This is a genomic window from Antarctobacter sediminis (assembly GCF_019218285.1).
Classification (GTDB): Bacteria; Pseudomonadota; Alphaproteobacteria; order Rhodobacterales; family Rhodobacteraceae; genus Antarctobacter; species Antarctobacter sediminis.
Window position 1 is genome coordinate 395,465 of sequence record NZ_JAHUZG010000003.1, and the last position, 57,671, is coordinate 453,135.

The window sequence follows — 57,671 nt, forward strand, 5'->3', positions numbered from 1 at the left end:
CGTTCCGGTGGTCTGCATTGCCGGCCACGTGCATTGGAACACCGTGACCACGGTCAATGGCATCACCCATCTGACCCAGCAAAGCCTGACCGAAAGCTTTACCACGCAAGGTGAACCCGCTGCCGCATGGGGGATGCTGGACCTGTCGGATACCGTACATTGGCAGGTCTTCGGCAAAGACCCGTTCGAGGCCCGTATTACGCCAAAGCCCGGGCGCTGGACCCCTCCGATGGGACGGTTCTGACCCATGCTTGATGCTCCCGTCCTTTCCGTCAAATCGCTCTCGATCGCCTTTGGCAGCCATACCGCCGTGCGCGATCTGTCCTTTGACATCCACGCCGGGGAAACGCTGGCCCTGGTCGGTGAATCCGGCTCGGGCAAATCGGCCACCGCGCTGTCGGTGATGCGGCTGATCGAACGCGAGGGCGGGCGCATCACCGCAGGTCAGATCCGGCTGGGGGCCGAGGCCCCCGTGGATCTGGGGCACCTGTCCGACCGGGCCATGCAGGCCTATCGCGGCAACCGCATTTCGATGATCTTTCAAGAGCCGATGACCTCTTTGAATCCGGTCATGCGGATTGGCGAACAACTGGGCGAGGTGCTGCGCCGCCATCAGGGCATGGGCCGGGCCGAGGCGCGGATCGCCGCCGAGCGGGCGCTGGATCAGGTGCGCATTCCGGATCCCGCGCGGCGGTTGGACCAGTACCCGCACGAATTGTCCGGCGGGTTGCGGCAACGGGTGATGATCGCCATCGCGCTTGCCTGCCGCCCCGACGTTCTGATCGCGGACGAACCGACAACCGCGCTGGACGTCACCACGCAGGCCGAGGTGCTGAAGCTGCTGAAAAGCCTTCAGCGTGAAATCGGCATGGCGATCCTGTTCATCACGCATGACATGGGCGTGGTGGCCGAAGTGGCCGACCGGGTCGTGGTGATGCGGCACGGCAATACCGAAGAGGTCGCCTTTACCCGCGCCCTGTTCGAAGCGCCGCAATCGCAATACGCGCGGGACCTGATGGCGGCGACGCCCAAGCTGGGCCTGTCGCCTTTGCGCCCGCAAGTCGCCCCGGCGGAACCGGTGCTCAGGGTCGCCGGTCTGACCAAGAGTTTTGCCCGCAGTGGCGGGTTCCTCAAACCCAAGGTCAGGGTGCCGGCCGTCAAGGATGTCTCGTTTGAAATCCTCCCGGGTGAAACACTGGGCCTTGTGGGCGAATCCGGGTGTGGCAAATCCACCCTGTCGCGGGCGCTGATGCGCCTGATCGAACCTGATGCCGGCCGGGTGATCCTTGCCGGGCGCGAGATCACCGGCCTTGGCCCGCAGGCGCTGCAACAGGCGCGCGCCGATGTGCAAATGGTGTTTCAGGATCCTTTCGCAAGCCTCAACCCCCGGATGAAGGTTCGGGATCTGATCACCGAACCGGCCTTTCTGCACAGCGGGTTGAGCGGTCAGGCCCGATCAGATCTGGCCGCCGAACTTTTGGAAAAGGTGACTTTGGACCCGGCGGCGGCGGACCGCTATCCGCACCAGTTTTCCGGGGGGCAGCGTCAGCGGCTGTGCCTTGCCCGCGCCCTTTCGGTTTCGCCAAAGGTGATCGTCGCGGATGAGGCGGTTTCGGCGCTGGACGTATCCACCGCGGCCCGGGTCACGGCCCTGATGCAGGACATTCAGGACCGGCTGGGCATTGCCTTTCTCTTTATCTCGCATGACATCGCGGTGGTGGAACGGGTCAGCCACCGCATCGCTGTGATGTACCGGGGCGAGATCGTCGAGACCGGCGAAACCGAACAGGTGCTGCGAAGCCCGCGCCACGCCTACACGCAGCGTTTGCTTTCCGCCGTGCCCAGCCCCCTGCCCCGCCGTGGTGCTGCCAATGCGCAGCCGCGACACCGCGAGGCTGCCTTGCAGGCGTGACAAGAAACCGGCGGTCCGCCTGACCGGACCGCCGGCACAACCGTTCAGGTCCGTTGGCCTGCGTATTGATACAGTTCGCTGTAGTCCCAGTCGGGCCGGTCCCATGAGATCATCTTGCCGGGGTTCAAAAGACCCTGCGGGTCGGCCTCTTGTTTGAACCGCAACTGGATGTCGTCGACGGTCTGCCGCCCGCCTTCCTCCAGTGTGTAACAATGCGGGTTGAAGATCATGATCCCGGCTGCCTCATGCGCGTCGATGATCTCTTGCAGCCGTGCCTCGGTGGTGAAACGCACCAGCGGCAAGCCGACAAATTCGGTGCGCGCGCCGTTTCGGATTACCTCGAGGTGTTGCAGCACTTCGCCGGGAAAGGCCCTGCGCATCTGTTCCGCAAGATCGACGCCCCCCTCTGCCGGGTATTGCGCCTGTAGATAGGTGATCGCCGGATCCACCTTGAGCGCGCGAAGCGTCGTGTGGTTCCAGCCGTATTCGTAAAGGATGCCGGGGTCCCGGTCCCACTGGGACGTGTCGGACCGATAGATCACCTGTGCCCCGTCGTAATGCGCCACCTCGGTCAGCAGCGCCTGCAATGATTGCGGGGCCACCATGATGGATGCGACATTGGTGTCGCTGTCCACATGCGGGCGCACGCGCTGGAAATAATCATGGGCAATCGGTGCCTCGAAAACCGAGATGTTCTTGGCCAGAATGCCGGGCTGGTTGCCGATATCTTCGGCAAACTGCGCGGCACCCGGGAAGGTGGGAAACGTCACAAGCACGCCGATCCAGTCATAGGCCGGGGCCAGAGGCAATTCGATCTGTGTGACGATCCCGTTGGTGCCATAGGCATGGGATACGCGGGCCAGCTCATCACCGGTCAGCTCCAGAACGCGCGGCTCTGCCTCCATGGTGACGACACGCAGGCGGATCAGGTTGCCCGGCGACCGCAACCAGCCCCAGCGGCAGGATCCCACGCCGCCCGACCCGCCCGAGACAAAGCCGCCGACGGTTGCGGTTCCGGCGGTCGAGGGCAGCAGACGCAGCTCTTGCCCGCTGTGGTCAATACAGGCGCGGTCGATGTCTCGCAGGGTGCAACCGGGGTCGACCGTGACCCTGCCGGGAGCGATGCCGAGGACAGAGTTCATGTTCTGCATATGCATGACGCAGCCCCCGGCCAGCGGCATCGCCTGGCCGTAGTTCCCGGTGCCCGAGCCGCGCACCGTTACCGGGCAGCCATATGCGTGACAGATGCGCAGCACCTCGATCACCTCGGCCTCGGTTCGGGGCGAAACGACGAAATCCGCTTTGACCTTGTCCAGACGCGGTTTCAGCACCGGTGAGTACCAATAGAAATCCCGGCTCTTGGCCTCGATGGCGCGGTCGGAATTGTCCATGGGCAGGTGTGAGAGGGCCGCGCGCGCGGCCTCGATGGAAGATGGCGACATGGGTCTGTCCTTTATTCGCGCTTCAGCGCGCTTTCGTGCCAGTTGCGCAGGGCAAGGTGGCTGATGGTGGCAGTGATCGCGAACAGCACGATTCCCATGGCCGAAATCAGGATCAACGAGGCGTAGAGGCGTGGAAAGTTGAACCTGTAGGAAGCCTCCAGCAGGGTCGAGGCCAGTCCGACCCCGGTGCCCGCGCGTCCAATCACGAATTCCGCGACAACCGCGCCGATCAGCGCAAGCCCGCTGGCGATCTTTAAGCCACCAAGGAAAAACGGCAGTGCGGTGGGCAGTTTCAACATGGCCAGCCGTTGCCACACGGTTGCCTCGTAGATCGTGAACAGGTCTTCGAGGTTATGATCGGTGGATTTCAGCCCGATGATCGTGTTCGAGAGGATCGGAAAGAAGGCGACCAGCCAGGCGCAAAGCAGCGCCGCGACAAAGCCATTTTCAAGGTAGATCTGCAACAAAGGGGCAATCGCCACCACCGGCGTGACCTGAAGGATGATCGCGTAAGGGAAAAACGACATCTCGGCCCATTCCGACTGTGTGAACAGGATCGCCAAAAGGCCGCCGCCGACAATCGCCAAGGCAAGGGCAAGCAGGGTCAGTTGCCCGGTGCCCAGCATAGCGGGCCAGAGGATCGCGCGGTCGTCGAGGATCGAGGCCGCCACCCGCCCCGGCCCGGGCAGGATATAGTGGGGCACTTCCCACAGGACGACGTAGAAATGCCACGCTGCCACGGTTGCGATCATGACCAAGGTGGGCAGAAACCATTTGGCGATTTTCTTGATCCGCTTGAGGCGCATCCGCTCCAGTTCTTCGGCATCCTGTACCAGGACGTCCTCGGACGAGGTCGAAACCATGCTCATGTCTGATCTCCTGTTGCCTGATGCAGGGCCGCCGAGGCGGTCCGGCACAAGGCGGCATATTCAGGCGAAGTGCGAAACGCCTCGTCCCGGGGGTAGGCCTGCGGCACTTTGATTTCTTCGATCACGCGGCCCGGCCGGGCGGCCATGACAACAATGCGGTTGGACAGGAATACGCTTTCGAACACCGAATGGGTGACGAACACGATGGTGCATCCGATCCTTTCCTGAATCGCCAGCAGATCGTTGTTCAGCTTGAAACGGGTGATTTCATCCAACGCGGCAAAAGGTTCATCCATCAGCAGCAACCGTGGGCGCATGACCAGTGCCCGCGCGATGGATACGCGCATCTTCATGCCGCCTGACAGCTCACGCGGATAAGCCTTTTCGAAACCCGACAGGCCGACAAGGCCAAGGATCTGTTCGATGTCACCCCGCACCGCCGACAGCTTTGCGCCCTGTAGGCGGAATGGCAGAAAGACGTTCTGCAACACCGTGGCCCAAGGCATCAGCGTCGGTTCCTGAAAGACATAGCCCAGATCGCTGCGGGATTTGCCGCCGCACCAGTCCACGCGCCCGGCGGTGGGATGCATCAGTCCCGCGATGATCCGCAAGGCCGTCGATTTGCCACAACCCGACGGCCCCAACAGCGAAACGAAATCGCCTTGCCGCAGGTCCAGCGACATGTCCCGCAGGGCAAGGACATCTTTGCCGAACATCTTGCCGACCCCGTCAAGTTTCAGGATCGGTTCCGGGCGTGTCGGCATGATCTCTTCGATCCGATTTGCGGCCATGTTGCTTTCCATGCGGGTCATCAGGTCCTTCCTCCGGATCCGGTCATTCGGCGTGCAACGGTTTCGACGCGGTCCAGATGGGCGCGCAGACGCAGAGGCGTCGCGTGGTTCATGTCGTAGATCGCCACATAGGTGGTTTTGCAGCGCGGGTGGCACAGCACCCGCACCCCACGCAGCAGGATCTTGCGCCCTGGCCAGCCGATCAGCGCCGAAAGCCAACGGGTCGCCCCGCAGGTGGTAAAGACGGTGATCCGCTTGATATGCGTCAGGCCGGGGCGGATGTTGGCGCGGCCCGCCTCGGGCATGTGAAAGGCCAGCCCGGCCACCATGACGCGATCCAGCCAGCCTTTCAGCATGGCGGGCATCGCGTACCACCATGTCGGATAGACAAAGACGATCGTGTCGCACCACTTGATCAGCGCGCCGTCCTCGGCGATCTTGTCAAAGTTCTCGTCGGGATCGACATGGCTTTGCCATTCCTCGCGGGTCAGTACCGGTGAAAACCCGGCGGCATAAAGGTCGCGGACCTTTACCTCGCCTCCGGCCTCGGTGATCCCTTTGATGACACGATCCCGGACAGCGGCGTTGTAGCTGTCCGGAAACGGGTGGCAGTATACGATGAGCGCTTTCATGGTTTGCGGAGCGATGCGGGTTACTGGCTGACCAGGTCGGTGCCATGACCCTTGTTGACGTAGGTCACGTCAATGGCCGAGGCCCAGTCGAGCCCCTCGTCCAGCACGCCCGCCTCGACCATCGAGCGGAAAAAGCCCTCGGCCTTGTCCAGCGGGATGGCGCCGATACCCAGCGTTGCGGCGTCGCCAGCGGTCAATATCTCGTAGGTCTTCATCTGGCTGATGGCAAAATCAATCTTGTCCTGCGTGAACTCGGGGTTCAGGCGCTTGATTTCGGCATTGGCGGCGCTGTTGTCGCCCCAGAGGTAATTGTACCATCCTGTGATCGAGCCTTCGACAAAGCACTTGACCGTATCGGGGTGTTTTTCCAGCGTGCCGCGCATGGTTTCGATCGTGGTGGCAAAGCTGTCAAAGCCGTGGTCGGCCAGCAGGTAGACATCCGGTTTAAAGCCGCCTTCGGTTTCGATCAGGTAAGGTTCGGATGTCAGGTAACCCTGCATGACCTTGCCATCGTCCGCCAGAAAGGGCGCGGCGTTGTAGGTGTAAGGCTGGCGCTGTTCGGCGGAAAAGCCGAACTTGTTGATCATCCAGCGGTAGTAGGTGGCATAGGCATTGTCATCGACGAGGATGGTCATGTCCTTGAGGCCCTCGAACCCGTCGGCCTTGCCCGGATGGGTCATCAGGATCTGCGGCGTCTTCTGAAAGATCGCGGCAACAGCGACAACCGGGATATCCTCGGCGGCGGCATTGAAGGCCGCCAGCAGGTCGCTGCCCATGTGGAAATCCACCCGGCCAGCCAGCATCAGGGCCCGGTTGTTGACCTGCGGTCCGCCGGGAATGATACTGACGTCCAGCCCGCAGGCAGCATAGGTGCCGTCCAGTTGGGCCTGATAGAACCCACCATGTTCGGCGACCGGCAACCAGTTCAGGGCAAAGGTCACCGGCTCGGCTGACTGGGCCGTTGCCCCGGTCAGGATGGCAAGGGAAGTCAGGGCTGCGGTCGTGGGTTTCATGGCGCGTCTCCATCGTCAGGCTGATATGTCTGGCCTTCAGCTTGGCAGTCCATTGCGAAGCCGCGAGAGACGAATCCACCTTTTCAAGCGACAAATCCGGGATCGGCCGTCCATGCCGGATGGTTTGCACAAGATTTGTGCACATGTGCCGAGCATCGCTGTGGCGATGTTTTTCATAACTGAACGGAAGGCCGCAACTGTTCAAAATAAGGAACGATTGGCCGATTCGTTTTTTACGGCAATGGTGCGCCGATCTGGTATCCCGGGTGCATCAGCAGGCTTTCAAAGCTGTCCTGAAGTTTTTCGACCACCATCCGGATCCTCGGGTTGCGCTGGCGTGACGATGGATACAGGGCATAGACGTTGCGCGGTGGGCTGGAATAGCGCGGCAGAAGGCTCATCAACGCGCCGCTTTCGATCTCGTAGTGGGTAAAGAAAGTGGGCATATAGGCCATGGCAACGCCATTCACGGCCAGCACTTTGGCGGTCCAGTAGTCGTGAACCCGAAAGCGCGGGTTGAAGCGGACCGTCTGGCTGTTCAGCGAATCCGCCAGCTTCCAGTCCTCGGACATTCCGCCGCGTGTGACCAGAACGCCGGGCAGCGGTTCCAGGTCGGATACCTCTCGAATGGGGCCGTGTTCGCGGATGAACTCTGGCGAACAGACCAGTTGATAGCGCATTTCACCGATCTTTCGCGTCAGCAGGTTCGACGAGGGCGGTTGGCCGAAATAGACCATACAGTCGAAATCCACGGCCCGTTGGAACAGAACGTCGTTGGGAAAGAACTGCAGGTCAAAGTCCAGTCCGGGATTTTCACGCGCGATCTGGATGGCGGTTGTCCCAAGGATCGAAGCGCCGAATTCATAGGTTGCGGCCACCCGCACGGTGCCTTCCAGCGCCGAATGCGCCCGCCGCGCCGCGTTGGCGGCAATCTCGCAGGCTTCGAAGACCAACCCGCTGTTTTCCAGCAGCGCCTGCCCGGCCTCGGTCAGCTTGACCCCGTTTTTGCCCCGCTGCGCGAGGACGACATTCAGCGTTTCCTCCAGTCGCGCCAAAGAGGTGCTGAGGGTTGCCTTGGGCACGTTTTCCTCGGCCGAAGCGCGGGTCAGGCTGCCGGCCTTGGCGATCGACAAGAAGTTGCTGAGGTCCTGAAGGTTGCCGAGGTGTCGCATAATCGTTCCGCTAACTGAACATAAGGTCTTGAATTATGTCTACCAGCATCGTGGGCGGCTGGCTAGGTTCTTGCTTTGAAGTTAAGCAATTCATCCCGGAGACCTGCTCTTGATCCCTTACACGCCGCCCGTCGCCGCCGAGTTCATCCCGGTCATCGACCTTGCCGACAGCTTTTCCGACGACCTCGACAAGCGCAAAGCCGTCGCTCATGAAATTCACAAAGCCTGCCGGGACACCGGTTTTTTCTATATCAAGAACCACGGCATCGCCGCCGAGGTCACTGGCAAGCACCTTGAGGTCGCGCGCCAGTTCTTTGAGCTGCCGTTGCAGGAAAAGATGAAGTCAGACGGCACCAACGCCGAGTCGATGCGCGGATATGAACCGATGGGGCTTCAGGTTCTGGATGAAGGTACGCCGCAGGACCTGAAAGAAGGATTCCAGATGGGAATCGAGATCACCGAGGATCACCGCTGGTACAAGGCGGGCATGGGCAAGACCGCGATCAACATCTGGCCGGACCAGCCCGAGGGCTTTCGCGAGCATTTCGAAAACTACAGCGCCGGCATGATCGACCTCGCCCGGCACCTGATGCGCATGATCGCCTTGTCGCTGGAACTGGACGAAGACTATTTCGACACCGACATGATGACGCCGATGCTGGAAACCCGCATCCTGCACTACCCGCCGCATCCGGCCAATGCTGATCCTAACCAACTGGGCGCTGGTGCCCATACGGATTGGGGTGTGCTGACGATCCTGTTGCAGGACGATGTTGGCGGGTTGGAGGTACGCAACGCCGATGGCGTCTGGATCTCTGCGCCGCCGATCGACGGCACATTTGTGGTCAATCTTGGCGACATGATTCCAATCCTGACCAACGGCATCTATCATTCGAACATGCACCGCGTTCTGAACAACTCCAGCGGCCGCGACCGCTATTCGGCGCCGACCTTCGTGGATCCGGATTTCGAAACCCGGATCAAATGCGTGCCGACCTGCCTGCCAGACAGCGGCGCGCCCAAGTACCCTGAAACCACGATCGGACAGCACGTTCAGGCGATGTTCGAAAAGACCTACGGGAAAGCGGGATGATTTCGGGCCGCGATCAGGCCTTTATGGCCATGGCGCTGGAGCAGGCGACGACAGGGTTCGACCAGGGCGGATTTCCTGTCGGCGCCGTGCTGACACAGGGCGATCACGTGGTGTCGCGTGGGCACAATCTTTATGCGCAGGACAAGGACCCGACCGCCCATGGCGAGATGGTCTGCCTGCGCGGCGCCTATGGGGCAAAGTTCGAGGAAACAACGCTGTACACGACGCTGTCGCCCTGCATCATGTGTTCCGGCACCATCCTGTGGCTGGGTATCCGGCGCGTGGTGATCGGCGATGCGGTGAACTACACCGGCAACGAAGAGATGCTGCGCGGCAAGGGGATCGCGGTCGACATTCTTGACGATCCCGGTTGCAAGGCGCTGTTTGCGCGTTTTCTTGAACGTTCGCCGGATCATGGTTTTCCGGTCTGAGCGGGCAATCCGTCAAAGCTTGACCACATCGGCGCAAAGTTTTTCTTACGGCTGCCGAAGGTAGAGCAAAATTGTGAGGTCCTGCCCCGTCAGCTACTTCCGTAACTGGAAACTCAATAGCGACGGGGCCGGGCATGCCATCTCTTCAAGGACGACACTTTCTGGCGGGCGACTGGATTGGCGATGTGGGCAATGGCACCATCGACGTGCTCAACCCGGCCAATGGCGAGGTGATCGGCACCGCCCCGAACGGTTCGGCGAAACTGGCGGGTCAGGCGGTGCATGCCGCGCGCGATGCCTTTGAAGGGTCGGACTGGGCGGTAGAGCCGCGCCTGCGGGCGCAGGCCCTGACCGAATTTGCCGATGCCTTGCAGGCGCGCCAAAAGGAGCTGGCCAAGGTGCTGGCGCGGGAATCTGGCAAGGTTCTGGCGCAGGCCATGGGCGAAATCGCGGCGGGATTTGGTGAAGCCCGCTATTACGCCGGTGTTGCCCGAAACATCTTTGGCCGCACCTTCGAAAGCGGCAAAGGCAAGCTGAGTCTCATCACCCGCGAACCATCGGGGGTCGTTTCGGTCATCGTGCCGTGGAACGCGCCGGTGACCTTGCTGGTCCGTTCCGTCGCGCCGGCATTGGCGGCGGGCTGTTCCGTGGTCATCAAGCCCGCGCCACAGACGCCGCTAACCAATGCCATCGTGATGGAATGTTTCGAGGCCGCCGCTTCGCTGCCCAAGGGGATCGTCAATTCGGTGAACGAGTTTGGCACGGATGTGGGGCACGTCCTGTCCACCCACCGCGAGATCGACGTGATCTCTTTTACCGGTTCATCCCGCACCGGCAAGATCATCATGGCCAATGCCGCCGAGACCATCAAACATGTCTCGCTGGAGCTGGGCGGGAAGGCACCTGCCATCGTCTTTCCGGACGCGGATTTGCCGCGCGCGGTCGGAGAGATCCTGCGTGGCGCGCTGGCGCTGAACGGGCAAATGTGTACCTGCATCAGCCGTATTCTGGTGCATGACGACATATATGACGAAGCACGGGCCGCCCTGCGTCAGGCCTTTGCCGGGGTCGTCATGGGCAATCCGCTGCACGAAGGTGTCGGGCTGGGGCCGCTGATCGACCGGCCCAGTCAGGCGCGGATTCTCGCGCTGGTCGAACGGGCCAGCGACGAGGCCGAAGTCCTGTTGCAGGGTGACACCGGCGGCGCGGCGCTGGAGGCGGGTAACTTTGTCTCGCCTACCCTGTTTGAAATCGACGATGTGATGCATGACCTCGTGCAGGAGGAACTCTTTGGTCCCATCGTGTCCGTTGAACGCTTCTCGGACGAGGCAGAGGCACTGGCAAAGGCCAACGCCACGCGGTTCGGACTTGCGGCTTCGGTTTATACGCGGGACATGGACCTTGGGATGCGCATGTCGCGCAAGCTGAAATTCGGGACCGTCTGGAACAACTGTCACAACCGTCTGATGGCGGAGGTGGAGACCGGCGGCTATCGGGAAAGCGGCATCGGCCGACTGCACGGGATCGAAGCCATGAATGATTTCCTTGAATCCAAGCATATCTATTTCGAGGATGCAGGGTGATGCCGTTGATCCAGTATCTGTCCCGCATCCAGTTCGATTTTGGTGCGATTGGCACGCTTGCGGATGAAATCTCGCGCCTTGGAATGCGCCGCCCATTGCTGGTGACGGACAAGGGCGTGGCCAATGCGGGCCTATTGCAAAAGGCGCTGGACGCCGCCCGCCCGCATGATCCGGTGGTTTATGACGGCACAACGGAAAACCCGACCGAAGCCTCGCTGCTGGAGTGTCTCGCCTTGTGGCGGGACAACGGCTGCGACGGGTTGATTGCGCTGGGGGGCGGGTCGCCCATCGACCTGTCCAAGGCGATTGCTTTGCTGACCTCGCACGGCGGGGCGCTGGCGGATTACAACGTCAAGACCGGTGGGTCCGAGAGGATCGGCAAGGTTTCGACGCAGATCGCGATCCCAACCACCGCCGGAACCGGGGCCGAGGTTGGCCGTGCCTGCGTGATGTCCCTGCTGGACGGCACCAAATCGGTGGCCGTGAACCTGAACCTTGTTGCGGATACAGTGATCTGCGACCCCGAATTGACCCTGACGCTACCGCCGCATCTGACTGCGGCCACCGGCATCGACGCGCTGAGCCACGGGATCGAAACCACCATGAGTCCCTGGGTCAATCCGCCCGCCGGAGCCATTGCGCTGGATTGTGTCAGGCGCACGGCGAAATGGTTGCCCGTTGCGGTCGAAGACGGCAGCAATCGGCAGGCGCGCTGGGAAATGATGATGGGTGCGCTGGAAGGTGGCATGTGTCTGCAAAAAGCGCTTGGCGGTGCCCATGCCATGGCAACCCCGCTGGGCGAGCTAAAGCTGCATCATGGCGCGCTTGTGGGCGTGTTGCTGCCGCATATCCTGCGGTTCAACAAGGATCACGCGGGTCCGGCGATTGCCGACATTCGCCGGGCCGCCGAGGTGCCCGAGGGTCAGCCCATCGACGACTGGATGCATCGGTTCCTTCTTCGCATCGGCTTGCCAACGTCCTTGGGGGCGCTTGGCGTGACGCCGGAGGTGCTGCCCGAGATCGCGGAAAAGGCCGCAAAGGATCACCTTTCGGCCACCAATCCGCGCCCGGCGATGGCTTCGGATTATCTGGCGCTTCTGCAAGAGGCGCTCTAGGCCTTGGCTCTTGCGATGGTGTCCGAACTGGGCCATTGATCCGCGTATGGACCTCAAACAATTGAAATATTTCCTTTCCGTGGTGGAGCACAAAAGCTTTTCCGCGGCGGCCGAGGCGCTGAATGTCACCCATCCGGCGCTTGGCCAGCAGGTGCGCAAGCTTGAGGACGAGCTGGGCTTGCAGTTGTTCGAACGGCATTCGCGCGGGGTGCGTGTTTCGGCGGCGGGGGCGCGGCTGATCGGCCATGCCCGCGACATTGTCGAACGCTTCCAGACCACGCGCGATGACATGGCCGGCTTTTCGTCAAACCCGACAGGGCGCGTGCGCGTTGGGGTCACTCCGGCGCTTGGCCGGGTCCTTGTCCCCGCCTTGCTGGAGCATTGTTCCGATCTCTACCCTGACCTTCAGTTGCATCTTGTGCAAGGCTATGCCGATCACCTCGAACGGCGGCTCAAGGATCAGGAACTGGACGTTTCGATCGTGCACAGCAAAATCGAGACCCCGCATATCGAAAGCTTGCCGCTGTTCGTCGAAAAGATCTGCCTGATCGGGCGGCCCGGTTTGCTGGCCGGTCTTGGCGATCCGGTCGAACCCGAGGCACTGACCCGCGTCCCGCTGATCCTTGACGAACGCGGTCAGTTGACCCGCACCTCGCTAGAGGGGTTCCTGAAAAACGCCGGCGACCGGATGCCCAAGACGGTCGAGGTGCAGGCCGTCAACATCCGGCGGGAATTTGTCATGCGCGGCACCCATTGCGCGCTGGCACCCCGGGCGCTGTTCTTCGACGAACTGAACTCCGGCGAGGTCGAGGCCCGCGATGTGGATCTGCCGGCCTTTACGCGTACGCTGGGTCTTGCCACGCCACGGGTCGAAACCATGTCCCGCTCCATCGCGGCGGTACGCGAAGCCTTTGTGGATCTGATCCTTCAGTCCGCCGAGGAAGGGCGCTATGGCTGGCAGATCGCGCGCAGCGACTGGTGAAAGCAAAAGCTTCACCCCTCGAAACCCGAACCCGTATTCTTGACCTCTCCGATCCCGCCTAATTTCGGCACCAGGCCAAGAGGCGCAGCCGACAGGCGCGCCCCGGCCCGGAACGACCGGTGCGTCGCCCCCGCGCGCACCCTTGCTGAAAATGGGAGGACAATTTGTTCAACGCGCGCAAATGGTTTGCCGCGGCTGCATGTGTTGCCGCGAGTGTCGCTACGGCGAACGCGGCCGACCTGAGGTTTCATCATTTCCTGACACCCCAGTCGATGCCCGCCGCCAAAGTCATGACCCCCTGGGCCGAAGCGGTCGAGGCCGCCTCGAACGGGGCCATCGAGATCACCATTTATCCCCGGATGCAGTTGGGCGGTGCCCCGCCGCAAATCTCGGACCAGGTACGCAATGGCATCGTCGATCTTGGCTGGGTGCTGCCGGGCTATACGCCGGGCCGGTTCCCGCGGCTGGAGGTCTTTGAACTGCCAAGCGTCTACAACGGCGATCCGATGTCCACCTCGCTGGCCATCGCCGACATGACCGATGGTGCGCTGGCCGACGATTATGGCCGCAACCGCGTCAAGCCGGTGTTGCAGATCGTCCATGCGGGCAACCTGATGCATTGCAAGGACAAGCCGATCCGAACACTGGCGGATTTCAAGGGGCTCAAGATCCGTACCCCCTCACGCACGGGGCAGTACATGCTCGAAGCTTTGGGCGCGACGCCGGTCGGGATGCCTGTGCCGGCGATCCCCGAGGCGCTGTCCAAAGGTGTGATCGACTGCGCGGCGATCCCGTGGGAAATCGCGGCGGCGCTCAAGGTGCATGAGTTGGCGAATTATCACACGCTGCTGGCGGATGAGAAACGCTTTGGCACGGCGGTGATCTTTACCTTGATGAACCCGCGCAGCTACGACCGCCTTGATGCGGACGGCAAGGCGGCCATTGACGCCCTGTCCGGCTGGGCAAGCTCGGAAATGGCGGCGAAGCAGTTCATCGCGGGCGAAGATCCGGGCCGGCAAGAGGCCGTGGAGCATGGGAACGAAATCATCATTCTGTCCGCCGAAGAAACCGAAGCCTTCAATTCTCTGATGAAAGAGGTCGAAGCGCGCTGGATCGACGAGGCAAAGGATGCCGGTTTCGACCCCGTTGCCCTGATCGACGAAGCCAAGACGGCCATCGCGGCCAATGTCGGAAAAGACTGAACAGATGGGCCTTGATACAACTGACGATCCGGCAGCCAGCCTGCCGGATCGGAGCGGGATCCTTGCGGCGCTGGCCACATACTGCGGTCTTGCGGGTGGCATGATCTTCGTCGCGCTCACCCTGACGACGGTGGTCAGCATCTGCGCGCGCTGGTTTCTGGGCACGCCCATCCCCGGCGATTTCGAACTGATCGAGATTGGCACCTCGCTGGGTGTCTTCATGGCCCTGCCCTACGCGCAGCTGGTCGGCGCCCATGTCATCGTGGACATCGCCACCGAAGGGATGCCCGCACGTGGCAAGGCTTTGCTGGATGCACTGGCCAGCCTGATGTTCGGGGCCTTCATGGGTGTCCTGACATGGCGCCTGTACCACGGTTTGCAGGACATGCTGCTGGGCCGCGACAGCACCATGATTCTCCAGATTCCGCTGTGGTCGACCTTTCCGGTCATCATCGCGTCGACATTCCTGACTGTCCTCGTGTGCGGCTACACGACGGGACGGCATCTCAAGAGGGCCTTCGGATGAGCGGGACAGCTGCTGCCGGAACCGGTTTCTTTTTTCTCTTCGTCCTCATCGGACTGCGGGTGCCCATCGCCCTGTCGATGGCGCTGGTGGGGGCTGTGGGCTTTATCGCCTTCACCAGTTTCGACGCCCAGATGGCGATGATGAACGCGCAGGCCTATTGGCGGTTCACCACCTATGATCTCTCGGTGGTGCCCTTGTTCATCCTGATGGGGCAACTGGCCACCAAGGCGGGTCTCAGCCAAGAGCTGTTCACCGCCGCCCGCGCATGGACGGGCCACCGCAGGGGCGGTCTGGCGATGGCGGCAATTGCGGGCTGTGCCGGGTTTGGCGCGATCTGTGGTTCGTCGCTGGCCACCGCCGCCACCATGGGCAAGGTCGCTCTGCCGGAACTGCGCCGGTACAACTACAACGGTGCGCTGGCCACAGGAGCGCTGGCCGCGGGCGGAACGCTGGGCATTCTGATCCCGCCGTCGATCATCCTTGTGATCTACGCGATCATCGTCGAGGTGAACATCGTCACCATGTTTCAGGCTGCATTCCTGCCCGGCATCCTTGCGGCGGTCGGATATATCCTCGCGGTCTCGATCTATGTGCGCATCTTTCCCGAAGCCGGGCCAGCCGCGCCACGCATGACCTACGCGGAACGGTTTGCCGCCCTGCGCGCCATCTGGCCGGTGCTGTTCATCTTTTGCCTTGTCATCGGCGGCATCTATTTTGGCATTTTCACCCCGACAGAGGCGGCAGCCGTCGGTGCCTTTCTTACCGGCCTTTTTGCCTGGGCGCGCGGGTCGCTGCGCTGGCCGGATCTCCGAGAGGCGGTGCTGGGCACCATCGGTACCACGGCGGCGATCTTCATGATCCTTCTGGGGGCCGAGATGCTGAACGGCTTTCTTGCCCTGACGCAGGTGACCTTCATGCTGGCCGACTGGTTTGCCTCTTCCGGGTTTTCGCCGATCATGGTGCTGACCATGATGTTGCTGCTGTTCATTGTCATGGGGTGCGTGATGGACAGCCTGTCGATGATCCTTCTGACCATCCCGATCTTCTGGCCGATCCTGTCGGGCATGGATTTCGGCATGGACCAGACAGAGCTGAAGATCTGGTTCGGGATCATCGCTCTGATCGTGGTGGAGATGGGGCTGATTACCCCGCCCGTGGGTATGAATGTCTTTATCATCAACCAGATGGCCCGCGATGTTCCGATCCGCGAAACCTTTAAGGGCGTCATTCCCTTCATGGCCTCGGACATCCTGCGCGTTGTGCTTTTGGTCAGCGTTCCATGGATCACGCTCTCGGTTCCCAGGCTCTTGGGTTGAGCTGAACGGCTGACCTGAACACAACCTGCGGCGCGCAGGACCAACACCGGCAATCCGGGCGGCCACGCGCACCGGGCTGGGCTGGTGCGCGCGCCGCAGATGCCCCCCCCCCCATCCAGAAAACGGCGAAGCCTCGTCAAGGAGAGACACATGTCACAACCTCGGAAAATACTCATCGCGGGCGCCGGTCTGGGCGGCCTGACCGCCGCGGCCTGCCTGTTGCAAGCGGGCCATGACGTCGACGTCTTTGAACAGGCTCCGGCCTTGGGTGAGGTCGGCGCAGGCATTCAGGTCAGCGCCAATGCCACCAAGGTGCTGCGCCACATCGGCGTGCTGGACCGGCTGGCCAAGCTTGCCGTGCATCCCCTTCGGACCGAATTTCGCTTGCACGACACTGCCGAAGTGGTCGCAACCATCAAGCTGGGCGAAGCGCATGAAAAGAAGTTCGGCGCGCCCTACTACCACGTCTACCGCCCGGACATTCACGGTCTGTTGGCCGACCGCGTGCGCGAGCTGAAGCCCGATGCGATCAAGCTGGGCAAGGCCGCCACCAGCTATGCCGAGACTTCCGAAGGCGTCACGCTTTGCTTTGCTGATGGCAGTGCTGCAACCGGGGATCTGCTGATCGGCGCTGACGGGATCAAGTCTATTGTCCGGTCCGGGATGCACGGAGTCGAACCGGCCAATTTCACCGGCAACGTGGCCTGGCGCGCGATGATCCCGGCGGATCGCCTGCCTGCCGATTTCATGGAAAAGATCTTTATCAACTGGATGGGGCCGGAAAAACACATGGTGGTTTACTGGGTCCATCAGGGCAAGTTCCTCAACTTCGTCGGGTGCGTGGAAAAGCCGGACTGGACGCAGGAGGGTTGGACGATCAAGGCCCCTTGGGAGGATCTCAAGGCCGATTTCGAGGGGTTCCACCCGGATGTTCAAACGATGATCGACCTTGCCGACCGCGATGCCTGTTATTGCTGGGCGCTGAACAACCGGCCAAAGTTGCCCTTCTGGTCCACTGACCGGGTGACGCTGCTGGGCGATGCTGCGCATCCGACCCTGCCCTACATGGCACAGGGGGCTGTCATGGCGATCGAGGACGGAGCCGTTCTGATGCGGGCACTGGATGAGGTCGCGACGCTGCCAGAGGCGTTGGCCGCCTACCAGAACGCGCGGATCGAACGGACCGCCCGGATCGTCAACGAATCCACGGAACATGCCAAGCTGTTCCACTTTCAGACCCATCAGGAGTTCCGCGATGCCTTTGGCAAGAAAGATCCCTCGGCGGACCGGGCCAAGTGGCTTTACAATTACGATCCGCTGACGGTGCCGCTGGCCCCGGTGCCGGCCTGATGCGCTGTCGTCATTGCCGCGTGCACCGTCTTGCGCAACCATTTGTTGACCGGATCATTGTCAAACCGCTCGGACCAGAACAGATGGGTGCTGTAGGACGGGATGGTGATCGGAAGCGGGGCAATGGTCAGCCGTTCGTCCTGTGCGTGACGTGCGGCTTGGCGGCTGGGGATTGACGCGATCAGCCCGGAGCCGCGCACCAGTTCGGCCGCCGAGCCGAAGGAATGCGTGATCAACCGGATGTTGCGTGACAGGCCCTGCTCCCGCAGGGCTGCGTCCAGAAAACCAGAGGGCGCGCCACCCAAAGGCGCGACCAGCAGGTGATCCGCATCTAGGTAGGTTTCAAGGTCAAGACCGCCCGCCGCCGCATGATCGGATCGCATCAGGCAAACCAGATGCTCGTCATAGGCCTTGCGCTGTTTCAGCCCCTCGGGGGCATACAGCATGGTCGTGACCGCAATCGCCAGACGGTTGCGCCACAGCTCGTCGGACCGATATCCGGGTGCCAAGGGCAGGAACTGGACCGGCGCGCGAAACCCCGCGCGCTGAAAGGCGGACAGGATGTCAGCGCCGTGCAGCAGGATCTCGGCGTCGGCGCTTGTGATCGTGATCGGTTCGACGATCCGCGACGGGTCAAAGCTGTTGTCCCCGATCAGCGCGGTTTCGATGATGGACAATGCCTCGGCGATGGGGCGTGCCAGTTCCTCGGCCCGGGGCGTCGGGGTCATCCCGCCTTTGCCGCGCAGGTACAGTTCATCCCCGAAGGTCTGACGCAGGCGTCTTAGCGCGTTGCTGACCGCCGGTTGGCTCAGCCCCAGCCGGTCGGCCGTTCGGGACACGCTGCGTTCCTGCGCCATGGTGTGCATGACTCGCAGCAGGTTCAGGTCAAGCGAATTAATATTCATTTGGTGAATATTATGCATTTCAACAGAACTGTTAAGTGCAAAGCTGGACCACGCTAAATGCGGGGCGAACGATCACATGACCCCAAGGAGATCCTCATGGTCGATACGCCCCTGTCCCGCCGCAACATGATCAAACTGGCGGCAACCGCCGGTGCAATCAGCACTGGATTTGCCTTTTCGGGCCAAGCTGCCCGGGCCGAGAGCCAGCGCAGCACGCCGATGCAAGGATCGGTGACGATCCACAAGCTGGGCCCGGTCACCCTGCACAGCTACATGGCGGCCGAAGCCTCGGCTGTTGTGACGACACAGATTATTGAAACCGCGAATGAGCTGCATATCATCGACGTGCAGTTCCTTCAGAGCTTTGCGGCCGAGGCCCGGGCCTATGCCAACAGTCTGGGCAAGCCGGTGCGGCAGGTCATCCTTTCCCACGCCCACCCTGATCACTTGCTGGGCGGAGCGCAGTTTGCTGATTTGCCTTTTCTGACCTCGGACGCGGTGCTGGGCGATGTGCAGGCCAGCCAAGGCATGTACGCGGATCGCAAACAGCAGTTTGGTGACGAAACCGCGCTGTACCTGCCGCAGGGCGGGCTACAATTGGGCGCGACCCAATGGGACGGCGTCGATGTCACCATCGCCGAGGTGAAAGAGGCAGAGGCGGCCAACACGCTGACCTTCCATTTCCCCGAGGCCGGGCTCATGGTCGCGCAGGACCTGCTTTATGCAAATGCGCATGCTTTCCCGCTTGGTCAGGCCGGTAACTGGATCGCAGCGCTGGAGGAGCTTCGCGAAAAAGAGGGGATTCAGGTGATCGGCGCGGGCCATGGCCTGCCTGCCGCGCGCGGAGCGTTGGACGATGCGATTGCCTATCTTGCCTTTCAGGAGAAGGTCATCTCGGCCAGTGCGAACGGTAAGGACGCCATTGACGCCCTGACAGCCGCCTACCCGGGTTATGGCGCCGAAGGTTTGCTGGACTTCGTGAATTATCGTTATTGAGCCGCAACTTCGGAGGCGCCGCCAAACGGGCGGCGCCTGCCCGATCTAGCTGGCGTCCCTGTCCGCGTTCCGCGCCTGACGTGCCAGTTGTGCGGTCATCGTTTCGATCAGCGTCTTTTTTCTCAGCGGCTTTGACAGGAAATCGTCCATGCCGGCACTCAGGCAGGCATTGCGGTCACTTTCGAAAGCATTGGCGGTCAGGGCAACGATTCCGGGTTGCGGGATGTTCAACGTGCGGATCTTGCGTGTGGCGGCAAGTCCGTCAAGCTTGGGCATGGACATATCCATCAGCACGAGGTCTGGGCGCAGCCTTTGACAAATCTCGACGGCTTCCTCGCCGTCCTCCGCGTTCCAAAGCTCCACCCCTGTGCCGGCAAGGAACTTGTGGACCAGCATCCGATTGGTCTTGTTATCCTCGGCCAACAGCACGCGAGAACCGCGCAGCAGGGCCATGTCGACTGCTTCTTTCGGATGAATGGCAAGCGCGTCGCCGCGGGGCGGTTGGGTCTGGATTTCGACGGTAAACCTGCTGCCTTTGCCGTTTTCGGATTCGACAGAGATGGCCCCGCCCATCTGCTCTGCCAGATGCCGCGAGATCGTCAGCCCAAGGCCGGTGCCGCCGTATTTCCGCGTGATCGCCGCATCCGCCTGCGAAAACCGTTCAAAAATACGCGATTTTTGCTCTTCGGTCAGGCCCATGCCCGTGTCTTCAACAGTGAAGATCAGCTTGCCCGGCACGGCGTCTGCCTGTCTGACATGCAGTGTTACGCCCCCATCGGAGGTGAACTTGACGGCGTTGCCCAGAAGGTTCAGCAGGACCTGTCGCAGGCGGCCATCGTCCCCGCGTACCGTGACGGGCAGATCATCGGCCAACTGGGCGGACAGGCGCAATCCCTTGTCCTGCGCCGCCGAGCGGATCAGGTCCACCGAGTCCAGCACGCAGCGGTGCAGGTCAAAGTCCTGTTCCGAGATTTCCAGCTTGCCAGCTTCGAGCCGCGACAGGTCCAGAACGTCATTGATGATCTGGAGCAATCCTTGGGCGGAGTCGCGGATAACACGGACAAGATCTTTGGAATCCTGTGCCATGGGGCGTTCGGCAAGGATCTCTGCCATGCCCATGATCCCGTTCATGGGGGTCCGGATCTCATGGCTCATGTTGGCAAGAAACTCTGACTTGGCGCGGTCGGCGTTTTCCGCTGCCTTCTTGGCGCGTGCCAGTTCCATCTCATGCGCCTTTGCGGCGGTAATGTCGCGTTCGACACCAATGGTGAAGGACACGTCGCCCATTTCATCAAGGACGGGGACAAGATGGGTCTCGACCCAGATCTTGTCCCCGGATTTGGTGTAGTTCAGGATTTCGGTTCTCAGGCGCTTGCCCTTGGTGACGTGATCCTGAATCAAAGCGATCTTGTCCGGGTCGGTGGCTGGCCCGTTCAAAAGCTCCGCAGGTGTCTTGCCGATCGCCTCGGCGGCGCTGTAGCCAGTGGTTTCCGAAAAGGCCCGGTTGACCCATGAAATGCGCCCGTCAGCCTGACTGACGACAATGCTGTCCGAGGCGTTCTGTGCCACCATGGAAAGGCGTTGCAGGGTTTCGCGGTTTTCCTTCAGTTCGGCCTCTTGCCAGGTCAGGAACTCGATCACAGAGTTTCGGTGCGAGGAGATCAGGCAGACAAGGAAAGTGGGCGCAATGACAAGAAAGCCGACGCCGATCAGGATGGCGCGCAGGGTCCATGCGTTGTCCGGCACGCCGTTCCATCCGCCTGCCGGAATAGCCGCCATCTGCCAGCTCCCCTCGGGCAGGGAGATGTCCAAAAGAATGGGCATGTCGGAAAAGACCGTTTCCTCGCCATGGAATACGCCGCCGGCGGCCCCGGTGCCATCGCGCCCCCGAAGGGCGAGCTTCAGTCCGTGGGACGGATCGGTAAAGCCGGCCTTGGCATAAACCGCGGATTCGTCGATCACGACCGACACGATGCCCCAGAAGTCCTCGACCCCGCCGTTGTCGACAAAGATCGGAAACCGGCCGATAAAACCGGTGCCGCCCTGCACCAGATTGACCGGCCCGGCGAGCACCATTTCCCCGCTGTCGCGGACGCGCAAGGCGGCAGCGCGCTGCGCGGCGTTCACGTTGTAATCCAGCCCAAGAACCGTCTTGTTCGGTTCGAACGGGTGGACCATGCGCACGACAAGATCCGGCGCCACGGCGATATTCTTGATGTGGCGGCGGTCACCGACTGCGCGATTGGCCAGTTCGTTGAACTCTTGTTGTGAAATGTCGACATTTGTCGCGATCGCGGCGATCAGTCCGCGCACCAGCTGAATGTCGGCGTTTACAATGCCCTCCAGCTGGGATCGCAGGATCCCGGCGGCGTTCTGGACCTCGGCCCGGGTGGCCTGTTTGTGAATGGTGCGGTTCTGTTGTTCTGCAAAGGTAAAGGCCAGCAGAAAGGCAGCAAGTGCAATCCATGCCGGCAGAAACGTCCGGCTCCGCATGGCCTCGCGATGGAGCTTGCGCGTTCCATACAGTTTCATTCCGTCGAGGCCCTTCAAGCAGTCCGCAAGTGTCGGGGAAATTGGCTCAACTGGGGTTAAGGACGCGTTGAAACGTGGACAGCCTTTCGCGAAACCTTTGGTCAACCTGATCCCGGCAGGGGTTTGTCCGGCGGTCAGGGCGGTAGAATCGGGGGTTCGGCAGGGTTTGGGTGGACCGTGGTTGCCCCGTCCAAAGCGGTTTTTTGCAGCGGCTTGCCGATCTGATCCTGCACCCGTGCTTTCTCCAAGCGGCGTTTTGGCAAGAAAAAAGAACTATTTATCAACATCGTAAGGGGGTTTTCTTTATGCCCTCTGTCAGGCTGGTCAATGCCGCACCGCAGCGGTTTATCTTCGTTGACAGGCATAAATTTCTGTAGATATATCAGATGATATAACCGAAGGACAAGGAGGAGGTCCGAGGTGCTATCGGCATATTACAAGCTCTGCGGATACGTAGAGCTGGCGTTCAAACTCGTCGGAGTTGCGCTGTTCACAATCATGATCTCGGTCGTCTTTTACGAGGTCATGATGCGTTACATCTTCAACGCACCGACCTTCTGGGCCGAACCACTGGCGCGCAGCGCGATGATCTGGATGGTCTTTCTGGGGCTGGCCATCGGTATCCGTCAAAAAGACAACATCTGCGTCGATTTCATCGCCGACCGTTTCCACGGTGGATTTCGCGTGATCGCGGCGCTGGTACGGCTGGCGCTGGTCATCATTTTCGCGGGCATTCTTGTGATCTACGGGGCCCAGATGGCGACGCTTGGACTCAAGAAAAACACCATCGGGCTCAACATTCCGCTGGGCTACATCCAGGCGGTCGCACCGATTGCCGGCTTCGGGATGCTGCTTTTCTCGATCGAATTGCTGATCAAACGGGATTGGGACCGCTTCTGATGGAACTCTGGGTACTTTTCGGAACGCTGGTCATCACCCTGATCATCGGCCTGCCGCTACCGTTTTCGATGGGCATCGCCTCTGTTGCGGCGCTCATGGTTATGGACCTTGGCATTCCGCTTGTCGTCGTCCCGCAGCGCATGATCGCGGGGATCGACAACTTTGCCTTCATGGCCATCCCGTTTTTCCTGCTGGTGGGTGAACTGATGAACACCGCAGGCATCACACAGCGGATCATCAACCTGTCAAACGCCCTTGTCGGCCATATTGCCGGCGGTTTGGCTCAGGTGAACGTCGTTTCCTCGATGTTCTTCGGGGGCATGTCCGGATCGTCGACGGCGGATACCGCCTCGATCGGGTCGATCCTCATCCCCGCGATGAAGAAAGAGGGCTACGACGCTGATTTCTCGGTCGCTTTGACCGCGACATCTGCCTGCTGCGGCCCGCTGATCCCGCCATCGATCGGCATGATCCTTTACGGGGTAATCGCCAATGTCTCGGTCACCAAACTGTTCCTTGCGGGCTATGTGCCGGGTCTGATGCTGGGCTTTGGGTTGTTGCTGACCAGCTACCTGATCTCGAAAAAGCGCGGGTATCCGACGCATCCCCGCGCCAGTGTTTCGCAGATCTGGACAGCTTTCACCGGCAGCGTCTGGGCGGCCGCCCTGCCCTTCCTGATCATCATCGGGCTGCTCAGCGGAATATTCACGGTGACCGAAGCAGCCTGCGTGGCCGTTGTCTATACCCTGTTCGTCGGGTTGGTCGTCTACCGTGAATTGCGGGTCCGAGACCTGCCGGGCATCTTCATGGTCGCCACTGTCAAATGCGGGACGATGATGTCCGTGGCCGCCGCGGCGCTGATCTTTGCCTGGGTTCTGACGGTGCTGGAAGTGCCGCAGGCGCTGGCCACCGCAATCCTGGGCGTATCCGAAAATAAATACGTCATCCTGTTGCTTTTGAACGTGTTTTTCCTGTTCATCGGCACCTTTATGGAACCGAAAGCCTCGATGCTGATCCTGCTGCCCGTGCTGTTGCCCGTGGTCCCGGAATTCGGCATCGACCTGATCCACTTCGGTATCATCTTTATCTTCAACGCTCTGATCGGGCTGATCACGCCGCCGGTGGGCATTGTGCTTAACCTTGCGGCCAAGATTGGCGGCGTGTCCATCGACAAGGCTGCCATCGCCTCGCTGCCGTTCCTCGGCACGATGCTGCTGATCCTGATGATTATCACCTATGTCCCGGCGATCATCCTGTGGTTGCCCGGCCTGCTCTGAACCAAAGGGAGGAAATAAATGAAAACCGTGATGAAACTTGCGCTCGGCGCCGCATTCGCCGCGCTGACGGCCCTGCCCGCCTTGGCCGAGACACGTCTGAAACTGGCCCATGTCGCCAATACCGACGATCCCGTTCACGCGGCGGCCCTGACCTTTGCCCGTGTGGCCGGGGATCTCAGCGATGGCGAGCTGAACGTGCGCGTCTTTCCCAACAGCCAGCTGGGCAAGGCCAAAGAGGCGCTGGACGGTGTGCAGCTTGGAACGGTCGACATCACGATGGACGCGCTGGGGGCGCTGTCGGCCTATCACCCGGCGGCCGGACTGGACAGCATGCCCTACCTGTTCAAAGACGCCGATCATTACATGGAGGTCTGGAGCGGCCCCGTCGGAACCGAGATCAAGGAACTCTTTGCGTCCGAGGCCAACTTTCGGGTCATGGGGCATCTATTTCGTGGCTCGCGTGAGCTGACCTCGAACAAGCGCGTGGACAGCATCGACGATCTTGCCGGTCTGAAGATCCGCGTGACCCCGATCACCGAACGTCTGGAAACATGGAAGGCCTTCGGCGCCAGCCCGACTCCGATGGCGTGGTCCGAGGTGTTCACCGCGCTCCAGCAAGGTGTGATCGAGGCGCAGGAAAACCCGGTGGCGGTGGCGCTGACGCAAAAGCTCTACGAAGTGCAGAAATACATGGTCCTGACCTCGCACATGGCCAACGGTTTTACCTTCATCATGAACGACAAGAAGTTTCAGGCCATGCCCAAGGAGCACCAGATCGCTATTCGCGGTGCGGCCCTTGCCGCCGCGGCGGAGTTCCGCGCCAAGGTCAAGGCTGAGCGCGAGATCATGCTGGAAGAACTCAAGCGGCTTGGCATGGAAGTGATCGAAATCGATCAGGCGCCGTTCGAAGCCAAGGCCAAGGATGTGGTCGCCCTCTTCCCGGATCTGCAACCCTGGTACGAAAAGATGCAGGCGCAATAAGCCTGCGCTTCCGGAGGTATCGCCGCACGGCCGCAGGTGGTGCCTCCACCCTGACGCATAGGGCACGCCCCCCCTGTCCGCTGACGTGGACCGGGTCCTGCCCTGACCCAGACGATGCCGGGCAAACCTGCCCCGCCCGGCGCATCCACTCATCACATTCCCCCGCGTGGGGAGCAGTCAATCGGGCTGCAAGGAAGGATTTTCAGCGATGGCCGAATATCAGCCAAACGAAACGGGACCGCTTGACGGGGTCCGGGTTGTCGACCTGACGCGGCTTGCCGCCGGAAACATGCTGACCCATATGCTGGCCGATTTCGGCGCCGAGGTCATCAAGATCGAGCGCCCCGGAAAGGGCGATGACCTGCGCCACTTTGGTAATGCGCAGGTCTGGTGGAAGGAATACGCGCGCTCGAAGAAAAGCGTGACGCTGAACCTCAAGAGCGACGAGGGCAAGGAACTGCTGCTCAAGCTGATCGACACGGCGGATGTGCTGGTCGAGAACTTCGTGCCCGGGACGCTGGAACGGTGGGGGCTGGGGCCGGATGACCTGCTGGCGCGGCGCCCTGAATTGATCATGGTGCGGCTGTCCGGTTGGGGGCAAACAGGCCCCTATGCGCAGAAACCCGGTTTTGGCAGCCTGATCGAAGGCCTGTCCGGATTTGCCGCGATGACCGGCTTTCCGGATCGTCCGCCCCTGCTGCCGCCTCTGGCGCTGGCGGATATGATCGCGGGCATAACCGGTTTCGGGGCCGTGTCGACGGCCCTGTATGCCCGGCTTGACGGCAAGTCCAAGGGACAGGTCATCGACCTGTCGCTGTTCGAGCCGCTGTTCAGCGTGCTGGGCCCGTGGCTGGCGAACTATGTTGCCACCGGCACCGTGCCTCAACGCGAAGGCAACCGCAGCGAAGTGGCCGCGCCCCGAAATGTCTACACCACGTCGGACGGTCGGTTCCTCGCGCTGTCGGCTTCGATGCAATCCATGTGGGAAAAACTGGCGATCTCTATCGGCCACGGGGCTTTGATCGAAGATCCGCGCTATCTCACCAATAGCGACCGCGTGCGCCACGCGGATGAACTGGACGAGGTGATCGGCGGCTTCATCGCCGCGCGGACGCTGGACGAGAATATCGCTTTTTTCACCGAGGAAGGCATTACCGTCGGCCCGATCGGCGACCCGGAACAACTGCTGAACCACGAATATATCAGGGGCCGTGGCGTGGTCGAGGATTACCCCGATGCCGATCTTGGACAGGTGCCGCTGCATGCGCCCTTTCCGCGGCTTAGCGCGACTCCGGGGTCTGTGCGTGCTCCGGCGCCTGAGGTCGGTCAGCACAATGCCGAGTTCATGCAAGAGTTGGGTCTTGTGGATCGCGGTGCCGAATGGCTCAAGAACGCAGGGGTGGCGTGATGTGGCGGTCTGGTCTTTTCGTTCCTGCAACGGAACCCCGGTTCCTTGAAAAGGCGGCCAAGCGCGGTGCGCAGGCCATCGTCCTCGACCTCGAAGCCAGTGTCGTCCCCGACCGCAAGGCCGAAGCCCGTGCGGCGATCGCTCCTGCGGTCGAATTCCTGCAAGGTTCGGGGCTGGACATCCTTGTTCGGATCAACATGGGCTGGCGCACACCCTTTCTTGATATCGAGGCGGTCGCAATCGAAGGCGTCACAGCCCTGTTGGTGCCAGACGTCCGCGATGACACGATCCTGCGGGCGATTGACGGGTATCTTTCGGAACTGGAGGCAGAGCGCGGTCGGACCGCCCCGCCGATCTTCGTGGTCCCGCTGATCGAAAGCGCCGAGGGTGTCGAGAACGCCAACCTGATTTGTGCCGCGCCGCGGGTTCGGGCTATCGCTTTGGGGGTCGAGGATTTTGTCGCCGACATGGGCGCGCTTCTGGATCGTGACCTGCTGGATCACACCGCCCGGCGGCTGGTGTCGGCGGCGCGGGCCCATGACATGGCGTCACTTGTGGTGCCAGAGTCCCTCGCCAACCTCAGCGACATGGATCGGTTCGAGGCTGCCGTCCTGCGTGCAAGGGCCTATGGATCCGAGGGCGGCTTTGCCGTGCACCCGCGCCAGGTCGAGGTTCTGAACCGCGGTTTCGCCCCCTCCCAAGAGGAGATTTCAATGGCCCGGCGGATCGTCGAGGCTGCCGCGCAGGCCGAGTCTGAGGGCGTTGGAGCCTTCCAGCTTGACGGGCGCATGATTGACCTGCCCATCGTGGTGCGGGCAGAACGTCTGCTAAACCGCGCCGAGGGGCCTACCGCATGACAACCACCGCAGCCGGAAAACAGGGGCCGCCCGGTGCCAATGGCGCCGGAAAAGAGCCGTCGCGCAAGGATCAGGCCTATGCCGCGATCAAGGAAAAGATCCTGACCAATGTCTTTGCCGCCGGTGAGTTCATCGACGACGTGCAAGAGGCCCAGCAACTGGGGATGAGCAAGACCCCGGTACGCGAGGCGCTGCTATTGCTTGAGGCCGAAGGACTGGTCGAGGTCCTGCCCCGGCGGGGTATCCGGGTGTCGCCGATTTCTTTGGAGGACATGCGCGAGATCTATCAGGTCCTCAGCGCGCTAGAAATCGCGGCGGTCGAACTGATCGCTGAACGCAAGCCCGGCAAGGACATGCTGGAACCCCTGTCGCGGGCCTGTGCCGATATGAGGCGGGCGCTGGCCGGCGCGGATTCGCTGGCGTGGAACGATGCGGACGAGGCCTTTCACCGCGGTCTTTTGCGGCTGTCGGGGAACCGGCACCTTGCGGAAACCGGCATACGCTATCGCGAACGTGTCCAGCGAGGCCATCTGATCGCCATGCGGCTGACCAGCGATGAAAACCTCGAGCTTTCGATTGCGCGGCATGAGGAAACCGTGGCGCTGCTCTTGTCGGACGATCCGCGCAAGGCGGTCGAGGCGCACCAGCAACAACGTATCACGGCGGGCCTGCGCGCGATCAACACGATCCGCGATTCCGGCCTGAAGGTTCTTTAGGAAGCGATCCGATGAAATACACCGCCGCGCATTGGGGCTGTTACGAAATCCATTCCGACGGGGCCGAACAGGTTCTGAAACCGGTTGCCGGTGATCCCAGCCCGTCGGTCATCGGTGGCGGCTGGATGTCCGGTGCCTTTGACGAAAACATTCGGGTGGCGCGCCCCAGCGTGCGCAAGGGCTGGTTGGAAGACCGCAATCGCAACCGTTGTTCCGATGACAGTTTTGTCGAGGTCAGCTGGGACGAGGCGCTGGATCTGGTGGCCACAGAGCTGATCCGCGTGCGCGAGGCGCATGGGAACCCCGCAATCTTTGCAGGCTCTTACGGTTGGGCCAGCGCCGGGCGGTTCCATCATGCGCAATCGCAACTGCGCCGATTCATGAACCTTGCGGGCGGCTATACCGGCGCGCGCACCACCTATTCACACGCGGCCGCCGAAGTCCTGTTTCCTTACATCACCGGGTTTTCCAATTTCCAGCTGCAAGAGAACATGACCAGTTGGGGCCATATCGCCGAGAATTGCGAGCTCTTGCTGTGCTTTGGCGGCATCTCTGGCCGAACGGCGCAGATTGCTTCGGCCGGGACCAGCTTTCACGAGGTCGAAAGCGCCCTTGCGACCGCGATCGCGAAGGGAATGAAGGTGATCGGCGTCTCGCCATCCCGCAGCGATTTCGAGGATATGCCGGGGGCCGAATGGATCGCCATCCGCCCCGGAACGGATACGGCGCTGATCCTTGCGCTGGCCTTTGAGATCCACGCGGCAGGCCGCCACGATCAGGCATTTCTTGACCGCTATACCGATGGGTGGGAGCCGTTTTGCGCCTATCTGACCGGGACCGCCGATGGACAGCCCAAATCCGCGGATTGGGCTGCGCGGATCACCGGCGTTCCGGCACGGACGATCCGGGACATCGCGGCGCGACTGCCGAACAGCCGCAGCATGGTGTCGCTTGCTTGGGGACTGCAACGGGCCGACCACGGCGAACAGCCGATCTGGGCCGGCCTGACCCTTGCAGCCATGTTGGGCCAGATTGGCCAACCGGGCACGGGGTTCGGGTTTGGCTATGGGTCGGTAACGCCGGTTGGCCGGGCCACGCGGTTCCTGTCATGGCCTTCAGTCCCACAGGGCCGCAATCCGGTGAGCGAGGTCATTCCCGTCTCGCGGATCGCAGATGCGCTGTTGCATCCGGGCGAAACCTATACCTTTGACAGCAAGAACTGCACCTACCCGGATTTGCGGCTGGTCTACTGGGCGGGGGGCAATCCTTTCCACCATCATCAGGACCTGTTCCGGCTCGAGCAGGCGTGGCAACGCCCCGAGACCGTCATCGTGCACGAACACAGCTGGACGGCGACGGCGCGGCGGGCGGATATCGTCCTGCCTGCTACCACACCTCTGGAACGGACAGACATCATGATGAACAAGCGTGACCCCGCGCTGGTTTACATGTCGCCGGTCCGCGCCCCCTTTGCCGAGGCGCGCGACGACCACGAGATCTTTGCGGGCCTCGCCGCGCGTATGGGGTTTGCCAAAGCTTTCACCGAAGGGCGAAGCCAGAAGGATTGGCTGCGCTGGCTTTGGTCCGAGGCCGGGAAAGTGGCGCAGCGCGAAGGCTTTGATCTGCCGGATTTCGAGGCGTTTGAGGCCGATGGGTTTTTCACCGTGCCGGATGAGCCTGCCGAGAGGGTGCTGTTTCAGGAATTCGTCACCGATCCCGATGGCAGCCCCCTGGGCACCGAAAGCGGACGTTTGCAGATCAGCAGCCCATGTATCGCCGGGCTGGCGTTGCCCGATTGTCCGGGTCATCCGACGTGGATGCCACCCATCGAAGGAACGGCCGATGTTGAACAGGGCATGCTGTACCTTGTTTCGCCACAGCCAAGAACGCGCTTGCACGGGCAGCTTGATTCCGGTGCAGCCTCGAAGGGGGCCAAGATCGCGGGCCGCGAAGCTTGCCGCCTGCATCCCGACACCGCAGGAGATCGCGGCATTTCCGAAGGGGACGTCGTGATCCTTGAAAGCGCGCGCGGCGCGTGCCTTGCAGGGGCTTTGCTGGATCCCGATATCCGCCGCGACTGTGTCAGCCTGCCCACCGGCGCATGGTTCGATCCGCAAGTGATCGATGGGCGTCGGATCGAGGTTCACGGCAACCCCAATGCTTTGACCATCGACAAAGGGGCTTCGGGCCTGTCGCAGGGCAATATTGCCCACACAGCTACAGTGCATGTCAGTCGCTGGACCGGGCAGTTGCCCGATCTTGCGGTTCACCTGCCCCCGAGGATCGAACCCGGTCCCACTCGCTAAACCCACACGACAAGGGGAGAAATCACCATGAGCCTTGATGCATTGGTCGCTGGCACCGGCGCCCAACGGGGAACCTGTGCCTTGTTGCAGCAGCTTGCCGAAATCCGCGCAGAGGGAGGCGTTGATGCCTGATACCTATCGCCCACCGCTGCGTGAGGTTGACCTGAACGACAAGTTCGACCTGACCAAGGACCGTGTGTTCATCTCGGGCACGCAGGCGTTGATCCGGTTGTGCCTGATGCAGGCCCAGCGGGACAAGTCCGCCGGACTGAACACGCGAGGCTATGTAACCGGCTATCGCGGGTCGCCGCTGGGGGCACTGGACCAACAATTCGGTCGCGCCGGAAAGCTGCTGGGCGGCGCGGGTGTCGTCTTTGAACCGGGCCTGAACGAAGATCTGGCCGCCACCGCAGTCTGGGGCAGCCAGCAGGCGGAATTGCATGGCGAAGGCGCGCAGGACGGTGTCTTTGCCATGTGGTACGGCAAGGGTCCGGGCGTGGACCGTTCCGGTGATGTTTTGCGCCATGGCAACTTGTCGGGGTCATCAAGACATGGCGGTGTGCTGGTTCTGATGGGTGACGATCACACCTGCGAAAGCTCGACCACCGCGCATCAAAGCGAATTTGCACTGGTCGACGCCATGATGCCGGTGCTGAACCCGGCGACATTGCGGGAACTGGTGGAATTTGGCCTGCACGGCTGGGCGATGTCCCGCTATTCGGGTCTGTGGTGCGGGTTGAAATGCGTCAAGGACAACGTGGAATCCACCGGTTCTGTCGACATGGCCCCCGAAGGATTCCGCAGCGTCTTGCCTGCGGATCACGACCTGCCCGACGGCGGTCTGAACATCCGGCGCGGGGATACGCCGCTGATCCAGGAAGCGCGCCTGCACCAACACAAGATTGCCGCGGCACAGGCCTTTGCCCGGGCAAACGGGCTGGACCGTGTGGTCCGCTCCGGGGGGGACGCTGCGCGGATCGGGATTATCTCGGCGGGCAAATCCTTCCTTGATACGCAAGATGCGCTGGGACTTCTGGGTGCCGGAGCTGACGACGGCGACAGTGGTCTGGCGCTGTACAAGGTCGGGATGACGTGGCCGCTGGAACCGGAAGGCTTGCGCCGGTTCGCCCGGGGCAAGGATCTGCTGATCGTGGTCGAGGAAAAGCGTGGGCTGATCGAGGACCAGGTGCGCAGCCTGTTGTACGGTGAACCCGGTGCTCCGGTGATCATCGGCAAGAAAGATGAAACCGGGGCGGTATTGTTTCAAGCCGAAGGGGCGCTGGACCCGGTGCAGATCGCGCGCGCCATCGGGGCGCGCGCCCCTTGTCCCGCGCTGAAACAAGCGTTGGATCACCTGCCCGATGGCAAGGCGGGCGGCACAGAGTTGGGCGTTGCACGGACCCCCTATTTCTGTGCCGGCTGTCCGCACAACACCTCCACCCGGCTGCCGGATGGCGCGCGCGGATACGCCGGGATCGGCTGTCACTGGATGGCGCAATCCATGGGTCGCAACGTCGAGGGCTATACCCACATGGGGGGTGAAGGGGCCAACTGGATCGGAGAGGCCCGGTTTTCGACCCGCAAGCACATTTTCCAGAACCTCGGGGATGGCACCTATAATCATTCGGGCCTGATGGCGATCCGGGCCGCGATAGACAGTGGCGTGAACATCACCTTCAAGATCCTGTATAATGACGCGGTTGCCATGACGGGTGGCCAGACCCACGAAGGTGGCATGGACCTCTACCGGATCGCGCGCGAAGTCATGGCCGCCGGGGCGCGTGAAATCGTCGTGGTCAGCGACCGTCCAGACCTGCTGGACAAGACCCGCCTGCCCGCGAACACCCGGCTGAGCCCGCGCGAAGATCTGCTGGAGGTCGAAAACCGCCTGTCCAAGGTCGAGGGGTGCAGCATCCTGATCTATGAACAGACCTGCGCCGCGGAAAAGCGCCGCCGCCGAAAGCGGGGCAAGATGGAGGATCCGCCAAAGCGCATCTTTATAAATCCGCGAGTCTGCGAGGGTTGTGGTGATTGTGGTGTGCAATCGAACTGCGTTGCCATCCTGCCCGAGGAAACACCTTGGGGCCGCAAGCGGCGCATCGATCAAAGCGCCTGCAACAAGGACTATTCCTGCATCAAGGGTTTTTGTCCCAGCTTTACGACGGTAGACAGCGCCCTTCGCAAACCAAAAGCGCAGGACGTCAGGCTGACCGATCCGCCAGAGCCTGAAAGGTCCGAGCTTTCGGATGTCTATTCCGTTGTGTTGACTGGCGTTGGCGGAACCGGGGTTGTCACCATCGGGGCGCTGTTGGGCATGGCCGCGCATATCGAAGGCAAGGGGTGCGGGATCATCGATATGGCCGGCTTGGCGCAGAAAGGCGGGGCCGTGACTTCACATATCAAGCTGGCCCCGTCGCAGGAGGCAATCGGTGCCATTCGCATTGCCCCGGGCGGTGCGGACCTTGTGCTGGGCTGTGATCTTCTGGTCAGCGCGGGTGATACGCTGATGAAAACCGTGGCGACAGGGCGGACGCAGGCGGTCGTGAATACCGCCGAAGTCATGACCGGTGCTTTTACGCGCGACCCGGATTTCAAATTGCCCGTCCCCATGATGGAGTTCCGGTTGCGGCGCGCGCTTGGCGACGGGGCGGCGCATATGGTCGATGCCACCCGCCTTGCCGAAAGCCTGCTGGGTGACAGTATCGGGGCCAACCTCTTTCTTCTCGGTGTGGCTTATCAAAAGGGTCTGGTGCCGCTCAGCAGCGAGGCTATCCTCAGGGCCATTGCGCTCAACGGGGTCGCGGTGGCCTTTAACACCGATGCTTTCCGGCTGGGGCGGTGTTGGGCACATGATGCCGCCATGGTTGAGGTGCTGGTGCCCCGCGCACCCAATCCCGCGAACGAGACGCTGGACGATATGATCGCGCGTTGCACGGCCGACCTCGGGGACTATCAGGACAAACGCTATGCCGCACGCTATGCCGACCTTGCCATGTATGTCATCACCGTCGATCCCGACCCAGAGCAGCGCCTGTCGCGGGCCGTTGCGCGGTATGCCCACAAGCTGATGGCCTACAAGGATGAATACGAAGTCGCGCGCCTGTACAGCCAGCCCGAATTCCGCGCGTCGCTGGCTGCGCAATTCGAGGATCCCGGCAAGATCCGGCTACACCTTGCGCCGCCGGGACTGACCCGCAAGGATCCGGCCACCGGGCGTCCGCGCAAGATGGCGTTCGGGCCTTGGATCTTTCCGGTGTTGCGGGGCCTCTCGCGGCTTAGAAAACTAAGGGGCAGTTGGGCCGATCCCTTTGGCCGCACGGCCGAGCGGCGCAAGGAACGGCAGATCGCGGCAGATTACCTGTCGCGTATGGCCGGCGTGGCAGAGAGCCTGTCACCTGACACTTACGATCTGTGGGTCGAGATCGCGGAACTGCCAGAAAGGCTGCGCGGGTTCGGCCCGGTGAAAGAGGGCAATATCCAGCGCTACGAGGCAGAGCTTGCCACGTTGTTGGCCAAGCTCACGGCACAGGCCCGCAGGCCCCGGCGCGAAAGCGCGTGACCCCCATGGCCCTGACCGGCAAACAGCCGGTCAGGCGTTTGCCCAATGCTCAGCGCAGACGGGCTTCGGACTTGGCATCAAAGAACATCGCGTTCACCGGGTCGAACTCGACCACGACGCTGGTGCCTTCGGGGATGGCCTCATCCCCCTTGGTTTCCACGACGATGCGCTCGCCGGTGGGGGTGGTGAGATAGTCGTAGGCGACCCCGCCCAGCCGTTCGCGGATGTCGACCGTCACTGGCGAGGCACCTTCGCGCACCGACAGGTGCTGTGGTCGCAGCCCGACGATGACCTCGCTGCCTTCGCCCGGAAGGGCGACGTTGGCGGGAACCGTCGCATTGTCCAGCGCGGGCACGACAACCTGTCCGCCCGCAACCTTGCCGTTCATGAAATTCATGCTGGGAGAGCCGATAAAGCCGGCAACAAAGCGGTTGTCTGGATTCTGATACAGGTCCATCGGGCTGCCGACCTGTTCAATGTGACCGGCCCGCAGAACCACGATCTTGTCGGCCAGGGTCATGGCTTCGACCTGATCGTGGGTGACATAGATCATCGTGGCACCGATTTCCTTGTGCAGGCGCGCGATTTCCACCCGCATGTCGACACGCAGTTCGGCGTCGAGGTTCGACAGCGGTTCGTCGAACAGGAACACCTCGGGGCCGCGTACGATCGCGCGTCCGATGGCAACCCGCTGACGCTGGCCGCCGGACAGGGCCTTGGGCTTGCGTTTCAGGTAGTCGTCCAGCTTGAGGATACGGCTGGCCTCGGCCACCTTGGATTTGATCGTCGCCTTGTCGACGCCGTTCATCTTGAGCCCGAAGCCCATGTTTTCCTCAACCGTCATGTGCGGGTAAAGCGCGTAGGTCTGGAACACCATTGCCACGCCGCGCTCTGCCGGGTCGGCACGGGTCACGTCACGGCCACCAATCGAAATGCTGCCGTCCGAGGTTTCCTCCAGCCCTGCGATCATGCGCAGCAGCGTGGATTTCCCGCAGCCCGAAGGCCCGACGAAGACGCAGAATTCGCCGTCCTCGATTTGCAGGTCCACGCCATGGATGACCTGAACATCGCCGTAGCGTTTGACAGCACTGCTGAGTGCGACACCTGACATGGTTTTCTCTCTCCCAAGAACCGTGATGGTTTATTGCGCCAGCGGATAGGGCCAGACAGAGGCCTCTGATCCGATCTGCGCAGCGGTCCGCAACAGCGCGGGCCGGAATTTGTCCAAACCGTCCACCGACATCCGAAAGGTCGAGGTGACGACGGAAATCGCCCCGACCACGCGGTTCGACCCGCCAAAGATCGGCGCGGCGATGCTGATGATCCCCTGTTCATGTTCTTCGCGGTCATAGGCCACGCCCTCGGCGCGCACCTGTTCCAGTTCGCGGACCAGCGTGTCGGGGCCGGTATGGGTCGACGGGGTAAAGCTTTCATAGACCTGCCGGTCCAGCGCGGCGGCGCGGCGCGCGTCATCCATGAAGGCCAGCATGACCTTGCCCACCCCGGTGCAATGGGCCGGGGATCGGCGCCCGGGCTGCGCCATGGTCTGAAACCCCTGTTCCGGGGTTTTCTTCTCGATAAAGACGACGCGGCCATTTTCCATCTGCGCAAGGTGGACCGTTTCGCCCACGTCATTGGCCAGCGACTGGATGAAGGGCTGCGCCAGTGGGCCAAGCGACGATTGGTTCCACGCATGACGCGCCATGCGGACCAGTCGCATGCCCGGCACATAGACGTGCCGTTCCTCGTCATAGGCCAGCACCCCCTGATTCGTCAGGGTTTGCAGGATCCGGTGCAGCGTGGCCTTTGGATAGGGGCTGACCTCAAGCACTTCGGAAAAGCGGACGGCCCGGCCAAAGGCAACGACGATGTCGAGAATATCCAAGGCTTTCCCGACAGTTCCGTCCGTTCCTACCTGCTTGTTCATGGGTCTGGTCCGCTGGTTGAGCCACTTTCGGGGGCGAAAGCAATTCTTGACTGGATATCAATTCGGGACTAAAAGATCAACATTCAAAACATCTGTTCCACTATGTGGAACTTTACGGGAGGAGAAAGTAAGCAGATGTTCCAGAGAGCCATGAAGCTGACGGCGGCCCTTGTCGCCTCGACGATGTTCACCTCGGCGGCCTTCGCGGGCGAGCTTGTCATCAACACCGATACGTCCGACCCGGCGCCCAAGGCGGCGTTCCAGGCGCTGATCGACGGGTTCGAGGCAGAGCACCCCGACATCAAGGTCACCTGGAACCTGTTTGACCACGAAGGTTACAAGACCTCGATCCGCAACTTCCTGACCGCGGACGCGCCGGACCTTGCCAACTGGTATGCGGGCAACCGGATGCTGCCCTATGTGAACGCCGGCCTTTTCGAGCCGGTCGATGATGTCTGGGAAGAAAACGGCCTGAAGGACTCGTTGGGGTCGTCGCTGGGGTCGATGACCATCGACGGCAAGATCTGGGGCGTGCCCTACACCTATTACCAGTGGGGTGTGTATTACCGGAAGGACATCTTCGAGGCGAATGATGTCGCCGTTCCGACCAACTGGGAGGAATTCCTTGCCGCCGGTGAAAAGCTGAAGGCGGCGGGTGTCACCCCGATCACCATCGGCACCAAGTATCTCTGGACCGCTGGCGGTGTCTTTGACTACCTCAACCTGCGCACCAACGGTTATGACTTCCACATGGCGTTGACCAAGGGAGAGATCCCCTGGACCGACCCGCGCGTGGTCGACACCATGAACAACTGGAAACAGCTGATCGACGCCGGTTTCTTCCTTGAAAACCACGCCGCCTATTCCTGGCAAGAGGCGCTGGCCCCGATGGTTCAGGGCGATGCCGCCATGTATGTCATGGGCAACTTCGCCGTGGCCCCGCTGCGTGAGGCAGGCCTCAGCGACGAGCAGCTCGGCTTTTTCCAGTTCCCGGTTATCAACCCTGACGTGCCCTTGGCCGAAGAAGCCCCGACCGACACGATCCACATCCCGGCCAACGCCAAGAACAAGGAAGACGCCAAGAAATTCCTCGCCTACCTGGCGCGCGCCGATGTGCAGACGCAGATCAACGAAACCCTCGGACAGCTGCCAATCAACAAGAACAGCACCGTGGGCGACGACAAATTTCTGCAAGCGGGCTATGCCATGCTGAGCGCGACCGAAGGCGGCATTGCGCAGTTCTTTGACCGTGACGCCCCGGCCGAAATGGCCAAGGCCGGCATGGAGGGCTTTCAGGAATTCATGGTCAAACCCGAGCGCATGGACAAGATCCTTGAGCGGCTCGAGAAGGTCCGCCAGCGCGTCTACAAGTAACGCCTGGCCTGCACTACCCCCGTCCGGCAACGCCGGGCGGGGCGTTTGCGTGTTCGCGCACGCACCCGAGGAGGAGACCCCATGACCGCCCCGATCGTCCCAGATACCCACCCGCCTGCCACGCGCGGCTGGTGGAAGGAAAACCAGCAACGCGTCGCGCCTTGGCTGTTCCTTGCCCCCGGCATCTTCATGTTCCTTGTCTACGTGGTCATGCCGATTTTCCAGTCGATCAACATCTCTTTCTACGATTGGGATGGCTTGGGCGAAAAATCATGGGTCGGCATGGGCAACTATGTCGAACTGATGGACGACGAGGCCTTTTACACCTCGCTCAAGAACAACGTGATCTGGCTGGTGCTTTATATGCTGGCGATCCCGATGGGGTTGTTCGTGGCGCTGTTCCTGAACCAGACGGTGCGCGGCATCCGCATTTACAAGTCTCTGTTTTTCTTTCCTTTCGTGATCTCGCAGGTTGTTGTGGGTCTGGTCTTTGCGTGGTTCTACGATCCGACCTACGGATTGATGAACATCGTGCTGGGCTGGTTTGGCGTCGAACCCATCGCCGTGCTGGCAAACGAGGATTACGTCACTTACGGTATCATTGCCGCCGGTCTGTGGCCGCAGACCGCCTATTGCATGATCCTGTACCTGACCGGTCTGAACGCCGTGGACCCCGAACAGATCGAGGCCGCGCGGCTGGACAATGCCAAGGGCGCCAAGATGCTGTGGTACGTAATCCTGCCGCAGCTGCGCCCGGCGACCTTCATCGCCATCGTGGTGACGGTGATCGGCGCGCTGCGCTCGTTCGACCTGATTTCCATCATGACCGACGGCGGTCCTTGGGGGTCGTCCCGCGTGCTGGCCTTTTACATGTATGAACAGGCGTTTTCCGAATACGGCTTCCGCATGGGTTATGGCGCGGCCATCGCCGTGGTGCTGTTCCTTATCATGATGGTCTACATCACCGGCTTCCTCTGGAAGATGTACCGCGACGAGAAAGGGCGCTGAGATGTTCCCGACACCGATCCAGAAACGCTCTGCCACCGCGCAGACAGTCTACAAGATCGCCCTGCCCATCGCGCTGATCGTCTGGCTATTGCCGCTGATCGCCGTGGCGCTGACCTCGGTCCGCTCGGCGGGCGACATCACGGCAGGCAACTACTGGGGCTGGCCGACCAGCTTCAACCTGCTGGAAAACTACACCGCCATCTTCAAGCAGACGCCCATCGGGCAGTACATCCTGAACAGTTTCAAGGTGACGATCCCCACGGTCATCGGCGCGGTGGCGATCAGCTGCATGACGGGCTTTGCGCTGGCCGTCTACAAGTTCAAGGGCAACCTCTTGATCTTCTTCATGTTCATTGCGGGTAACTTTGTGCCGTTCCAGATCCTCATGGTGCCGGTGCGCGACCTGACGCTGGATCTGGGCATGTACAATACGTGGTACGGGCTGGCGTTGTTCCACATCGCCTTTCAGGCCGGTTTCTGCACGCTGTTCATGCGCAACTTTATCAAGGCGCTGCCATATGAGTTGATCGAGGCCGCGCGGGTCGAAGGCGTGTCCGAAATCCGCATCTTCTGGTACGTGGTGCTGCCCCTGATGAAACCTGCGCTGGCGGCGCTGTCCGTGCTGATCTTCACCTTTATCTGGAACGATTATTTCTGGGCGACGGTGTTGACGCAGGGCGCAGACAACCAGCCGATCACTGCCGGTCTGTATTCGCTGAACGGTCAGTGGGTCGCCGCCTGGCACCTTGTCTCGGCGGGGTCGATCGTGGCCGCACTGCCGCCAGTGCTGATGTTCTTTCTCATGCAACGGCATTTCATTGCCGGTCTGACCCTTGGAGCCGTGAAATGATCCAAAGCTGGCGGCTGGATGACAGTCGGCAGACGCTGGTCCTCGCCTCCCGAAACGGCCACCTTGCCGAGGTGGTCTATTGGGGCGCGCGTCTGCCGGATGATGAAATCCTTGAGACCCTGACGGCGGCCCATGCCATCGACGTAACCGGTGGGATGCTGGACGCAAACCCCGAGCTGTCGATCTGCCCCGAGGCCACGCGCAGCTTTCCCGGTCAACCGGGGCTGCTGATCCGCCATGCTGACGGGCGTGCCTGCCTGCCAAAGTTCCGCCTTGCCGGGGCCGAGACAGGGAGCCAGACGCTGACCCTGCGCTATGCGGATGAGGCGAGCGGGCTGCGCTATGCCGCGCATTTCGCGATTGATCCCGAAACCCATGTGATCGAGGCTAGCGCCGAGGTCGCAAGCCCGCAGGAGATGCGCCTGCACTGGCTGGCTGCCCCGGTCTTTCCGGCGCCGCAGCTTTGCGACGAGATGATCGACTTTGCCGGACGCTGGTGCGGCGAGTTTCAGGAAAACCGCACGCCATGGTCCGCCGGGATCCGACTGCGCGAAAGCCGCACGGGCCGCACGGGGCATGAACATTTCCCCGCATTGATCCTGCCGGGACGGGGTGCGACCAACACCGCCGGAGAGGTCCATGCCTTCCATTACGGTTGGTCCGGCGGGCACCGGATGGTGGCCGAGGAACTGCCCGACGGCCGGCGGCAGGTCCAGTTCGGCCACGCAAAGGAGACAGAGACCGCCCCCGCCACGCGCTTTGCCTCGGCGACGCTGTTCGCGGTTTTCTCTGAAAGCGGGCTGAATGGCTGTGCCACCGGCTTTCAGCGTCACCTGCGCGACCGGATCGTGCAATTCCCCGATCCCGCCCGCCCACGCCCGGTGCATTACAACTGTTGGGAGGCGGTCTATTTCGATCACACCCTGCCCGAGTTGAAAGAGATCGCCAGCCGCGCTGCCGCCTTGGGTGCCGAACGCTTTGTGCTGGATGATGGCTGGTTCGGAAAACGCGATGACGACACCAGTTCGCTGGGTGACTGGCAGATCGACCGGCGCAAGTACCCAGACGGGCTGACGCCGCTGATCGACCATGTGCACGCCGAGGGTATGACCTTTGGTATCTGGTTCGAACCCGAGATGATCAACGAAGAGTCTGACATCTATCGTGCGCACCCCGATTGGGTGCTGGGCGATGCAGACCAGATCCCCGGCCGACAGCAGATGGTGCTGAACATGGCCCTGCCCGCAGTGCAGGATTACCTCTTTGATTGTATCGGCGCGGTGCTTTCCGAAAACGCCGTGGACTATGTCAAATGGGATCACAACCGCGTTCTGCCACAGCCTGACGCGGCACAGGCCCGGGGCACCTATGCGCTGCTGGACCGACTGCGCGCGGCGCATCCCGGGGTCGAGATCGAAAGCTGTGCCTCGGGCGGCGGGCGGATCGATTTCGGCATCCTGAGCCGCACCCATCGTGTCTGGCTGTCTGACAGCAATGACGCGGTGGAACGGCTGACGATGCAGCACAATGCGGCGCTGTTCCTGCCTTCTGTGGTCACAGGCAGTCACGTGGGGCCGCGCACCTGCCATACATCCGGGCGGATGATCGACATCCGTTTCCGGGCCTGGGTCGCGGCCCAGCGGCACATGGGCTTCGAGATGGACCCCCGCGAGCTGACCGAGGAGGAGACTCAGGTCCTGCGTGACGTCACCACATGGTGGAAGGCAAACCGACAATGGATGGCGGGCGGTGACATCCTGCGGCTGGACAGCGCCGACCCTTCCATTGTGGCCGAACAGCAGATCGCCCGGGACGGCAGCCAGTTCGTCGTCTTCGCGGGCAAACCCGCCACCTCGGCCCAGATCGCGCCACGCCCGCTGCGGCTGACCGGGTTGAAGGCGGACCGTTCCTATCGGATCGAACTGGTGAACCGGGCCGATGCCTCGCACCTGTCGCGCAGCGATCAGGTGATCAAATCGGGCCCACTGGTGCTGTCCGGCGGCTATCTGATGAACCACGGACTGACCCTGCCATGGAGCTTTCCCGAGACCATGTGGGTTGTGAAAGGAGAGCAGCTTTGACCAAGGAACGCCGCAACCGCGGCTGGTATGGTATGATCGACAAGGACGGGTTTGTCCGCCGGTCGTGGATGAAGAACCAAGGCTTTCCGGACCATGTCTTTGACGGGCGCCCGATCATCGGGATCTGCAATACCTGGTCCGAGCTGACACCCTGCAATTCCGGCCTGCGCGAACTGGCCGAGGGCGTCAAACGCGGCGTTTGGGAGGCAGGCGGCTTTCCCGTGGAATTCCCGGTGATGTCGCTGGGCGAAACCCAGATGAAGCCGACCGCGATGCTGTTCCGCAACCTTCTGGCCATGGATGTCGAGGAGTCGATCCGCGCCTATGGCATGGACGGGGTCGTGCTGCTTGGCGGCTGTGACAAGACCACGCCGGGACAGTTGATGGGCGCGGCCTCGGTCGACTTGCCGACCATCGTCGTGTCCTCGGGGCCGATGTTGAACGGCAAATGGAAGGGCCGCGACCTTGGCTCGGGCACGGATGTGCGCAAGTTCGCCACCGCCGTAAAGGCCGGAGAGATGACGCTGGCCGATTTCATGGCCACCGAAAGCGGTATGAGCCGGTCCAAGGGTGTCTGCATGACCATGGGCACCGCATCAACCATGGCCTCGCTGACCGAGGCGCTTGGGATGGCGCTGCCGACCAATGCCGCGCTTCCGGCGGTGGATGCCCGCCGCATGGCGCTTGCCCATATGACCGGCCGCCGGATCGTCGAGATGGTCGAAGAAGACCTCAAACCGTCCGACGTGCTGACCCGCGAAAGTTTCGAGAACGCCATTATCGCCAATGCGGCGGTCGGCGGGTCGACCAACGCGGTGGTGCATCTGCTGGCGCTGGCGGGCCGAGTTGGCGTTGACCTGACCCTCAAGGATTTCGAACTGGGCAGCGAGATCCCCCTGCTGGTCAACTGTATGCCCTCGGGCAAATATCTGATGGAAGACTTCTGCTACGCGGGCGGGATGCCCGCCGTTCTGGCCGAATTGAAACATCTGTTGCGGCCCGCCCGGACGGTGCTGGGCGGAGACCTGTCGGTCTACCACGACGGGGCCGAATGCCATAACCGCGACGTGATCCGCAGCTTTGATACCCCCATGAAACCCGCCGCCGGTCTGCGCGTGCTGCACGGCAACCTTGCGCCGCGGGGGGCCATCGTCAAACCCTCTGCCGCCACCGATGCGCTGCTTGAACATGAGGGCGAAGCCTATGTCTTTGAAACCATCGAAGAGCTGAAAGCGAATATCGACCGCGAGGATCTGCCCGTCACCGCCGACAGCATTCTTGTGCTCAAGGGCTGTGGTCCCAAGGGGTATCCCGGCATGCCCGAAGTGGGCGACATGCCCTTGCCGGCCAAGCTGGTCAAAGAAGGCCTGCGCGACATGGTGCGGATTTCCGATGCGCGCATGTCCGGCACCGCCTTTGGCACCGTGATCCTGCATGTCTCGCCCGAGGCCAGCGATGGCGGGCCTCTGGCGCTGGTGCGCACGGGCGACCGCATTCGCGTTTCGGCCAGCAAGGGCGTTCTGGATCTGCTGGTCCCGGAACAGGAACTGGCCCGCCGGCGCGCTGAATGGACCGCGCCCGAACCTTACTACACCCGCGGTTACGCCAAGATGTATGTCGACCACGTGCTTCAGGCCGATCAGGGGGCCGATCTGGATTTCCTTGTCGGCAAGGACACCCGCCCCGTCACACGAGAGAGCCACTGATGACCGGAACCGCCACTTTCCACGACCTTGACGGCAAAAGCGTCTTTATCACCGGCGGCGGCGCCGGGATCGGTGCGGCGCTGACCGACGGTTTCATGGCGCAAGGCGCGCGCGTCGGATTTGTCCAGCGGTCCGACGCCACGGGCTTTTGCGACGAGATGGAGGCCAAACATGGCGCCCGCCCGCTGTACATGCCCTGCGACATTACCGATCTGGATGCGCTGAAAGCCTGTATTTCCCGCGCGGGCGAGGCGCACGGGCCGGTCACGGCGCTGGTCAACAATGCGGCCAATGACAAACGGCACGCCGCGCTGGATGTGGACCCGTCCTTTTGGGACTGGTCGCAGGCCATCAACCTCAAGGCCTATTTCTTTGCCTGTCAGGCCGTCGTGCCGATGATGCGCGCCGCCGGGGGCGGTTCGGTCGTCAACTTTTCCTCCATCAGCTACATGATGGGCAATGCGGGATATGTCAGCTACACGACCGCCAATTCCGGGATCAACGGCATGACCCGCTCGCTGGCGCGCGAGTTCGGCCCGGATCGCATCCGTTTCAATGCGCTGGCGCCCGGCTGGGTGCTGACCGACAAGCAAAAGGACATGTGGGCCACGCCCGAAGCGCTGGCCGCGCATCTGGACCGCCAGTGTCTCAAGGATCACCTTGAACCGCGCGACATCGTCGATGCCACGCTGTTCCTTGCGTCTGATGCCAGTCGCATGATGACCGGCCAGTCCATGGTCGTGGATGGCGGCGTGGTGGTGACGGGATGAGCCAGCCCTCTCCTGAATGGATCGCCGTCGATTGGGGCACTTCCAACCTGCGGGCCTGGGTGATCGGGTCCGACGGGCAGGTGATCGCCGCACTGTCATCGGACAAGGGCATGGGCACGCTGACCCGCGACGGTTTTGAGCCTGCGCTGCTGGGGCTTTTGTCGCCCTACCTGCCTGCAACCGGCAAACTGCCGGTCATCGCCTGCGGCATGGTCGGCGCGCGTCAGGGCTGGATCGAGGCCCCCTACCTGTCGACCCCGTGTGCCGCACCGGGACTGGAACAGGCCACGCGCCCAAAGGTGCGGGATGCCCGGCTGGATGTTCAGATCCTGCCGGGTGTTCAGCAGGCCAGCCCGCCTGACGTCATGCGGGGCGAGGAAACGCAGATCGCCGGATACCTGCGCGCCACACCCGATTTCGACGGCGTGCTCTGCCTGCCCGGCACCCATACGAAATGGGTGCATATCAGCGCGCGGGAAATCGTCAGCTTCCGCACCTTCATGACCGGAGAGATGTTTGCCTTGTTGTCGACCCAGTCGGTTCTGCGGCATTCGGTCGACAGCCCGGACTGGGACAGGGGTGCCTTTCTGGACGCTGTCAGCGATGCGATGGGCGCGCCGCAACGCTTTGCGTCGCGGCTGTTTTCGCTTCGCGCCGGGTCGCTGCTGGACGGCGTTTCGCCCGCCACAAGCCGCGCACGGCTGTCGGGCCTTCTGTTGGGCTTGGAAATTGCAGGCGCGCGGGACTATTGGCTGGGACGAGAGATCGTGCTGATCGGCGCACCGCGCCTGACGGACCTTTACCGGCAGGCATTGGCCGCACAGGGGGCCGCGGTCCGCGAAACCGATGGCGCCGAAATTGCACTGGCGGGCCTGCGCGCCGCCTTTGAGGAGACGAAATCATGAGCCGAGAAATCATTGCCATCCTGCGCGGAGTGACCCCGGACCAAGTGCTGGGCATCGGTCAGGCGCTGGTCGAGGCCGGGATCGACCGGATTGAGGTTCCGCTGAATTCGCCCGAACCGCTGCGCAGCATCGAAACGCTGGCGAACGGGCTTGCCGGACAGGCGCAGGTGGGGGCCGGCACGGTTCTCAGCCCCGAAGACGTCGATGCCGTTCAGGCGGCGGGCGGCACGCTGATCGTTTCGCCCGATTGCAATCCGGTGGTGATCGAACACAGCAAGGCCAAGGGGCTGATCTCTCTGCCCGGTGTCATGACCCCGACCGAATGTTTCACCGCGCTGCGCTGTGGCGCGGACGGGCTCAAGTTCTTTCCCGGCACGTTGATCGGCCCCGACGGGCTGAAGGCCATCAAGGCTGTCCTGCCCAAGGAGGCCAAGACCTATGCCGTGGGCGGTGCCGAGGCGGGCAATTTCACCGATTGGTTTGCCGTGGGCGTGACCGGGTTCGGCATCGGGTCGGCGCTGTACAAACCCGGGCTGACGGCGGCCGATGTCGCCACGCGCGCCGCCGCTATCGTGGCGGCCTATGACAAGGGCAAGGCCGCATGAAACGGACTCTGGGCACTTGTTACTACCCCGAACACTGGCCGCGTGAGATCTGGGAACAAGACGCCCGCCGCATGGCCGACGCAGGGCTGACCTGGGTCCGGATCGGGGAATTCGCCTGGTCGCGGTTGGAACCACAGCCGGGGCAGTTTCATTTTGACTGGCTGGACGAGGCTATCGAGATCCTCGGGCAAGCCGGGCTGAAGGTGGTGCTGGGCACGCCCACCGCGACGCCGCCACGCTGGATGCTGGACCGGCATCCCGACATGCTGGCCGTCGACGCCGAAGGCCGACCGCGCAAGTTCGGCTCGCGTCGGCATTATTGTTTCAGCCACGAAGGTTACAAGGCAGAATGCGCCGAGATCGTGACCCGGTTGGCCAAGCGCTATGGCCGCAATCCGCACGTGGCCGCATGGCAGACCGACAATGAATACGGCTGTCACGATACCATCCTCTCCTACAGCGATGCTGCCCGCAGCGCCTTTCGCGGCTGGTTGCGCACCCGCTATCCGGGCAGGGGCAACGATGGCGATATCGAGGCGCTGAACACGGCATGGGGCAATGTCTTTTGGTCGATGGACTACGACGGTTTCGACCAGATCGACCTGCCAAATCTCACGGTGACAGAGCCGAACCCGTCACATGTGCTGGATTTCCGCCGTTTCAGTTCGGATCAGGTGGTGGCCTTCAACCGCCTTCAGGTTGAAATCATACGCGCGCATTCCGATGCCCCGATCGCCCACAACTATATGGGCCGGATCACCGATTTCGATCACTACAAGGTCGGTGACGATCTGGAAATCGCCAGTTGGGACAGCTATCCGCTGGGCTTTCTCGAGGACCGGGTCAAGGCCGATGACGCGCATAAACGCGCCTATGCCCGGCAAGGCGATCCCGATTTTCAGGCATTCCACCACGATCTGTATCGCGCCGTCGGCAAGGGGCGCTGGTGGGTGATGGAACAACAGCCCGGCCCGGTAAACTGGGCACCTTACAACCCCGCCCCCCTGCCCGGTATGGTCCGGCTGTGGAGCTGGGAGGCCTTTGCCCACGGGGCCGAGGCGGTTTGTTATTTTCGTTGGCGTCAGGCGCCGATGGCGCAGGAACAGATGCACGCGGGCTTGCTACGCCCGGACAGCGTGGCCGCGCCCGGTCTGACCGAGGCGATACAAGTCGCGCAAGAGATCGCAGAGGCCCCGGATGTGGCCATTGGACAGGCCGAATTGGCGCTGATCTTCGACTATGAGTCCGAATGGGCATGGTCGATCCAGCCGCACGGGCTGGGCCTGAGCTATTTCGACCTTGTCTTTGACACCTATCGCGCGCTGCGCCGCGCGGGTTTGTCCATCGACATCCTGCACCCGGATGCGGATCTGGATGGTTATGCGATGATCGTGGCGCCCGGCATGATGTATATGCCAGATGCGTTGAAACAGGCGTTGCGCGACAGCGGTGTTCCATGCGTTCTGGGCCCGCGCAGCGGGGCCCGGGACGCCACCATGCGCACGCCGGTGCCTTTGCCGCCCAATCTGCCCGGCTGGGACCTGACCGTCAGCCATGTGGAAAGCCTGCGGCCCGACATGCCGCTGCCCCTGCAATCGGGCGGCGCGCTGACCTCTTACCGCGACCATGTCGAAGGCGCGTTCGATGTTGTCGAACACCTGAAGGACGGCGGCCCCGCCGTCATCCGGCAAGGGCCGATGAACTATGTTTGCGGTTGGCTGGATGATACCGCGCTGTCCCGCGTACTGTGCAATCTGGCCACCGAAGCAGGTCTCAACCCGCGCGACTTGCCCGAGGGCGTCCGCACGCGGTCAACCGGGGCCGAGCGTTTCTGGTTCAATCACTCGACCGAACCGCGTGAGGTCGAGGGGCTGGTCCTGCAACCCTTGTCTGTGATGCGCGTCCCTGGTTGAGGGCGCGCACCTGTGCCGGCCTTAGCGCCGGCACCTGCACCAGACCGCATCGTGATCCGATAGCGGGCGGTCATTTGCGTCCAGCGACGGGATCACCGCCTTGTCCAGCCCGGTCAGGCCTCGGGCGCAGAACCAGTCCAGTTTCATCTGGCGCGCGGGATGCAAGGTGATCAGACTGGGCCGTGTCGTCATGCCCTCGGCGGTCATTGACCAGTCATAGCCCCGCGCCTCTGCTGCCGCGAACAGCGTTTCGCTGCGCCAGTCGTAGTCCGGCGGGACATGGTTGCCGGTGTTCAGATCGCCGCCGATCAGCACTGGCATGTCCGGGGCAAATTCGTCCACAGCATCCATCAGCCGGGTGAACTGGGTTTCGCGGTGCGCGGGGTCAGAGTTGCTTTCCAGATGGGTCGAAACCACGCAAAGCGGCCCCGCCTCGGTGGGGACAACGGCCGCCATGGCATTGCGCCCGCCAAGGCGCGGCTGTCCGGGATCGGCACCATTGTCCGGCGTGAACCAATGGCCGTGATCGTCCAGCCGGATCATCGTGACCTTGTCGAAGGGCACCTTGGACAAGATCGCATTGCCGTGCCATCCGCGCGCGTTGAAATCATCCTCGCAAAAGGGACGTTCCGTCGGCCCGCCAAGGTCCATCTCGAAAAATTCGACCCCGTAGGCATAGGTCATGCCCAACTCGGCCGCCATCTCTTCGGTCGGGTGCCGCTGTTTGGTGCGGGCCATGCCGTGATCCATTTCGGACAACAGCACGATCTGCGGCGTGCGCGGAGCGATATGTGCCGCGCTGTCCTTGGGAAACAGGCAGCGTTCGAGGTTCCAGGCGACAACAGAGATTTCGGCGGGCAAGACCTGCGCCGATGCCGTGCCCCCGGTCTGCACGGCATTCATCGCGGGCGTGGCGGCCAACAGGTCGCGGTGGGCCTCGGCGGTACGCGGGGCGGCAAGGAGCGCGGCACGTTCGGTCTCGGTGACCAGCGGCAGTTCGGACAGCACCTGCATCACAGGCGCATCCCGGTTTCGGCGTGGAACAGCGACACGGCACCGGGTTTGATCGCCAGATCCAGCATACCGGGCGCGGCTTCCATATCCTTGCCGACATGAACGGTGATCTGTTCGGACCCGATGGTCCCGTGCAGCAGACGGTTCGCGCCCAGTTCCTCGATGATATTGACCTCCATCGACAATGGGCCGGCGGGATCGGGCAGGAAATCCTCGGGGCGGATACCGGCGGTGACGGGGCCGCTGTGGGCGGCCTCGGCCAGCCGCTGACCTTCCATAAAGACCGCTCCGTCGCGCGCTTCGGCACTCAGCAGGTTCATCGGCGGAGCGCCCATGAAAGAGGCTACGAAGGTTGTCGCCGGGTGGTGATAAACCTCATGCGGGGTGCCGATCTGTTCGACGCGGCCCGCGTTCATCACGATGATCCGGTCGGCCATGGTCATGGCTTCGACCTGATCGTGGGTCACATAAACCGAGGTCACGCCCAGACGGCGTTGCAGGGCCTTGATCTCGATCCGCATCTGGTTGCGCAGCTTGGCATCGAGGTTCGACAGAGGTTCGTCGAACAGGAACAACGAAGGGTCGCGCACGATGGCGCGGCCCATGGCCACCCGCTGACGCTGACCGCCAGACAACTGGCTGGGCTTGCGATCAAGATAGTCGCCAAGGTTCAGCAGCTTGGCTGCCTCGGCAACCTTGGTGTCTATCACGTCATTGGGCGTTTTGCGGTTCTTCAGACCGTAGGCGATATTTTTGCGCACGGTCATATGCGGGTACAGCGCGTAGTTCTGGAACACCATCGCGATGTCGCGATGGGCCGGATCCACGTCGTTGACCATGCGGTTGCCGATATGCAACTCGCCTTCGGTGATCTCTTCCAGCCCCGCGATCATGCGCAAAAGCGTGGACTTGCCGCAACCGGACGGACCGACGAGGACGACGAACTCGCCCTCGTCGATGGCAAAGCTGGTGGGAACCAGAGCCTCGAACCCGTTGGGGTAAACCTTGCGGATGTTGTTCAGGGTGACATGCGCCATGGCTGTTGTCCTTACTTGTCGGATTCCGTCAGGCCCTTGACGAACCAACTCTGGAAGAAAATGACGACGAAGACCGGCGGGATGATGGCGATGATCGCCAACACGTTGGCCCGGCCATATTCGGGGATGCGGTTGCCTTCCATCACCTGCGTGATCTGCTTGATCCCGCGGACGAGGGTGAACATGTCTTCCTCGGTGGTGATCATGGTCGGCCAGAGATACTGGTTCCAACCATAGACGAACATGATGATGAACATCGCGGCGATCATCGTGCGCGACAGCGGCACCAGAATGTCGATGAAGAACTTGATCGGCCCTGCCCCGTCGATGCGGGCGGCTTCGACCAGTTCCTCGGGCACCGAACGGAAATACTGGCGAAAGAAGAAGGTCGCCGTGGCCGAGGCGATCAGCGGGATGATGAGGCCCTGAAAGCTGTTCAGCATTCCCAGTTTCTGCACCACCTCGTAGGACGGCAGGATGCGCACCTCCAGCGGCAAAAGCAGCGTGGTGAAAATGATCCAGAAGGCCAGCGTGGCGAAACGCAGGCGGAAATAGACAATCGCGTAGGCGGCCATCATCCCGATCACGATCTTGCCGACGGCAAAGCCGATGCCAAGGATGAACGAGTTCAACAGCATGCGACTGCCGGTGTTCTGGCCGGAAAAGCCCGAGGCTTCGAACATCGCCTTGTTGAAATTGTCGTCGAACTGATCACCGATGTTGAACGTCGGGCCTGTCTTGATGACTTCGACATCCGGCATTGTGGTGATCTGAAGCACCATCAGCAGCGGCACCATCATGAAAGCGGCGCCGAGGATCAGGATAGCGTGATCCGCGATCGTGGCGCCACTGATGCGGCGGCGGCGGCGCTTGGGGGTGCTGGCGGCAATGGCCATGGCGGCGGCGTTGGCTTCGCTCATTGTCCCACCTCCTCAGGTATAGTGGATGCGGCGTTCGACCAGCCGGAACTGGAAGATCGTCAGCGCAAGAACAAGGATCATCAGGACGACAGACTGCGCCGAGGATCCGCCCAGATCATTGCCGCGGAACCCGTCGACATAGACCTTGTAGACCAGCGTCATCGGGTTGTTGCCCGGCTCGCCCTTTACCAGCGTGTCGATCACGCCGAAGGTATCGAACAGCGCGTAGGTGATGTTGATGATCAAAAGGAAAAACCCGGTGGGCGCGAGCAGCGGAAAGGTCACTTGCCAGAACCGCCCCGCAGCCGAGGCATTGTCGATCAACGCCGCCTCACGCACGGATTTCGGGATGGATTGCAGGCCCGACAGGAAAAAGATGAAGTTCACCGGCACCTGTTTCCAGACCGACACCAGCACCATGGCAAAGGCCGTGTCGTTGTAGTTCACACCCAGCAGGAAATCATGCCCAAGGCTTTGCGACAGCCGTGTCAGCGGGCCCCAGCTTTGGTTGAACATCATCACCCCGATAAAACCCGCGACGGGGGGCGCAACGGCATAGACCCACATGATGAGCGTGCGATAACTGCGCGCGCCCCGGATCACCTTGTCAGCCTTGACCGCCAGCAAAAGCGCAAGCGCCAGGGAAAAGAAGGTGACCAGCACCGTAAAGACCAGCGTGAACCACGCGATCCGCCGGTATTCTGCGTTCCCCGCGAGGTCGGTGTAGTTCTCGACCCCTACAAAGGTCGACCCGAAGCCAAAGGGATCCTGAAGGTAGAACGAGGAATGCAGCGCATGCGCCGCAGGCCAGTAAAAGAAGACAGCGATGATGGTGAGCTGCGGCAATAGCAGCAGGATCGGCAGCCATCTGGTGGCAAAACCCGCGCGTTTCATGAAGGTCCGTCCCGGTCAAAGGCGGAACGGCCACGTTTTCACGCGGCCGCCCCGGTCATGGATGAAAGGGTCTTAGCCCTGGGTCTTGGCGAAGCGTTCCAGCAGCTTGTTGGCTTCGTCTTCGATGCGCTCGAACGCTTCTTCGACGGTGGCTTCGCCGGTCAGGATGCGGCCGTATTCACGGTTCATCACGTCGCGGATCTGAACGTAGAAGCCCATGCGGTAGCCGCGGGTATTGTCACCGGCCGGCAGCGACAGCTGCTGGATGCCGACTTCGGCGGCGGGCATCGCGTCATAGTGACCTTCTGCCTTTGCCAGTTCATAGGCGGCGGTGGTGATCGGAACGTAGCCGGTTTCCTTGTGCCAGAAGAACTGGGTTTCCGGCTTGGTCAGGAATTCAAAGAACTTGGCGGTGGCTGCATTGGCTTCAGCCGACTTGCCTGCCATGGCGAACAGCGATGCGCCGCCGATAAAGGTCTGCTTGGGCTCGGTGGTCACCGCTTCCCAGTACGGCAGGTAGGTGGCCGAGAATTCAAACGGCAGGCCCTTTTTCGAAAGACCACCGAAGGAACCCGAGGACCCCAGCCAGATTGCGACCTTGCCTTCTTCGAACGGCGTCTGGTTGTCGCCCCAGCCGGTGCCGAACCACTCAAAGTAGCCCTGCTCCTGCCATTCGGTCACGGCGGTGAAATGGGCTTTGATGGCGTCGTTGTTCACCAGGATCTTGGTGCCGTCTGCGCCGTCATAGCCGTTGTTGTTGGTCGCGAACGGCAGGTTGTGACGCGACATGAAGTTCTCGGTGAAGATCCACGGCAGGTGCGACTGGGCCAGCGCGGTGTAACCGGCGGCCTTCAGCGCGGGCGCGGTCACGTCCTGGAACTCTTCCCAGGTCTTCGGGGGGGTCACGCCAGCCGCTTCCAGAGCGTCGACATTGTAGTACATGATCGGCGAGGACGAGTTGAACGGCATGCCGATCATCTTGCCTTCGCTGTCAGCGTAGAAGTAACGCACACCCGAGATGTAGTCGTTGATGTCGAAATCAACGCCGTTGTTCGACAGCAGGTCCTGAACCGGGACGGTTGCGCCCTTGGCACCGATCACGGTGGCGGCACCAGCGTCGAACACTTGCAGGATGTCGGGCTGTTCGCCAGCGCGGAAGGCGGCGATGCCTGCGGTCAGGGTTTCTTCGTAGGTGCCTTTGAAGACCGGGGTCAGAACGACCTCGTCCTGGCTCGCGTTGAAGTCTTTGGCGATCTGGTTGACGGTTTCACCAAGCGCACCGCCCATGGCGTGCCAAAGGGTGATTTCGGTTTCGGCGTAGGCGGCGCCGGCGAGCGCAACGCTTGCGGCGATCGAGGTCAGGGTAAGGCGAGACATAAGATGCTCCGGTAGGTCCTTGTTTCCGTGGGTCACGAAACAGCTAAAAGGCCCGTCAGGATGAGCCTTCGCTGGACACCCCGACGGGGCATCCGTGACCGACCCGGCTTCCCTAGAAACTTGTTGAGACGGAAAAGTGTAACTTTTGTAAGAGTTTGATGAACGGACGCAACGGAAGCGATCCTGCCCGCCTTGTTGCTGGACGCCAGCCCAAGACCGATTTCAGCCCGTCCGGGCCAAGGGCATGCCAAATGGTCTGCCGCGAAAAAAACGATTCTGAATTGGTACTGACTTGGGAAATTGGTGCCCGGCAACGCGCGCCATTCTTCGCGCGGAAAGCCAAGGGCGTTGAATATACTCTTGTTTCCAAATGATTTTACAAGGACCGCTGTCAGGCTGCTTTTGCCGATGCTTTGGTCCTTCGCGGCGCGGCCCCCTGTATTCTGACCGGATTGCCCGAGCTTCCGTGGTGCCGTGACACGTCAAGATTCGACAATATTGGTCAGCGATCCAGACCATATGCGCGCCTCATTGGCCAGATTGTGTCACCTGACGCCTGACTCAAGGCAAATTTTTTCCGTGAACGGGTCCATCTGCCTCTGTTGTGGTCATGTTTTCTTAGTCCATTGGAATTCAACCTCTTTCCGCTGAGGTTAGACACGGAGACCGCCAGTGAACGCGCAAATTTCGCCCAAACGGGGCAAAAATGTTTCCCTTCGGTGAAGGTAATGTTTGATAAGTGACATTTTTTTTGCATCATGACGAGAGTGCCACTCAGCCCAATGGGTCTGAATTGGTCTGAAACACGCTGCCATTGGTCTTCTGACAAGGCGGATGGTGCCAGCAAGAACAGCCGGGACAAAAACCCGGCGCATGATAGAGAACCAAGAGGGAAGTTATGGACCTAAGTACCATCCACGCCGAACAGGTGACGCTGAATTCACTTGTTCAGAACCTGCTATATGGATCGGGCACCGTTGGCGCGATCCTCGTTGTCGTCGGCTTGCTGATGATCGACGCGGGCACCGCGCGCCGCAAGAGCCTGTTCAACTCGACAATCGAGAAGACGCTGGGCTTTTTCCTCGGCTTCGCGACCTACTATTTCATCGGCTTCGGCTTTTGGGCGGCGCAGTATTACATCATGGAAGGCGCAACCATGATGGACAGCGTCAAGGACTGGTGGCTGGGTGGCGGCCTGACCAATGTTCACGCCCACGCGTTGGATCCCGCGGTTTTCCCCGGTCTGAACACCTTCCAGATCTTTATCTTCTTCCTCGCGGTCTTTGCGGGCATCATCAACATCCTGTTCCACTTCTCGGTCTCGGAGCGGATGAAACCAGCGGCCTATTATATCGTCTGCGTGGTCGCGGCGGTCGTGTCCTCGATCCTCAGCTGGGCCACATGGGGCTCGGTCGGGCCGCTGACCAACGCGGGTTTCCATGACTTCTTTGGCGTGGGCTTTGTCTATATGTTCCCGGCGGGCATGGCGCTGGTCTTTACCCCGATGCTGGGCAAGCGCCCCGGCATGATGGAACCGCACGCCCGCGTGTCGGCCTACCTTGCGCCCAGCATCGGCCTTTGTGCGCCGGGCCTGTTGATGATCTTTGCCGGCCTGCCGATGGTCATCCTGTCCTGCCTGTTCTTCTTTGATCCCGAGGCACTGGCCGTCAGCGTCACCATGGCGGAAACCAGCGTCGGCGTCGCGTTGAACAACTACGCGCTTGTCTGGGCGGGTGGTGCGATCACCGGCCTGATCCTTGCCTACAAGTCGGGCAACTATGCCTACACGCTGTTGGGTCCGCTTGCCGGTTACGTCGCGGGCGCTTCGGGCTTTGACGTCTACATGCCCTGGCAGGCCTTTATCCTTGGCCTAGTTGCACCTTTTGCGTCCTACATTGTCTATGAATTCACGCTTAAGCGCGGCATCGACGAGCATAAGCTCTTTCCGCTGTTCATCGGCGCAGGCATCACCGGCATGGTTGCGCTTGGCATCTTCAAGGCGGGTACGCCGCGCGGTGGCTATCTTGGCATCGAAGAAGGTGCCTATGCGTTCCAGCACGGTGAGATCTCGCTGATCATGCAGCTGGCCGGGGTTGTGACCTGCCTTGGCACCGGTGTCGTGACCGCGCTGATCCTGTCGGTGATCCTCAAGGCCACTGTTGGCCTGCGGGTGGATGATGACGACCAGATCGACGGTCTGGACAAGTACTATTGGGATCTCGAACCCGATGTCGTCACCCACGCGGACAACGTGCCGCGCAGCTAAACCTGTGACCCAAAGGAAAGGCCCCGGCAGTCACGCCGGGGCCTTTTCATTTTCTTGTCGCTTGAGGTCCAGCAAGCCAATGGAATATCATGGGAAACGCCCTGCCCTTGCCCGGAAAGCCGAAAATGACCCAGACCAGACGCGCCGACCTGTCGCCCGACCAGAGCATCGGAGAGACCGTGCGCATCGTCGTGGACAAGCTTTTCGTGCGTATCCAGTCGGGGGAATATCCGCCAGACTCGCGCCTGCCCAGCGAACGCGCGCTTGCCGCCGAACTGGGCGTGTCGCGGAATACCGTGCGCGAGGCGCTCGACGTGCTGGAAGGCCGTGACATGGTGCGTCGCAGGCAAGGCAGCGGCAGTTTCGTGACCTACCAATCCTACCGATATGAGGCCCCCGTGCCGGGATCGGTCGGAGAACGGACCAGCCCGCTGGACCACCTGATCGTCCGATCGATCATCGAACCGGAAATGACCCGGCTGGCGGTGATGAACATGACGCCGAAAGACCTGGAAGGTCTGGCACAGGTCGTCGCCCAGATCGAGGCCGTGCGTACCGATCTCAACGAGTTCATCCGCTGTGAGGAAGAATTCTATCGTGCCATCGCGAGGGCAACGCGGAACCCGCTGCTCGAAGCCTGTTACGAACTGACGATCGAAGTTTGCCGCCAAAGCTTTCGCACCGCCCTGATGCGCAAACACCTGACGCCCGGCCGCATCCAAAGCTACCAGACGCGGTTCAATTCGCTGTTCAATGCCATTGCCACCCGCGATGTCGAGGCCGCGGTCGAGATCACCAAACTGCACCTTGTCGAGGAACAAAAGCTGTTCCTGCACGACGGCTGAGGCGTCAGTCCACCGCGTCGCGGGTCAAGAGACCCGTGGTTAGCGCGCCGGTTTCAACCCTCTGCTGCCATAGCTGCCCAAGCGCGCGCATGTGATCGCGCAGCAATTCTTCGTGTTTTTCCAACCAGTCAGGAACCGAGCGGAATTCGGCAATCCGGGCCTTGCCCGACTGGATTCGCACCACGGGCCAATCTCCGATCAGCGCGTTGTCGATGCCAAAGACATGTTCCCCCCACCAGCGCGCCGGACCAAAGGCGTGAGTCACCGGTTCCATCTGTTTCATCGTCGTCAGCACCGACACCGGGTGGACCGAGGCGACCTTTTCCACTGCTGCGTGCCAGATTTCCAGAATGGCGACATATTCCCAGCTCACCGCGCTCCATGATCCGGGGTAGCGCGCATTATATTCCTTGAAGAACTCACTGGGACGATTGAAGAAAAACGCCTTGCGCGCCAGTTTCGGATCGTCGAAATCCGGGAACTGGAACAGCGTGCCTTCCATGAACTCGGGCGAGGTGCGTTCGACCACGCGCTGATAGTTGTCAAAGGTGCAGGACATGATCCGGCCCTTGAACCCCTTTTGGTGCGCATATTCCGTCATCGCGTGAACCATCGGCGTATAGCTGGTGCACCAGCAAAGAACATCCGGCTCCGCATCCAGCATCGGCTGCACGATCGAGGCCACGTCCGTTTGCTCGGGATCGTACTGGATGTCCTTGACCACGGGCAGATCCGCAACTTCGCAAGCTGCGCGATAGGTGGCGGTGGATGGCAGGCCAAGCGCATCTTTCTGGCTGCACATGGCGATCCGTCGGCGTTCCGGTTCGTTTTCGGCCAGCCAGTCTACGCCGGTCACGTTGAAGACCGGATGCACTTCGGATGGGGCGATCAGATAGCGGGTATCGGGCGACAGGTCGCTGGGCAGCAGGGTCGAGGTCAGCACCCGGTGCTGGTTCAGAAAGCTGCGCAACGGGGTAAAGGTATCGCCGCCCAGCATCATCAGCAGTTTGACCTGCTCTGTCAGCACGAGGTGCCGGGCCCCTTCCATCGCGCGTTCTGGATCATAGCCGCAATCGAAGGGGATGATTCTCAGCGGATAGCGCCGCCCGCCGATCAGAATGCCACCGGCCCGGTTCAGCCAGTCGGCCCATAGCTGGACCCCGTTCAGCCCCGGCAGGCCCCAGGAACTGACCGGACCACTGAGCGGTGCAAGGAATCCGATGTTGACCGGATCGCTCATCCCGACGCGATCGTTGGGAAACAGCGAAGAAACAGCGATGCGATGTGCGAAACTGGAGCTGAGCATACCAATTGCTACCATTCGCGCGCCCTTTTTCAAGTCACCATCGTCTTTATCTGCGGGGAAATTTGTTCCCTGTGATGAAAAATCGTTGACAAGGCGGGGACTCAAAGGTGAGATTTGGTTCAACCAATAAGAACCAATTGGAATCCACCTGACAAGGGAGACAGACATGAGCAAGAAACGCGTCGCGATCATCGGGGCTGGACCGTCCGGGCTGGCCCAGCTGCGCGCCTTCCAATCCGCCGCCGCCAAGGGCGAGGAAATCCCCGAGATCGTCTGCTTTGAAAAGCAGGACAACTGGGGCGGGCTGTGGAACTACACATGGCGCACCGGTCTGGATGAAAATGGCGAACCCGTGCATTGCTCGATGTACCGTTACCTCTGGTCCAACGGCCCCAAGGAAGGTCTGGAATTCGCCGACTATTCCTTTGAAGAGCATTTCGGCAAACAGATCGCTTCGTATCCGCCCCGCGCTGTGCTGTTCGATTACATCGAAGGCCGCGTGAAAAAGGCCAATGTCCGCGACTGGATCCGCTTTAACACTGCCGTGCGCTGGATCAACTTTGACGATGCCAGCGGCAAGTTCACGGTGACCGTGCATGACCACGACAAGGATCACGTCTATTCCGAAGACTTTGATCACGTGATCTGTGCTTCGGGCCACTTCTCGACCCCGAACGTGCCCTATTACGAAGGCTTCGAGGCCTTCAACGGGCGCCTCGTGCATGCGCATGACTTCCGCGATGCGCGCGAATTCTCGGGCAAGGACATCCTTGTCGTCGGTTCGTCCTACTCTGCCGAAGACATCGGATCGCAGTGCTGGAAATACGGGGCCAAGACGATCACGTCCTGCTATCGCAGCGCGCCCATGGGCTTCAAATGGCCGGACAACTGGGAAGAAAAGCCCGCGATGCAAAAGGTCGACGGCAACACCGTCTACTTCTCGGACGGCACCACCAAGGACGTGGATGCCATCATCCTGTGCACCGGCTACAAGCACTTCTTCAACT

Annotated in this window: 49 protein-coding genes (2 of these 49 running past the window's edge); 33 read left to right on the forward strand and 16 right to left on the reverse strand. The window is 61.7% G+C overall.

From position 1 onward, the window contains the following. Window positions 1-244: the 3' end of a metallophosphoesterase family protein gene (locus KJP30_RS16945; RefSeq protein ID WP_218450521.1), read on the forward strand. 584 nt of this gene lie to the left of the window's left edge; the window shows 244 of its 828 coding nt (coding positions 585-828); its start codon lies off the left edge, out of view; it ends in the stop codon at window positions 242-244. Between the two features lie 3 nt (window positions 245-247). Then, window positions 248-1,912: an ABC transporter ATP-binding protein gene (locus tag KJP30_RS16950; protein WP_218450522.1), complete on the forward strand. Its 1,665-nt coding sequence runs from the start codon at window positions 248-250 to the stop codon at window positions 1,910-1,912. Between the two features lie 44 nt (window positions 1,913-1,956). Here the strand turns inward: KJP30_RS16950 and KJP30_RS16955 are convergent, their stop codons facing one another. From KJP30_RS16955 to KJP30_RS16980, 6 genes are all read right to left on the reverse strand, one after another. Then, a complete protein-coding gene (locus KJP30_RS16955; RefSeq protein WP_218450523.1) occupies window positions 1,957-3,354 on the reverse strand; it encodes an FAD-binding oxidoreductase in 1,398 nt (465 codons plus the stop codon). A gap of 11 nt (window positions 3,355-3,365) precedes the next feature. Beyond that, a complete protein-coding gene (locus tag KJP30_RS16960; RefSeq protein WP_218450524.1) occupies window positions 3,366-4,223 on the reverse strand; it encodes an ABC transporter permease in 858 nt (285 codons plus the stop codon). Beyond that, entirely contained in the window at window positions 4,220-5,026 is an 807-nt protein-coding gene (locus KJP30_RS16965; protein WP_224874643.1) for an ABC transporter ATP-binding protein, read from the reverse strand. Before KJP30_RS16965 ends, KJP30_RS16960 begins: the two co-directional genes overlap by 4 nt. A gap of 8 nt (window positions 5,027-5,034) precedes the next feature. After that, window positions 5,035-5,646, reverse strand: coding sequence for an NAD(P)H-dependent oxidoreductase (locus KJP30_RS16970; protein WP_218450525.1), 612 nt, complete (start codon window positions 5,644-5,646; stop codon window positions 5,035-5,037). 20 nt (window positions 5,647-5,666) lie between these two features. Further along, a complete protein-coding gene (locus KJP30_RS16975; RefSeq protein ID WP_218450526.1) occupies window positions 5,667-6,659 on the reverse strand; it encodes an ABC transporter substrate-binding protein in 993 nt (330 codons plus the stop codon). A 233-nt stretch (window positions 6,660-6,892) separates the two neighbouring features. Next, window positions 6,893-7,831, reverse strand: coding sequence for a LysR family transcriptional regulator (locus KJP30_RS16980; RefSeq protein WP_218450527.1), 939 nt, complete (start codon window positions 7,829-7,831; stop codon window positions 6,893-6,895). A gap of 109 nt (window positions 7,832-7,940) precedes the next feature. Here KJP30_RS16980 and KJP30_RS16985 point away from each other — a divergent pair, with 109 nt between their 5' ends. The 9 genes from KJP30_RS16985 to KJP30_RS17025 all read left to right on the forward strand — a co-directional run bounded on the left by KJP30_RS16985 (window position 7,941) and on the right by KJP30_RS17025 (window position 17,429). Next, window positions 7,941-8,924 (forward strand): isopenicillin N synthase family dioxygenase, encoded by a 984-nt coding sequence (locus tag KJP30_RS16985; RefSeq protein ID WP_218450528.1) that lies wholly within the window; start codon window positions 7,941-7,943, stop codon window positions 8,922-8,924. Further along, window positions 8,921-9,355, forward strand: coding sequence for a nucleoside deaminase (locus KJP30_RS16990; RefSeq protein WP_218450529.1), 435 nt, complete (start codon window positions 8,921-8,923; stop codon window positions 9,353-9,355). Before KJP30_RS16985 ends, KJP30_RS16990 begins: the two co-directional genes overlap by 4 nt. A gap of 134 nt (window positions 9,356-9,489) precedes the next feature. Continuing rightward, the gene (locus KJP30_RS16995; protein ID WP_218450530.1) at window positions 9,490-10,938 is read left to right on the forward strand and encodes an aldehyde dehydrogenase family protein; all 1,449 of its coding nucleotides are present in this window, start codon (window positions 9,490-9,492) and stop codon (window positions 10,936-10,938) included. Further along, window positions 10,938-12,053 carry an iron-containing alcohol dehydrogenase gene (locus KJP30_RS17000; protein WP_218450531.1) on the forward strand — a complete coding sequence of 372 codons (1,116 nt, stop codon included), beginning with the start codon at window positions 10,938-10,940 and terminating at the stop codon, window positions 12,051-12,053. The genes KJP30_RS16995 and KJP30_RS17000 overlap by 1 nt, the downstream gene beginning before the upstream one ends. A gap of 46 nt (window positions 12,054-12,099) precedes the next feature. Further along, window positions 12,100-13,035 carry a LysR family transcriptional regulator gene (locus tag KJP30_RS17005; RefSeq protein WP_246594591.1) on the forward strand — a complete coding sequence of 312 codons (936 nt, stop codon included), beginning with the start codon at window positions 12,100-12,102 and terminating at the stop codon, window positions 13,033-13,035. Between the two features lie 272 nt (window positions 13,036-13,307). After that, on the forward strand, window positions 13,308-14,237 hold the full coding sequence (locus KJP30_RS17010) for a TRAP transporter substrate-binding protein (RefSeq protein ID WP_218450533.1): 930 nt from the start codon (window positions 13,308-13,310) through the stop codon (window positions 14,235-14,237). A gap of 4 nt (window positions 14,238-14,241) precedes the next feature. Beyond that, window positions 14,242-14,763, forward strand: a complete 522-nt coding sequence (locus KJP30_RS17015; protein ID WP_218450534.1) for a TRAP transporter small permease — start codon at window positions 14,242-14,244, stop codon at window positions 14,761-14,763. After that, the gene (locus tag KJP30_RS17020) at window positions 14,760-16,079 is read left to right on the forward strand and encodes a TRAP transporter large permease (protein ID WP_218450535.1); all 1,320 of its coding nucleotides are present in this window, start codon (window positions 14,760-14,762) and stop codon (window positions 16,077-16,079) included. The genes KJP30_RS17015 and KJP30_RS17020 overlap by 4 nt, the downstream gene beginning before the upstream one ends. 150 nt (window positions 16,080-16,229) lie before the next feature. Beyond that, window positions 16,230-17,429 (forward strand): FAD-dependent monooxygenase, encoded by a 1,200-nt coding sequence (locus tag KJP30_RS17025; protein ID WP_218450536.1) that lies wholly within the window; start codon window positions 16,230-16,232, stop codon window positions 17,427-17,429. Here the strand turns inward: KJP30_RS17025 and KJP30_RS17030 are convergent. Then, entirely contained in the window at window positions 17,387-18,334 is a 948-nt protein-coding gene (locus KJP30_RS17030) for a LysR family transcriptional regulator (protein WP_218450537.1), read from the reverse strand. The genes KJP30_RS17025 and KJP30_RS17030 overlap by 43 nt on opposite strands. 96 nt (window positions 18,335-18,430) lie before the next feature. Between KJP30_RS17030 and KJP30_RS17035 the strand changes: the two genes are divergently transcribed. Further along, window positions 18,431-19,330, forward strand: a complete 900-nt coding sequence (locus tag KJP30_RS17035; protein ID WP_218450538.1) for an MBL fold metallo-hydrolase — start codon at window positions 18,431-18,433, stop codon at window positions 19,328-19,330. Between the two features lie 45 nt (window positions 19,331-19,375). On the opposite strand, the gene KJP30_RS17040 is transcribed toward KJP30_RS17035, so the two are convergent. Beyond that, window positions 19,376-21,862: an ATP-binding protein gene (locus KJP30_RS17040; protein ID WP_246594592.1), complete on the reverse strand. Its 2,487-nt coding sequence runs from the start codon at window positions 21,860-21,862 to the stop codon at window positions 19,376-19,378. Window positions 21,863-22,282: 420 nt separating this feature from the next. Between KJP30_RS17040 and KJP30_RS17045 the strand changes: the two genes are divergently transcribed. From KJP30_RS17045 to KJP30_RS17080, 8 genes are all read left to right on the forward strand, one after another. Further along, window positions 22,283-22,762, forward strand: coding sequence for a TRAP transporter small permease (locus KJP30_RS17045; RefSeq protein ID WP_218450539.1), 480 nt, complete (start codon window positions 22,283-22,285; stop codon window positions 22,760-22,762). Beyond that, window positions 22,762-24,039, forward strand: a complete 1,278-nt coding sequence (locus KJP30_RS17050; protein ID WP_218450540.1) for a TRAP transporter large permease — start codon at window positions 22,762-22,764, stop codon at window positions 24,037-24,039. The genes KJP30_RS17045 and KJP30_RS17050 overlap by 1 nt, the downstream gene beginning before the upstream one ends. 30 nt (window positions 24,040-24,069) lie before the next feature. Beyond that, entirely contained in the window at window positions 24,070-25,020 is a 951-nt protein-coding gene (locus KJP30_RS17055) for a TRAP transporter substrate-binding protein (RefSeq protein WP_218450541.1), read from the forward strand. Window positions 25,021-25,228: 208 nt separating this feature from the next. Further along, complete coding sequence (locus KJP30_RS17060) at window positions 25,229-26,428, forward strand: CaiB/BaiF CoA transferase family protein (protein ID WP_218450542.1); 1,200 nt, start codon at window positions 25,229-25,231, stop codon at window positions 26,426-26,428. Then, window positions 26,401-27,285 carry an HpcH/HpaI aldolase/citrate lyase family protein gene (locus tag KJP30_RS17065; RefSeq protein ID WP_218450543.1) on the forward strand — a complete coding sequence of 295 codons (885 nt, stop codon included), beginning with the start codon at window positions 26,401-26,403 and terminating at the stop codon, window positions 27,283-27,285. Before KJP30_RS17060 ends, KJP30_RS17065 begins: the two co-directional genes overlap by 28 nt. Further along, window positions 27,282-28,001, forward strand: a complete 720-nt coding sequence (locus KJP30_RS17070; protein WP_218450544.1) for a GntR family transcriptional regulator — start codon at window positions 27,282-27,284, stop codon at window positions 27,999-28,001. Before KJP30_RS17065 ends, KJP30_RS17070 begins: the two co-directional genes overlap by 4 nt. A gap of 11 nt (window positions 28,002-28,012) precedes the next feature. After that, window positions 28,013-30,307, forward strand: coding sequence for a molybdopterin-dependent oxidoreductase (locus KJP30_RS17075; protein WP_218450545.1), 2,295 nt, complete (start codon window positions 28,013-28,015; stop codon window positions 30,305-30,307). Between the two features lie 124 nt (window positions 30,308-30,431). Next, complete coding sequence (locus KJP30_RS17080) at window positions 30,432-33,866, forward strand: indolepyruvate ferredoxin oxidoreductase family protein (RefSeq protein ID WP_218450546.1); 3,435 nt, start codon at window positions 30,432-30,434, stop codon at window positions 33,864-33,866. Between the two features lie 49 nt (window positions 33,867-33,915). On the opposite strand, the gene KJP30_RS17085 is transcribed toward KJP30_RS17080, so the two are convergent. Then, on the reverse strand, window positions 33,916-34,977 hold the full coding sequence (locus tag KJP30_RS17085; protein ID WP_218450547.1) for an ABC transporter ATP-binding protein: 1,062 nt from the start codon (window positions 34,975-34,977) through the stop codon (window positions 33,916-33,918). Between the two features lie 30 nt (window positions 34,978-35,007). Continuing rightward, entirely contained in the window at window positions 35,008-35,793 is a 786-nt protein-coding gene (locus KJP30_RS17090) for an IclR family transcriptional regulator (RefSeq protein ID WP_218450548.1), read from the reverse strand. Between the two features lie 135 nt (window positions 35,794-35,928). Between KJP30_RS17090 and KJP30_RS17095 the strand changes: the two genes are divergently transcribed. The 9 genes from KJP30_RS17095 (at window position 35,929) to KJP30_RS17135 (ending at window position 47,005) form a co-directional block, all read left to right on the forward strand. Then, window positions 35,929-37,167, forward strand: a complete 1,239-nt coding sequence (locus KJP30_RS17095; RefSeq protein ID WP_218450549.1) for an ABC transporter substrate-binding protein — start codon at window positions 35,929-35,931, stop codon at window positions 37,165-37,167. Window positions 37,168-37,248: 81 nt separating this feature from the next. After that, window positions 37,249-38,175 carry a carbohydrate ABC transporter permease gene (locus tag KJP30_RS17100; protein WP_218450550.1) on the forward strand — a complete coding sequence of 309 codons (927 nt, stop codon included), beginning with the start codon at window positions 37,249-37,251 and terminating at the stop codon, window positions 38,173-38,175. Between the two features lies 1 nt (window position 38,176). After that, window positions 38,177-39,025: a carbohydrate ABC transporter permease gene (locus tag KJP30_RS17105; protein ID WP_218450551.1), complete on the forward strand. Its 849-nt coding sequence runs from the start codon at window positions 38,177-38,179 to the stop codon at window positions 39,023-39,025. Then, entirely contained in the window at window positions 39,022-41,106 is a 2,085-nt protein-coding gene (locus KJP30_RS17110) for an alpha-galactosidase (protein WP_218450552.1), read from the forward strand. Before KJP30_RS17105 ends, KJP30_RS17110 begins: the two co-directional genes overlap by 4 nt. After that, entirely contained in the window at window positions 41,103-42,812 is a 1,710-nt protein-coding gene (locus tag KJP30_RS17115; protein WP_218450553.1) for an IlvD/Edd family dehydratase, read from the forward strand. The genes KJP30_RS17110 and KJP30_RS17115 overlap by 4 nt, the downstream gene beginning before the upstream one ends. Next, the gene (locus KJP30_RS17120) at window positions 42,812-43,582 is read left to right on the forward strand and encodes an SDR family NAD(P)-dependent oxidoreductase (protein WP_218450554.1); all 771 of its coding nucleotides are present in this window, start codon (window positions 42,812-42,814) and stop codon (window positions 43,580-43,582) included. Before KJP30_RS17115 ends, KJP30_RS17120 begins: the two co-directional genes overlap by 1 nt. After that, window positions 43,579-44,487, forward strand: coding sequence for a 2-dehydro-3-deoxygalactonokinase (locus tag KJP30_RS17125; protein WP_218450555.1), 909 nt, complete (start codon window positions 43,579-43,581; stop codon window positions 44,485-44,487). The genes KJP30_RS17120 and KJP30_RS17125 overlap by 4 nt, the downstream gene beginning before the upstream one ends. After that, a complete protein-coding gene (locus KJP30_RS17130) occupies window positions 44,484-45,092 on the forward strand; it encodes a 2-dehydro-3-deoxy-6-phosphogalactonate aldolase (RefSeq protein ID WP_218450556.1) in 609 nt (202 codons plus the stop codon). Before KJP30_RS17125 ends, KJP30_RS17130 begins: the two co-directional genes overlap by 4 nt. Beyond that, window positions 45,089-47,005, forward strand: coding sequence for a beta-galactosidase (locus tag KJP30_RS17135; RefSeq protein WP_218450557.1), 1,917 nt, complete (start codon window positions 45,089-45,091; stop codon window positions 47,003-47,005). The genes KJP30_RS17130 and KJP30_RS17135 overlap by 4 nt, the downstream gene beginning before the upstream one ends. Before the next feature lie 21 nt (window positions 47,006-47,026). On the opposite strand, the gene KJP30_RS17140 is transcribed toward KJP30_RS17135, so the two are convergent. From KJP30_RS17140 to KJP30_RS17160, 5 genes are all read right to left on the reverse strand, one after another. Next, the gene (locus KJP30_RS17140; RefSeq protein ID WP_246594593.1) at window positions 47,027-48,019 is read right to left on the reverse strand and encodes an endonuclease/exonuclease/phosphatase family protein; all 993 of its coding nucleotides are present in this window, start codon (window positions 48,017-48,019) and stop codon (window positions 47,027-47,029) included. Then, on the reverse strand, window positions 48,019-49,056 hold the full coding sequence (locus tag KJP30_RS17145; RefSeq protein WP_218450559.1) for an ABC transporter ATP-binding protein: 1,038 nt from the start codon (window positions 49,054-49,056) through the stop codon (window positions 48,019-48,021). The genes KJP30_RS17140 and KJP30_RS17145 overlap by 1 nt, the downstream gene beginning before the upstream one ends. A gap of 11 nt (window positions 49,057-49,067) precedes the next feature. Continuing rightward, on the reverse strand, window positions 49,068-49,952 hold the full coding sequence (locus KJP30_RS17150; RefSeq protein WP_425515723.1) for an ABC transporter permease subunit: 885 nt from the start codon (window positions 49,950-49,952) through the stop codon (window positions 49,068-49,070). A gap of 36 nt (window positions 49,953-49,988) precedes the next feature. Continuing rightward, entirely contained in the window at window positions 49,989-50,870 is an 882-nt protein-coding gene (locus KJP30_RS17155) for an ABC transporter permease subunit (RefSeq protein WP_218450561.1), read from the reverse strand. Window positions 50,871-50,942: 72 nt separating this feature from the next. Further along, window positions 50,943-52,247, reverse strand: a complete 1,305-nt coding sequence (locus KJP30_RS17160) for an extracellular solute-binding protein (protein WP_218450562.1) — start codon at window positions 52,245-52,247, stop codon at window positions 50,943-50,945. 158 nt (window positions 52,248-52,405) lie between these two features. Here KJP30_RS17160 and KJP30_RS17165 point away from each other — a divergent pair, with 158 nt between their 5' ends. From KJP30_RS17165 to KJP30_RS17175, 3 genes are all read left to right on the forward strand, one after another. Continuing rightward, window positions 52,406-52,621 (forward strand): hypothetical protein, encoded by a 216-nt coding sequence (locus tag KJP30_RS17165; protein WP_218450563.1) that lies wholly within the window; start codon window positions 52,406-52,408, stop codon window positions 52,619-52,621. A 524-nt stretch (window positions 52,622-53,145) separates the two neighbouring features. After that, window positions 53,146-54,513 (forward strand): ammonium transporter family protein, encoded by a 1,368-nt coding sequence (locus KJP30_RS17170; RefSeq protein WP_218450564.1) that lies wholly within the window; start codon window positions 53,146-53,148, stop codon window positions 54,511-54,513. Window positions 54,514-54,638: 125 nt separating this feature from the next. Continuing rightward, entirely contained in the window at window positions 54,639-55,358 is a 720-nt protein-coding gene (locus tag KJP30_RS17175) for a FadR/GntR family transcriptional regulator (protein WP_218450565.1), read from the forward strand. Window positions 55,359-55,362: 4 nt separating this feature from the next. Here KJP30_RS17175 and KJP30_RS17180 read toward each other — a convergent pair whose 3' ends face one another. Beyond that, on the reverse strand, window positions 55,363-56,664 hold the full coding sequence (locus tag KJP30_RS17180; RefSeq protein WP_218450963.1) for an ABC transporter substrate-binding protein: 1,302 nt from the start codon (window positions 56,662-56,664) through the stop codon (window positions 55,363-55,365). A 166-nt stretch (window positions 56,665-56,830) separates the two neighbouring features. Here KJP30_RS17180 and KJP30_RS17185 point away from each other — a divergent pair, with 166 nt between their 5' ends. Next, on the forward strand, window positions 56,831-57,671 hold the 5' portion of the coding sequence (locus KJP30_RS17185) for a trimethylamine monooxygenase (protein ID WP_218450566.1). Its footprint extends 509 nt past the window's final position; 841 of the gene's 1,350 nt are visible here — the first part of the coding sequence; it begins with the start codon at window positions 56,831-56,833; its stop codon lies off the right edge, out of view.

What these genes read in the sequence shown, in the direction of transcription:
- KJP30_RS17040 (WP_246594592.1), bottom strand. Translation starts at nt 21,862, where the DNA reads ATGAAACTGTATGGAACGCGCAAGCTCCATCGCGAGGCCATGCGGAGC.
- KJP30_RS17160 (WP_218450562.1), bottom strand. Translation starts at nt 52,247, where the DNA reads ATGTCTCGCCTTACCCTGACCTCGATCGCCGCAAGCGTTGCGCTCGCC.
- KJP30_RS17135 (WP_218450557.1), top strand. Translation starts at nt 45,089, where the DNA reads ATGAAACGGACTCTGGGCACTTGTTACTACCCCGAACACTGGCCGCGT.
- KJP30_RS16955 (WP_218450523.1), bottom strand. Translation starts at nt 3,354, where the DNA reads ATGTCGCCATCTTCCATCGAGGCCGCGCGCGCGGCCCTCTCACACCTG.
- KJP30_RS17085 (WP_218450547.1), bottom strand. Translation starts at nt 34,977, where the DNA reads ATGTCAGGTGTCGCACTCAGCAGTGCTGTCAAACGCTACGGCGATGTT.
- KJP30_RS17000 (WP_218450531.1), top strand. Translation starts at nt 10,938, where the DNA reads ATGCCGTTGATCCAGTATCTGTCCCGCATCCAGTTCGATTTTGGTGCG.
- KJP30_RS17110 (WP_218450552.1), top strand. Translation starts at nt 39,022, where the DNA reads ATGATCCAAAGCTGGCGGCTGGATGACAGTCGGCAGACGCTGGTCCTC.
- KJP30_RS17005 (WP_246594591.1), top strand. Translation starts at nt 12,100, where the DNA reads ATGGACCTCAAACAATTGAAATATTTCCTTTCCGTGGTGGAGCACAAA.
- KJP30_RS17035 (WP_218450538.1), top strand. Translation starts at nt 18,431, where the DNA reads ATGGTCGATACGCCCCTGTCCCGCCGCAACATGATCAAACTGGCGGCA.
- KJP30_RS17025 (WP_218450536.1), top strand. Translation starts at nt 16,230, where the DNA reads ATGTCACAACCTCGGAAAATACTCATCGCGGGCGCCGGTCTGGGCGGC.
- KJP30_RS17175 (WP_218450565.1), top strand. Translation starts at nt 54,639, where the DNA reads ATGACCCAGACCAGACGCGCCGACCTGTCGCCCGACCAGAGCATCGGA.
- KJP30_RS17120 (WP_218450554.1), top strand. Translation starts at nt 42,812, where the DNA reads ATGACCGGAACCGCCACTTTCCACGACCTTGACGGCAAAAGCGTCTTT.
- KJP30_RS16970 (WP_218450525.1), bottom strand. Translation starts at nt 5,646, where the DNA reads ATGAAAGCGCTCATCGTATACTGCCACCCGTTTCCGGACAGCTACAAC.
- KJP30_RS17020 (WP_218450535.1), top strand. Translation starts at nt 14,760, where the DNA reads ATGAGCGGGACAGCTGCTGCCGGAACCGGTTTCTTTTTTCTCTTCGTC.
- KJP30_RS16975 (WP_218450526.1), bottom strand. Translation starts at nt 6,659, where the DNA reads ATGAAACCCACGACCGCAGCCCTGACTTCCCTTGCCATCCTGACCGGG.
- KJP30_RS17105 (WP_218450551.1), top strand. Translation starts at nt 38,177, where the DNA reads ATGTTCCCGACACCGATCCAGAAACGCTCTGCCACCGCGCAGACAGTC.
- KJP30_RS17095 (WP_218450549.1), top strand. Translation starts at nt 35,929, where the DNA reads ATGTTCCAGAGAGCCATGAAGCTGACGGCGGCCCTTGTCGCCTCGACG.
- KJP30_RS17090 (WP_218450548.1), bottom strand. Translation starts at nt 35,793, where the DNA reads ATGAACAAGCAGGTAGGAACGGACGGAACTGTCGGGAAAGCCTTGGAT.
- KJP30_RS17010 (WP_218450533.1), top strand. Translation starts at nt 13,308, where the DNA reads ATGCCCGCCGCCAAAGTCATGACCCCCTGGGCCGAAGCGGTCGAGGCC.
- KJP30_RS17155 (WP_218450561.1), bottom strand. Translation starts at nt 50,870, where the DNA reads ATGAAACGCGCGGGTTTTGCCACCAGATGGCTGCCGATCCTGCTGCTA.
- KJP30_RS16990 (WP_218450529.1), top strand. Translation starts at nt 8,921, where the DNA reads ATGATTTCGGGCCGCGATCAGGCCTTTATGGCCATGGCGCTGGAGCAG.
- KJP30_RS17150 (WP_425515723.1), bottom strand. Translation starts at nt 49,952, where the DNA reads ATGGCCATTGCCGCCAGCACCCCCAAGCGCCGCCGCCGCCGCATCAGT.
- KJP30_RS17015 (WP_218450534.1), top strand. Translation starts at nt 14,242, where the DNA reads ATGGGCCTTGATACAACTGACGATCCGGCAGCCAGCCTGCCGGATCGG.
- KJP30_RS17125 (WP_218450555.1), top strand. Translation starts at nt 43,579, where the DNA reads ATGAGCCAGCCCTCTCCTGAATGGATCGCCGTCGATTGGGGCACTTCC.
- KJP30_RS17165 (WP_218450563.1), top strand. Translation starts at nt 52,406, where the DNA reads ATGAACGGACGCAACGGAAGCGATCCTGCCCGCCTTGTTGCTGGACGC.
- KJP30_RS17130 (WP_218450556.1), top strand. Translation starts at nt 44,484, where the DNA reads ATGAGCCGAGAAATCATTGCCATCCTGCGCGGAGTGACCCCGGACCAA.
- KJP30_RS17140 (WP_246594593.1), bottom strand. Translation starts at nt 48,019, where the DNA reads ATGCAGGTGCTGTCCGAACTGCCGCTGGTCACCGAGACCGAACGTGCC.
- KJP30_RS16980 (WP_218450527.1), bottom strand. Translation starts at nt 7,831, where the DNA reads ATGCGACACCTCGGCAACCTTCAGGACCTCAGCAACTTCTTGTCGATC.
- KJP30_RS17050 (WP_218450540.1), top strand. Translation starts at nt 22,762, where the DNA reads ATGGAACTCTGGGTACTTTTCGGAACGCTGGTCATCACCCTGATCATC.
- KJP30_RS17075 (WP_218450545.1), top strand. Translation starts at nt 28,013, where the DNA reads ATGAAATACACCGCCGCGCATTGGGGCTGTTACGAAATCCATTCCGAC.
- KJP30_RS17145 (WP_218450559.1), bottom strand. Translation starts at nt 49,056, where the DNA reads ATGGCGCATGTCACCCTGAACAACATCCGCAAGGTTTACCCCAACGGG.
- KJP30_RS16965 (WP_224874643.1), bottom strand. Translation starts at nt 5,026, where the DNA reads ATGGAAAGCAACATGGCCGCAAATCGGATCGAAGAGATCATGCCGACA.
- KJP30_RS16960 (WP_218450524.1), bottom strand. Translation starts at nt 4,223, where the DNA reads ATGAGCATGGTTTCGACCTCGTCCGAGGACGTCCTGGTACAGGATGCC.
- KJP30_RS17080 (WP_218450546.1), top strand. Translation starts at nt 30,432, where the DNA reads ATGCCTGATACCTATCGCCCACCGCTGCGTGAGGTTGACCTGAACGAC.
- KJP30_RS17030 (WP_218450537.1), bottom strand. Translation starts at nt 18,334, where the DNA reads ATGAATATTAATTCGCTTGACCTGAACCTGCTGCGAGTCATGCACACC.
- KJP30_RS17060 (WP_218450542.1), top strand. Translation starts at nt 25,229, where the DNA reads ATGGCCGAATATCAGCCAAACGAAACGGGACCGCTTGACGGGGTCCGG.
- KJP30_RS17065 (WP_218450543.1), top strand. Translation starts at nt 26,401, where the DNA reads ATGGCTCAAGAACGCAGGGGTGGCGTGATGTGGCGGTCTGGTCTTTTC.
- KJP30_RS17180 (WP_218450963.1), bottom strand. Translation starts at nt 56,664, where the DNA reads ATGCTCAGCTCCAGTTTCGCACATCGCATCGCTGTTTCTTCGCTGTTT.
- KJP30_RS16950 (WP_218450522.1), top strand. Translation starts at nt 248, where the DNA reads ATGCTTGATGCTCCCGTCCTTTCCGTCAAATCGCTCTCGATCGCCTTT.
- KJP30_RS16995 (WP_218450530.1), top strand. Translation starts at nt 9,490, where the DNA reads ATGCCATCTCTTCAAGGACGACACTTTCTGGCGGGCGACTGGATTGGC.
- KJP30_RS17100 (WP_218450550.1), top strand. Translation starts at nt 37,249, where the DNA reads ATGACCGCCCCGATCGTCCCAGATACCCACCCGCCTGCCACGCGCGGC.
- KJP30_RS17070 (WP_218450544.1), top strand. Translation starts at nt 27,282, where the DNA reads ATGACAACCACCGCAGCCGGAAAACAGGGGCCGCCCGGTGCCAATGGC.
- KJP30_RS17170 (WP_218450564.1), top strand. Translation starts at nt 53,146, where the DNA reads ATGGACCTAAGTACCATCCACGCCGAACAGGTGACGCTGAATTCACTT.
- KJP30_RS17055 (WP_218450541.1), top strand. Translation starts at nt 24,070, where the DNA reads ATGAAACTTGCGCTCGGCGCCGCATTCGCCGCGCTGACGGCCCTGCCC.